A 57,671-nucleotide genomic window follows, 5' to 3' on the forward strand; every position below is an offset into this window, starting at 1 on the left:
CAGCGCCGAAAGTAGTTGGGGGTCTCCCCCTGTGAGGATAGGACGTCGCCAGGCAAACGGTGGTTCTGGAGCATTCGCTCAAGGGCCGCCGCTTTTTTTATTTATATCGCGATTCAAATGAAAGAGAGGAAGAACAGATGGCCAAAAAAATCAAAGTATACGTCGAGCCAAACGAGACAATCGATGATTGTTTAAATCGAATTGCTCAAATGGGGTATCGCCCGGTACGTAGGATTGAAAAGCCTGTCTTTGAACAAACGGGAACCAAAGACGAACCTGTACATTCCCATCAATCGATTTTGTTTGAGTGCGTTGCTCTCAAATCATAATGCCAAACCGTCACGAATGCGTGGCGGTTTTTTTGTATTTCAACACCACTAAAGACGAACGATAAATATTCAGACAATTAAATTGTTCGCAGTTTGTTGACATGTTTTGAAAGAACAAGGTACGATAGGCGTGTGAGTTGATAACAAATTAAATAGTGCTCCATATAATCGCGAGGAAATGGCTCGCAAGTTTCTACCTGATCGCCGATTCTGATCAGACTATGGGGTATAGTCGACATTTTTTTGTCGTGGCCTATACCCTAAACTGGTTATTCGGTTTAGGGATTTCTTTATTTAAGGGGGACAATTAAGTGAAGGCAACAGTAGGTGTAATCATGGGTAGCTCGTCTGATTGGGAAACAATGCGTCACGCTTGTGACATCCTAGAAGAATTGAGTATTCCATATGAAAAACAAGTTGTCTCGGCACATCGGACGCCGGACTTAATGTTTGAATATGCTGAAGAGGCCCGTACCAGAGGTATACATGTCATCATTGCAGGCGCAGGAGGGGCAGCCCATTTACCGGGAATGGTGGCAGCGAAAACAACGCTCCCTGTCATCGGAGTGCCTGTTCAATCTAAAGCGTTAAATGGACTCGATTCCTTGCTCTCGATTGTTCAAATGCCTGCAGGTGTACCGGTCGCAACCGTCGCCATCGGTCGAGCTGGGGCGACGAACGCAGGTCTTCTCGCGGCGCAAATCTTGAGCCTCCAATCTTCTGAATTGATTGACCGTCTCGAGGTTTACCGCCAAGTGAAACGAGATATGGTACTTCAAGCAACGGAGGAACTAATCTAATGAGAATCGGCATTTTAGGTGGGGGGCAGTTAGGTCGCATGATGTCGCTCAGCGCGAGTGCAATGGGATACGAAACGCTAAGCCTCGATCCAAACTCAAACGCACCGACCGCTCAAGTCGCGCCAAGCATTGTGGCTACATTTGACGACGTAACAGCAGCTCGTGAACTCGCTCAGCGTTCAGACATCATCACATACGAATTCGAAAATATCGATACAGCGATGATTGAAGCTATCGCTGACAAGTGTCCGCAAGGGATGGATGTCTTAAAGGCGACACAGCATCGGCTTTATGAGAAGCAAATGATTGAAGGTGCGGGCCTTCACGTCGCTCCATATATTCCAGTTCGTTCCCTCCCAGACGTCACTCGAGCAAGAGACGTGTTAGGTTTTCCGTTTGTGATTAAGACGTGCCGTTTTGGTTATGACGGTAAAGGTCAAACCGTAATACGTTCAGAACAAGACGTACGCTCGTTCACAGATCAGTTCGAAGAAACGGAATATGTGGCCGAAGCTTGGCTTCCTTTTAAAAAAGAAATCTCTGTCATCGTGACGAGAGGGACGCACGAGACGACGACGTTCCCCATCAGCGAGAACATTCATCGAAACAATATTTTACATCTTTCGATTGTACCGGCACGAGTGGAGCCTGATATTTTAGAGGAGGCGCGTCATTTGGCCCTCCAACTCGCTGACCACACTGGACTAATCGGTACGCTGGCCGTTGAGTTGTTCATTATGGAGGATGGCTCCTTGTATGTGAATGAACTTGCTCCCCGTCCCCACAATTCAGGGCATTACACGATTGATGCCTGTGAGACATCACAGTTCGAGCAACACATTCGGGCAATCACCGGGATGAAGCTTGGACGAACGACGCTTTACACACCAATCGTCATGGTCAACCTGTTAGGCGAACATATGGACGAGCTGAACCCGCAAACGTTACCGTCGAATGTTAAACTACATTTGTATGGGAAAGAAGAAGCGAAGCAGGGGCGGAAAATGGGACATTTGAACGTGCTCGCCGATTCCGTCGAAGAAGCGCTTCAGACCATCGAACAATTGGCAATTTGGAAGGAGACCGTTTTATGATTTCACGTTATACCCGTCCCGAGATGGCGGCGATTTGGACAGACCAAAACAAATTTGAGGCATGGCTTCAAGTAGAACTTTACGCATGTGAGGCGTGGAGCGAGCTAGGCGTCATTCCAAAAGAAGATGTCGCGGTCCTGTGGGACAAAGCATCGTTTGATGTTGAACGCATCTTGGAGATCGAGCAAGAGACGCGCCATGACGTTATCGCCTTCACGCGTGCCGTCTCAGAGACGCTTGGAGAAGAGAAGAAGTGGGTACATTACGGATTGACTTCGACGGACGTCGTCGATACGGCCTTATCGTACTTGATCAAGCAAGCAAACGATATTTTAGAAGCCGATATCGACCGTTTCATCGACATTCTCGCTGAGAAAGCCAAGGCGCATAAATACGACATCATGATGGGCCGTACACACGGTGTCCACGCAGAACCGACGACGTTCGGATTGAAGCTCGCCCTTTGGTACGAAGAGATGAAGCGCAACAAGAAACGGTTTGTGGCAGCCCGTGAGACGATTGAATTCGGCAAGATGAGTGGTGCGGTCGGTACGTTTGCGAACATCGATCCGTTCATCGAATCGTATGTGTGTGACAAATTAGGGATTCAAGCAGCCCCGATTTCGACGCAGACGTTACAACGTGACCGTCACGCCGAATACATGTCGACGCTCGCGTTGATCGCCACATCGATTGAGAAGATGGCGACAGAGATTCGCGGCCTTCAAAAGACAGAGACACGTGAGGTCGAAGAATTCTTCGCCAAAGGTCAAAAAGGGTCGTCAGCGATGCCGCATAAACGTAACCCGATCGGTTCAGAGAACATGACCGGCCTGGCCCGTGTCATTCGCGGTCATATGGTGACGGCGTATGAGAACGTCCCACTCTGGCATGAACGTGACATCTCGCACTCTTCTGCCGAACGAATCATTCTTCCGGATGCGACGAGTCTCCTCAACTACATGTTGAACCGCTTTGGCAATATCGTGAAGAACTTGACGGTCTTCCCGGATAATATGCGCCGGAACATGGACCGGACGTTTGGCATTATCTTCTCCCAACGCATCTTGCTCGCGTTGATTGAAAAAGGATGGTCGCGCGAAGCCGCTTATGATGCCGTTCAACCGAAGGCGATGCAGGCGTGGGAAGAAGAGACGATGTTCCGCACCTTGATTGAACAAGACGCCGAGATGGGCGCGCTCTTCACGAATGACGAGCTCGACGACCTATTCGACCCGAGCCATCACGTGCGCCGTGTCGATGTTATTTTTGAACGCTGTGGTTTGTGATCGTTGAGGGGCTTCATGCCCCTCTCACTTTTAAGGGGGACGATACAGATGGAAGCAATTTACGAAGGTAAGGCAAAAGCGTTATTTGAGACTGAAGAACAGGGTGTGCTCCGCGTCTATTATAAAGACGACGCGACGGCATTTAACGGGGAGAAAAAAGAATCAATCGCCGGCAAAGGCGTGTTGAACAATGCTATCACGACGCGCTTGTTCGAACTCATGCACGATAACAAGATTCCGACGCATTTCATTAAACGACTATCGGATCGCGAGCAGCTCGTGCGCCGTGTCGACATCATTCCGCTTGAGGTCGTCGTGCGTAACGTCGCCGCCGGAAGCCTGGCGAAACGACTCGGTTGGGAAGAAGGGACACCGCTCATGTCACCAATCGTCGAGTTCTACTATAAAGATGACGCACTCGGAGATCCACTTTTAACAGAGGACCACATCCGTTTACTGCAAGTTGCCACACACAAAGAAGTCGAAACATTGCGACAACTCGGCCTGTGGGTCAACGATGTATTGCAAGATTTCTTCAACGAACATGGCATCGATTTAATCGACTTCAAACTTGAGTTCGGTAAAGTCGACGGCACAATCATCCTCGCCGATGAGATTTCGCCGGACACGTGCCGACTCTGGGACAAAGAGACGAAACAAAAGCTCGATAAAGACGTTTTCCGCAGAGACCTCGGATCTCTGACAGATACGTATAGCCAGTTGTTAACACGCATAGGGGGAATGAACTGATGAAAAAAGTAAACGTGTACGTGACATTACGTGAAAGTGTACTGGATCCGCAAGGCGTCGCCGTAAAAGGTGGGCTCGAACATCTCGGTTTTACAGGGGTAGAGTCGGTGCGCATCGGGAAAGTCATCGAGCTTCAAGTGGCAGATGAGACGACCGAAGCGATGGTGCGTGACATGTGTGAGAAGCTACTCGTCAACACGGTCATCGAGAACTATCGGATCGAGATGGGGGTACTCGCATGAAATTCGCTGTCATCGTCTTCCCGGGATCGAACTGTGACCTCGACATGTATCATGCCGTAAAAGATGTCCTCGGTGAAGAAGCGGACTATGTGTTCCATACGGAAACAGCACTCGAAGGATACGACGGTGTGCTCTTGCCAGGCGGGTTCTCCTACGGGGATTACTTGCGCTGCGGTGCCATCGCCCAATTCTCACCGATCATGAACGAAGTGAAGCGGTTCGCTGAAGAAGGGCGTCCGGTGCTCGGCGTCTGTAACGGATTCCAAGTGCTCGTCGAAGCCGGGCTTCTCCCGGGTGTATTGATGCGCAACCGTGATTTGAAGTTCGTGTGCAAGACGGTCGAATTGAAAGTCGAAACGAACGAGACGATGTTCACAAACGATTATGCGCTCGGGGAGACGATTCAAGTCCCGATTGCCCACGGGGAAGGCAACTACTACTGTGACGAGGTGACACTTGAGACGCTTCGAGCGAACGGACAGATCGCCTTCACGTATACCGACAATCCGAACGGATCGGTCGCGAATATTGCAGGAATCACGAACGTACAAGGCAACGTACTCGGAATGATGCCACACCCGGAACGAGCGGTCGAAGCACTCTTAGGCGGGGAAGATGGCAAACGATTATTCACTTCGATGGTGAAATGGGGGACTCGACATGCTACTTACAACTGAACCGACAGCAACACACATCCGTGAAGAGCGACTTTACGCCACGATGGGCTTGACCGATGAGGAATACGCGCTCGTCGTCTCACTGCTCGGTCGTGAGCCGAATTACACAGAGATCGGGTTATTCTCGGTCATGTGGTCTGAACACTGTTCGTACAAAAACTCGAAGCCTGTCCTCCGGAAATTCCCGACCACCGGGAAGCACGTCCTTCAAGGACCTGGGGAAGGTGCCGGCATCGTCGACATTGGCGATGGCCAGGCCGTCGCATTCAAAATCGAGAGCCATAACCATCCATCGGCGATTGAGCCGTACCAAGGTGCGGCGACAGGTGTCGGCGGGATTATCCGCGACATCTTCTCGATGGGCGCGCGACCGGTCGCACTCCTCAACTCGCTCCGCTTCGGAGATTTGAACGAATCACGTGTGAAACATCTTTTCGGCCACGTCGTCTCCGGCATCGCCGGTTACGGCAACTGTGTCGGCATCCCGACGGTCGGTGGGGAAGTCGCGTTCGACCCGGCCTATGCCGGCAACCCGCTCGTCAACGCGATGTGCGTCGGACTCATCCGCCATGAAGACATTCAAAAAGGGATTGCCGAAGGTGTCGGCAACTCGGTCATGTACGTCGGCGCAACGACAGGACGCGACGGCATTCACGGGGCGACGTTCGCCTCGGAAGAACTCGGTGAGGATGCGGACGAGAAACGCCCGGCCGTCCAAGTCGGGGACCCATTCATGGAGAAACTGTTGATTGAGGCGTGTTTGGAAGTCATTAAACACCCAGCCCTCGTCGGGATCCAAGACATGGGAGCGGCTGGTCTCACGTCGTCTTCGGCCGAGATGGCATCGAAGGCAGGCATGGGTATCGAGATGAACCTCGACCTCGTCCCACAACGCGAGGCTGATATGACGCCTTACGAGATGATGTTGTCGGAGTCACAAGAGCGGATGCTTCTCGTCGTCAAGGCAGGGCATGAAGATGAAATCGAAGCAATCGTCACGAAGTGGGGACTTCATGCGATCAAAGTCGGTGTCGTCATAGAAGAAAAAGTACTCCGTCTGCTCCATCACGGGGAAGTCGCAGCCGAAGTACCGGTCGACGCGCTCGCAGAAGACGCACCGGTCTACCATAAGCCGTCGAAAGTACCGGCATATTATGAGACGTTCCAAGCGATGGCACCGGTCCAACCGGTCGTCACGGACGTGCTCTCGACATGGAAAGACGTGCTCGCCATGCCGACGATTGCCTCGAAACGTTGGGTGTATGAACAATACGATTACATGGTCCAAACATCAACTGTCGTCGCGCCAGGCAGTGACGCGGCCGTCATCCGCATTCGCGACACAGACAAAGCGCTCGCGATGACGACAGACTGCAACGCCAAATACGTGTACCTCGACCCGCGTGTCGGCGGTGCCATCGCGGTCGCCGAAGCGGCGCGCAATATCGTCGCCAGCGGTGCCACGCCGCTCGCGCTCACGGACTGCTTGAACTTCGGTAGCCCGGATAAGCCAGAAGGGTTCTGGCAGCTCGACCAAGCCGTCGAAGGGATGGCCGAGGCGTGCCGTGCCCTCGACACACCGGTCATCGGTGGGAACGTCTCGCTTTACAATGAATCGAACGGGACGGCAATTTATCCGACACCGGTCGTCGGCATGGTCGGCTTGATCGACAAGCCGGAACATATCACGACGTCGTTCGCGAAAGCAGCAGGCGATATCATCTTCCTTCTCGGTGAGACGAAACCTGAGTTCGGTGGCAGTGCGCTTCAAATGCTTCAAGACGGCAAAGTGAGCGGGCAGGCGCCGACGCTTGACCTCGAGACAGAGAGCCGTCAGCAACAAGCGCTCCTCGCAGCAATCTGGGCAGGACTTGTCACGGCGGCCCACGACGTCTCAGAAGGCGGACTCGCCGCGGCCCTCCCTGAACTCGTGTTCGGGACAGGCTTCGGCGTAGACGTCACGGTCGACACGGATCTCGTGACGACGCTTTTCAGTGAATCACAGTCACGGTTCCTCGTCACAGTCGCGCCGCATCAGGCTGATGCGTTCGCATCCTTGACGAAGGCGTCACGCATCGGGCAGGTGACAGACACGCCACAATTGACGGTTCGTGCGAGTGACCGCCTCATCGAAATGGACGTCACAGAGCTTGAACGGATATGGGAAGGAGCTATTCCATGTTATATGACATCCGAGGCATGAACGAGGAGTGCGGGGTATTCGGGGTATTCAATCACCACGAAGCGTCACACCTCGCCTACTACGGCCTCCACAGCCTGCAACACCGGGGACAAGAAGGGACAGGCATCGTCACGGCTGACGGCGATCGCTTGCACGCCAAACGCGGGCTCGGCCTCGTCGCTGAAGTGTTCGACGAACCTTCGCTCGATGCATTGACCGGGCATCACGCCATCGGTCATGTCCGTTATTCGACAGCAGGCGGCAACACGCTCGAGAACGTCCAACCGCTCCATTTCAAGTCGCTCACGGGCGATTTGGCGATGGCGCATAACGGTAACCTCGTCAATGCCAACGAGTTGAAACATATGCTCGAAGCGGAAGGTGCGATTTTTCAGACGACATCTGACACGGAAGTCGTCGCCCACTTGATTAAGCGGAGCCGCGGCAACTCGATGAAAGAACGAATCGCGGATAGCTTGGCTCGTCTCGTCGGCGCGTTCGCCTTTCTCTTCTTGACGGAAGACGCGCTCTACGTCGGCGTCGATGTTCACGGATTACGTCCGCTCTCGCTCGGCCAGACCGAGGACGGAGCCTACGTGTTCGCCTCAGAGACATGTGCGTTCGACGTCGTGGGGGCGACGTACGTACGTGATGTCGAACCAGGAGAGCTCCTTATGATCACGCAAGACGGGATTGTATCGGAGCGGTACAGCGAGGCCTCGGTCCGCGCGATGTGTTCAATGGAATACATCTATTTCTCGCGGCCGGACTCGATCATCGATGGCGTCAACGTGCACACGGCCCGTAAGGCGATGGGGAAAAAGATGTTCGACGAGGCACCGGTCGAAGCGGACGTCGTCACCGGCGTCCCTGATTCGAGTATTTCAGCGGCCATCGGTTACGCTGAGGCGAGCGGGATTCCGTACGAGATGGGACTCATTAAAAACCGCTATGTTGGCCGGACGTTCATTCAACCGTCGCAAGAGTTACGGGAGCGCGGCGTCAAGATGAAACTGTCGGCGCTGCGAGGTGTCGTGAACGGGAAGCGGGTCATCATGGTCGACGACTCAATCGTTCGCGGGACGACGAGCCGACGCATCGTCAAACTGCTCCGTGAAGCCGGGGCGACCGAAGTGCATGTGCGCATCACGTCACCACCGATCAAGCATCCGTGCTATTACGGCATCGATACATCATCAAAGGAAGAGTTGATTGCGGCCACCAAATCCATCGAAGAGATTAAAGAAGAGATTGGGGCCGATTCACTGGCGTTCCTCACATTGGATGGGACGGTCGAAGCAATCGACCGGCCGTTCGAAGGGAACTTGCGCGGGCAGTGCGCCGCTTGCTTCACCGGACTTTATCCAACTGAACTGGCGGAACTTGTAACAGAGACAAAAGCTTGAGGGGGACTGACGATGAGTTTAAGATATGAACAAGCGGGTGTGAATTTAGAGGCAGGTTATGAGGCAGTATCACGCATGAAGCGTCACGTTGCACGGACGATGCGTCCAGAAGTGATGACCGGGCTCGGTAGTTTTGGTGCGATGATTGACCTTGGCTCGATGCAGTTGAAACATCCGATTCTCGTCAGCGGAACGGATGGGGTCGGCACGAAACTCAAACTCGCGTTCGCGCTCGACCAACATGATACGATTGGAATTGACTGTGTGGCGATGTGTGTCAATGACTGTCTCGTCCACGGGGCCGAACCGCTTTATTTCTTAGACTATATCGCGACCGGAAAAGCGGAACCGGCCAAACTTGAGCGCATCGTCGCAGGAGTCGCCGAAGGCTGTGTCCAAGCGGGCTGTGCCCTCGTTGGAGGCGAGACGGCCGAGATGCCGGGGATGTATCCGGACGGCGAATATGACATCGCCGGATTCGCCGTCGGTGTCGTCGAGAAGGAAGCACTGATCGATGGACGGACGATTGAAGCGGGGGACATCGTCCTCGGACTCGCGTCATCCGGTGTCCACTCGAACGGATTCTCGCTCGTCCGCCATATTGTCGAGTCGCAAGGACTCGCCTACACCGATGAGATTGCCATGCTCGATACGACGCTCGGGAACGCCCTTTTGTTGCCGACACGCATCTATTCTGAAGCGGCGAAAGCCGCCATCGCGACGGGGCGTGTCCAAGGCATGGCCCACATCACGGGCGGCGGGTTTTATGAGAACGTGCCACGCATGCTGCCGGAAGGCCTCGGTGTCACATTCGACGCATCGAATTGGCCGAGCCTGCCCGTGTTCGACTGGCTCGAACAAGTCGGGCACGTCTCGAAACAAGAGATGTTCAACGTGTTCAATATGGGGATCGGCTTCATGATCACGGTCCGGGCTGAAGATGTCGAAGCCGTCGAAGCCGCGCTCGAGCGCGTCGGGGAGACATCGCACCGTATCGGGAAAGTTGATGCCAAACCGGGCGTCCGCATCATGGGGGTCGACCAGTGAAAAAATTTGCCATCTTCGCCTCCGGGTCCGGTAGCAACGCCGAAGCGATTTGGCAAGCCATCGACCGAGGCGACTTGTCAGGGGAATGTGTCCTGCTCGTCACGGACAAACCAGAAGCGAAAGTACTCGAGCGGGCGGATCGGTTCAACATCGCGAGCTTCTCGTTCGAACCGAAGGCATATGCGTCAAAAGCGGAATTCGAACAAGAAATTCTCGTCTTGTTACAGGCTCTCGGCGCCGACTATATCGTCTTGGCCGGGTATATGCGGTTGATTGGGGACGTGTTGCTGTCAGCATATCCGAACCAGATCATCAACATCCATCCGTCGCTCTTACCGGCGTTCCCAGGAAAAGACGCCATCGGTCAGGCGCTCGCGGCGAACGTGCCGACGAGCGGTGTCACCGTCCATTACGTCGATGCCGGGATGGATACGGGACCAATCATCGCCCAACAAGACGTCGCCATCGCCGGCTGTGATGCTATGGAAGCGACAAGGCGCATCCAAGCGGTCGAGCATCAGCTCTATCCGCGCGTACTACAACAAGTGTTTATCCAACAGGAGGTTTTCAAGTGAGAGCATTACTGAGTGTGTCAGATAAAACAGGAATCGTCGAGCTCGCACAGGCGTTGCATGAAGCGGGCATCGAACTCATTTCGACAGGCGGGACGGAAGCTGCGCTCATCGCGGCCGGCCTTCCGGTAAAAAACATCTCAGCAGTGACGTCGTTCCCAGAGATGCTCGACGGACGCGTGAAGACGCTCCATCCGCTCGTTCACGGCGGACTGCTCGGACGTCGCGATTTGGACTCGCACGTCGAACAGATGAAAGACCACGACATTAAGCCGATCGACTATGTTGTCGTCAACTTGTACCCGTTTAAAGAGACGATTGCGAAAGAGAATGCGACGTATGAAGAAGCGATTGAAAATATCGATATCGGTGGACCGAGCATGCTCCGTTCGGCCGCAAAAAACCATGCCAGCGTGACGGTCGTCGTCGATCCGGCTGACTATGGTCACGTCGCCGAAGCGGTTCGCGCCGGTGGGACGACGTTCGAGACACGCCAACGCCTCGCGACAAAAGCGTTCCGTCACACGGCGGCGTATGACGCCTTGATTGCCGACTATTTAGGGCAGCAGATCGGTGAGACGTTCCCGGAACAGCTCACGGTCACGTATGAGAAAGTACAAGACCTTCGCTACGGAGAGAACCCACACCAACAGGCAGCGTTTTATAAGACGCCGCTCTATCACGGGATGACGCTCGCGAATGCGGAGCAATTGCACGGTAAAGAACTTTCCTATAACAATATCCAAGATACGAATGCGGCGCTCGAGGCGCTCAGTGAACTGACGGAGCCGGCAGCGGTCGTCGTCAAACATATGAACCCGTGCGGTGTCGCTGTGGGAGAAACGATTAGCCAAGCGTTCTCGAGAGCCCATGCGGCCGATCCGGTCTCGATTTTCGGTGGCATTGTCGCCTTGAACCGTGAAGTCGATTTAGAGACGGCAGAAGCACTCCGTAACATCTTCTTAGAAATCATCATCGCGCCATCCTTTAGTGAGGCAGCACTTGACCGATTGAAAGAGAAAAAGAATCTTCGGTTATTGACGCTCGACATGGGCCAGATGACAGGGATGCGATTGACAGCCGTCGCGGGCGGTCTGCTCGTGCAGGACGGGGACGATGTCACCCTCGATGATGCGTCATGTCAAATCGTGACGGACCGTCGTCCGACGGCGTCCGAATGGGAAGACTTGAAGCTCGCGTGGCGTGTCGTCAAACACGTGAAATCGAACGCCATCGTTGTCGCCAAAGATGAGACGACAATCGGCATCGGTGCAGGACAGATGAACCGCGTCGGTGCGGCGAAAATCGCTTTCGAACAAGCGGGTGAACGTGCTCAAGGGGCTGCGCTCGGTAGCGATGCGTTCTTCCCGATGGGGGACACGGTCGAGGCTGCGGCCGCGGCCGGCATCACGGCCATCATTCAACCTGGCGGATCGATTCGTGACGAAGAGTCGATCGAAGCGGCGAACCGCCACGGTATCACGATGGTGTTCACGTCAGTTCGACACTTCAAACATTGAGAGGAGCGATACGATGAACGTACTCGTCATTGGACGCGGCGGCCGTGAACACGCGCTCGCCTGGAAGTTGGGACAAGACGGACACGAAGTGTTCGTCGCCCCTGGTAATCTCAATATGGATGGCGTGACGTGCGTACCGATTGAAGAGACAGATGTCTCGGCACTCGTCGGGTTTGCGAAGCGTGAAGGAATCGACTGGACGATTGTCGGTCCGGAATCGGCCCTGATGGCCGGCGTCGTCGATGCGTTTCAAGCAGAAGGACAACGCATCTTCGGGCCGTCGAAAGCGGCAGCACTTTTGGAAGGCAGTAAAGCCTTCGCCAAAGAAGTGATGCGCGAAGCCGATATTCCGACAGCGGGATATGACACGTTCACCGACGCTGCGTCGGCGCTACACCATCTCGATTTGTCGGAAGCCCCGCTCGTCGTCAAAGCGGACGGGCTCGCTGCCGGCAAGGGCGTGACCGTCGCGTTCACACTCGATGAGGCGCGGGCAGCGATTCACGACATCTTCGACACCGATAAGTTCGGGGACCAGTCCCGTGTCGTCATCGAAGAGTATTTGGACGGGGAAGAGTTCTCGCTCATGGCGTTCGTCTCAGGTGAGCACGTCATCCCGATGATCACGTCTCAAGATCACAAACGTGCATTTGACGGCGACAAAGGACCGAACACGGGCGGTATGGGCGCATACAGTCCGATGCCTCATCTCGATGATGCCGTATACGCGGAAGCGGTCGAGCGCGTGCTCATCCCGCTCGCGCGGACGATGGTCGAACGAGGCACTCCGTTCCAAGGGTTCTTGTATGCGGGCCTCATCTTGACGGCGGATGGCCCGAAAGTGATCGAGTTTAACGCCCGGTTCGGTGACCCCGAGACCGAGGTCATTCTCCCGAACTTGGCATCCCCGCTCCTCGACGTCATCGAGGCGGTCGTGGACCAGAAACCGTATCCGATTGAATGGGTGGACGGCTATACGATTGGAGTCGTCGTCGCGGCGGATGGGTATCCCGATAAAGCGGCGACCGGACAAGTCCTCTCAGGTTTTGACCGTTTGCCGGAAGATGTGCTCGTGTTTCATGCGGGCACGACCCGTGACGGGGCAGATATTGTCGGCAACGGAGGTCGCTTGTTCGTCCTCACGTCGACGAAACCGACGTTGCTCGAAGCAAAACGTGCCGTCTATATGGCACTCGAACAACTTGATTTGCCACAGACGTTCTACCGTCGAGACATCGGCGGACGGGCGTTAGCGCATATTTTTTAAAGGATGGGTCAACCCGTCCTTTTTTTCATGCGAAAAGAAGGAAATCCCGATTTCCTGCTCTACAATGATGGAGTAGATTGAAGGAAGAAGGTGGTCGGTCTGCGAGTCCAAACAAAACTATTTATTGCAATCGCTATAAACATTGCATTGTTCATAGGAATCATTCTTTTTGTGATCAAGCCTTATTTTATTGAAAAAAGCATTGATCAAGATGAAGTCATGATTCGAAGTCAAGTCGATAGCGTCTCAGAAGTATTTTCGAATCGACGCTCCATGTTAGAACGAACGCTAATCGACTGGGCAGTTTGGAATGATTCATACGACTTTGTAATCAATCCGAACGAGGAGTTCATTCGAAGTAACATGGGATATGAAACACTAGAGAATTTAGGTATCAGTGCCATGTTATTTTTAAATGAGAATCAAGACGTTGTCTACTCTGAATTTAGCCGATTTTATGCGTCAGACAATGAGGCTGAGCGTGAAGCTTTTACGAACGATATTTTACGATTCGTCAATGCATCCGGTATTAAACAAAATGCGGTATATGGTACAGATTACGGCCCGATCGTATTCATGAGCCATCCGATTGTCAGAAGTGACGGGAAAGGTACTGCGAAAGGGACGTTGGTCATGATTCAAAAAATCGGGCCTGATTTCATATCTGCGGTAAGCGCGCAAGCGAAAACCCCGATTACGATTCGACCGCTTTCTCATAACCGACTGATCATTGATCAAGACGAGAAATTCGCACGCGTCTCTATGCCATTACAATCTATTTATCAAGATGCAAATTGGGAACTCAATTTCTCGGTCAAACGGACATACTATCTAAATACGATGTCGATGCTACAAACAGGCATGTTCGGGCTTCTTATTTTAGGTCTCGGCTTGCTCATCACGTTATTTTTAACGATTCACCGATTTATAACGATGCGATTGTTGCACATCGTGACTGAGCTGAAACAGATTACACACGAACGGAATGGCCGTCTGCGAATTCGCTCAAATCGAAGAAGTCGCGATGAGATCGAGGACATGGCCACGACAATCAATAACGTATTGGATGCTCTTGAGGAAACAAAGACCGAGTCGTTGAACCGTGCCTTTCGTGATTCGTTGACAAGGTTGCCGAATCGGCTTGCGGTAGAAGACATGTTTGCAAACGCGGCGACGCCTGCTACTCAAATAGCTGTACTTGGAATTGACTTGGACAACTTTAGGCGGATTAATGATCAATTCGGACAAAGAACAGGTGATGCGCTGTTAACATTTCTCGCATCACGTTTAAATTTTTATAAAGAGGATGGGTTTGCCGCTCGAATCGGGGCGGATGAGTTCATATTTATTCATCCGAAATGGTCAACCCGCGAAATGCGATTGGTTGCCAATCAAATTGCGAAAGATGTGACAGATTGGGGAAGAAAGCAAGGGATGAACGGATTGACGACTAGTATCGGAATTGATGAATTGAATCATATCGATCGGCCGTATACGTATGAAATTATGATGAATCGTCTCGATGTGGTCCTCCATGAAGTCAAACACTCAGGAAAAAATCAAATTTTATCCTATGACGAAATCGAAAGCGGGAGTCATTATCTTCATATGCTTGAAATGGAACGTGATTTGAGATACGCCTTGAAGCATGGTGAATTTGAGCTCTATTATCAACCGATTGTATCCCCGAGCCCGTTCGCTGTCCGTGGCGTAGAAGCGCTCATTCGATGGAACCATCCCGTAAAAGGTGCGATCTCGCCGGGAATCTTTATCCCGGTGGCCGAGCAATTAGGATTGATTTCAGACATTGGACGTTGGGTATTGCGGCAAGCGGTATCAGAGATTCAAGAACATGCACATAGTCATCACCTGTTTCTGTCTGTAAACGTCTCAAAGCGTCAAATTGCTGACGGGTCGTTTCTTGAAGAGCTGCGTCATGTGCTATCTGACACAAAGTTCAAAGCAAATCTACTTCATGTTGAAATTACTGAGAGTGAGGTCGGTGGCAACCTGTTTGAATTGCAACAGTTTATCTCTACTCTTAAAGAGATGAACGTGCAAATCTCGCTTGATGATTTTGGGGTCGGCACGTCATCATTGTCATTCTTACAATCGCTTCAACTCGATATTATTAAAATTGATCAAAACTTTGTCAAAGGGATTCCTGAGAACAAGTTCGATCGAGCATTGCTCGAAGGATTGTACCAAACATTCCATACACTTGGGCTCGATATCGTCACAGAAGGCGTCGAGCGTCCGGAACAGCTTGCGTTCGTACTCGAACACAGCAGCTCACTCATCCAAGGTTACCACTACAGCAAACCGGTTCCGCTTGCCCAACTCGAGCATTATTTAAAGAAAACGGTTCTAGTTTGAGAGCGATTAAGATGTTTCCTGCGAGGAGCATCTTTCTTTTTATGATTTCCGTGAAAATTTCATTACAATTGGTAACATAGCTTGCGACCCTTTCATAGAAAAGGTAAACTTGAAACAGGTGAAAGAAAACGCTTACAAAATTATTGTCTGATAATAATGGCGAGGCGATTAAGGGAGGATTGGGTTCGATGCCAACAAAACGATCGGCGCGGGCACCGTGGTCTAAAGCGATGATTCGGTCACAACTTGAAGTCGTGAGCCAAGTCAGGCCACCTTCGCTCGTATTGACGAATGCCACGTACTTGAACATGTACGTGAAGCAGTGGAAACAAGCAAATATATGGATAGAACATGATCGCATCGTCTATGTCGGACCGGATTTGCCGAAAGCGGCCGTCGAGACAGTGGACGTATCCGGAAAGTATATCGTGCCTGGTTACATTGAACCGCATGCACATCCATTTCAACTTTATAACCCGGCTACGCTGTCGAAGTATGCAGGCGAGCGGGGGACGACAACGCTCGTGAATGACAACATGCTTCTTTTTTTACAGAATAAGGAGCAAGCGTTTGCACAACTCGACGCGATGCAACAGCTTCCGACGAGCACATACTGGTGGGCACGTCTCGATACGCAGACCGAACTTGACCGGGACAGCGTCCTTGTCGATTCAGAGCGGATTCATGACTGGTTCAACCATCCGGACGTTGTCATGGCCGGTGAATTGACGGCATGGCCGCGCACGTTAAAAGGCGATGATGAGATGCTTCAATGGATGCTTGATGCTGAGACGTGCGGACTCCCCGTTGAAGGTCATTTTCCTGGTGCCTCAGCGAAAACGTTGACGAAGATGGCGTTGATGGGTGTTCACAGCGACCATGAAGCGATGACGGCAGATGAGGCGCTATGCCGGCTCGAGCACGGATATACGACGACGCTTCGCCATTCCTCGATTCGTCCCGACCTTCCTGATATCATCCGAGGTCTCCTCGATGCAGGACTTGAGGCGTTCGATCATGTGATGGTCACGACGGACGGATCGACCCCAGGTTTTTACCGAGACGGGTTGCAAGACGCGCTTATCAAGATTATGATTGAGGCCGGATTGCCTCCGATTGAAGCATACCGCATCGTCACCTTGAACGTGGCGCGACATTTTGGTCTCGACCACGTCCTCGGTTCGATTGCGCCGGGACGCATCGCGCACCTCAACATTCTTGATGCGATTGACGAGCCGCGTCCGTCCGCCGTCATCGCCAAAGGGCAATGGATTTATCGAGACGGGACGTCGTTGTTCCCGAACGAACTCGTCGACGCGGCGCTCGCGCTCATGCCATCGACGGACGTCGACATCGAACTGACGCCGAACGATCTATCGTTCAGCATGCCGGTCGGTCTCGATATGGTCAACTCGGTTATCATGAAGCTATTCAAAATCTCGCATGATACCGGTCAAGATGAACTGCCGCGTGACGGGGACGAGTCGTTCCTCATGTTGCTTGATAAAGAAGGAAAGTGGCGCCTCAATACGGTGTTGAAAGGATTCGCCAACGATTTTGGCGGTCTCGTCAGCTCATATTCGATTAGTGGTGATTATTTGATTCTCGGGAAATGCAAACAAGACATGTTGACGGCGTTCGACCGGATGAAGGAACTTGGCGGCGGTATCGTTCTCGTCGACCGCGGTGAGATTATCGCGGAAATCCCGCTCCCACTCTGCGGGATGACGTCGCAAGAGCCGGTCGAACAATTGATCGTTCAAGAAGAACGGTTGCGGTCCGAACTGCTCGCGCGCGGGTACAAGTTCGAAGACCCGATCTATACGCTCTTGTTCTTGGCGTCGACGCACTTGCCGTACGTCCGGGCCACACCGCTCGGAATTTACGAAGTGATGAAGAAACAAATACTATTTCCGGCGATTTTACGATGAACAGTTGAGTCCGAGCCGGTCGTGCTTTAGAATGATAAAGAAGTACGATGAGAGAGGATGCTTGCGGATGCAACTCGATAAATTACGAGGACGAGAGCTCGATCAGCTGTTTGAGGCGATTTTGAAGCTCGATACACTCGAAGATTGTTATCAACTATTTGAAGATTTAGCGACCGTGAACGAAGTGCAGGCACTCGCCCAACGGCTAGAAGTGGCCCGCCAAATTCGTGAAGGTAGCACGTATCATAAAATTGAAGAAGCGACAGGAGCTTCGACGGCCACGATTTCCCGCGTCAAGCGTTGCTTGAACTACGGGTCAGGTGGCTATGATCTTGCCCTTGAACGTCTACAACAATCAGAAGGTGACTCGTAAGAGTCATCTTGTTTTTGATGGGAGAGGAGGGGCGAGATGCAAGACAAGTTTATGAAGCGAAATTTACAGCTGTTCTTTCGGAAGCTGACACCGGTCCAGACACTCGTGTTGATTTATAGCGCGGCGGTCGTGTTGGCTGTTATTTTGCTCGCTTTACCGATTGCGCGACAATCAGGCGTCTCGATCACATTCACGGATCTCGTCTTTTTTGCAGTCAGTTGCGTCAGTGTCACCGGATTGACCCCGATTGTCGTGACCGATACGTTCTCGACGTTCGGATTATTTATTATCTTGTTCATTGTTCAAGTGAGCGGTGTCGGATTGATCAGTCTTCACGTCATCATGTGGATTTTGCTCGGCAAGCGCATCGGTTTCCGTGAGCGCCAGCTGATTTTACGTGACCAAAACCAGACGTCGATGTCTGGAATCATCAAGTACATCACCGAGATCGTCATTACTGTTATCGCAATTGAAGCGGTCGGTGCGGTATTGTTAGGGGTCCATTACTTAAATTACTTCGATACGGCCAGCGAGGCGTTCCTGCAAGGCCTGTTCGGGTCAATCAGTGCGACGACGAACGCCGGCTTCGACATCACCGGTAGCTCGCTCGCACCGTTCCGGGAAGATCCGTTCGTCATCTTTACGCAAATCGCGCTCATGACCGGTGGTGCCATCGGGTTCCCAGTCCTTGTCGAGATTCGGACGTATTTGACGAATCGAATCATTCGGAAGCGCGAGAATTTCCCGCGCCGGTTCTCACTGTTCACAAAACTCACAGTATCGACGTTTTTCATCTTGATTGCTGTTGGAACTGTCGGCTTGTTCCTGTTTGAATATAACAACGCGTTCAAAGAGTTGCCGCTCTGGCTCGCACTTTCGGATTCGTTGTTCCAGTCCGTGACGACGCGAAACGGAGGCTTGTCGACCGTCGACGTCAACTTGTTCTCAGAAGGCAGCATGTTGCTGCTCTCGATTCTGATGTTCATCGGGGCCTCTCCGTCTTCGGTCGGTGGAGGGATTCGGACGACGACGTTCGCCGTCGCCGTGCTCGGGGTCGTCGCGTTCATTCGCGGGGACTCGTCCATCAAAATCTTTGGGCGTGAGATCGTGCTCGAGGACATTTGGAAAGCGTTTGTCATTATCACCGTTTCACTGGCTGTCCTGTTGACCGGGGTCATGGTGCTGACGTTCTTCGAAGACGCGTCGCTCACCCGGATCTTGTTTGAGGCGTGCTCGGCGTTCGGGACGACCGGATTGTCGGTCGGGCTATCGTCTGAATTCAGTAACATCGGCAAGTGGGTACTCACCATCTTAATGTTCATCGGTCGAATCGGTGTCATCGCCTTCATCTTGATTTTGCAACGGAGACAGCCGAAGCGGATGTACAACTATCCGAAAGAATCAATCATCTTAGGGTAAGGAGCTCAGAACATGAAAGCTTTTTGGATCAATTTCGGTTACGTGTTCGCCGTTCCCGTGCTACCGTTCATCGCGGTCGTGAACGGAACGGCGCTCTGTTCACCAGATTCTCCGCTACTTGATATTCCCGTGCTCGGCTTTTTCTTGGCCAATCCGCTCTGGTTCATCCCGGTGTACGGGTTGTTCGCGCTTGTCGTCGCCAAGTGGATGACGACCCACGAACGAAAGACGCACGCGAGACGTGTTTGAGACTTGCCTCGGCAAGTCTTTTTTTGTTCAACAGATGCAAGTGAGGGCAAAAATCGCTACACTAGAAGAGGTATCAAAGGGAGGGAAGTGGAATGGAATTTCAATCGTGGCGCCATGTGTTTAAACTAGATCCAAACAAACCGCTCGATGATTCGGCGCTCGCGGCGCTCGTCCGCTCCGGCACTGACGCCTTCCTCATCGGCGGGACCGACGGGGTCGATGCGAAAAACACATTCGCGCTCTATGCCCGACTCGAAGGGTGCGGCATTCCGCTCGCGCTCGAGATGAGCCATCCCAAGCAAGTGGTTCGGGGCTTCGACCACTATTTCATTCCGACTGTGTTGAACGCGGGCACCGTGGACTGGGTCATCGGCCATCAGACGAAGGCGTTCGAACGATACGGGCACTTGTTTCATAACGATGTAACCGGACAAGGTTATATCGTCTTGAACCCAGATGCGAAAGTGGCCCATGTGACCGAGGCGAAAACCGACCTGTCAATCGAAGAGGCGGTTGCTTACGCAGAAGCTGGTCATCGCTTGTTCCGCCTGCCTTCCTTGTATGTGGAGTATAGCGGCACACTGGGATCCGTCGAGCTCGTCCAAGAAGTACGTTTGGCGGTGCCGGACGCCCACTTGTTTTATGGGGGCGGCATCACCGGATACGAATCGGCCCGGATGATGGCCGAATACGCTAACACGATCGTCGTCGGTAATGTGATTTATGACAATTTCGAAGGAGCGCTTGCGACTGTCGCAGCACTCCGATAAAATAAGAACAAATGTTTGGTTGGAGAAAGGAAACAATTATGTATAACTTGAGTGAAGAATTAGTCAAAGGCATGAACCCCCCGCAAGCGGAGGCGGTCAAACATACGGACGGCCCGCTCCTCATCATGGCCGGGGCAGGTTCTGGGAAAACACGTGTCTTGACGCATCGCGTCGCCTACTTGATGGCGTCGAAACAAATCGCGCCGTGGAACATTCTCGCCATCACGTTCACGAACAAAGCGGCCCGCGAAATGAAAGACCGGATCGCTCGCCTCGTCGGCGGTGTTGCGGACGATATTTGGATTTCGACGTTCCACTCGATGTGCGTCCGGATTTTACGCCGCGACATCGATCGCATCCGTTATGACCGGAACTTCTCGATTCTCGACTCGTCCGATCAGTTGACGGCAATCAAGCAAGTGCTCAAAGAGCTGAACCTCGACCCGAAAAAATATGAGCCGCGGACGCTTCTCGGCATGATCTCGAACCATAAGAACGAGCTCCGCACGCCGCAAGATGCTGCCGCGCTCGTCGGCAACAACCCGTACGAGAAAGTCATTTCTGACGTCTATACGGCGTATGAGAAGAAATTGAAGCAAAACAACGTGCTCGACTTTGATGACTTGATCATGAAGGCGATTCAGCTGTTCCAAGAAGCGCCGGACGTGCTCGCGTTTTATCAGAAGAAATTCCAATACATCCACGTCGACGAGTATCAGGATACGAACCGGGCCCAATATACACTCGTCAAGCTGCTCGCCGAGGCGCATGAGAACTTGTGTGTCGTCGGTGATTCAGATCAGTCGATTTATCGCTGGCGCGGCGCCGATATCGCCAATATCTTGACGTTTGAAAAAGATTACCCGAGCGCACACGTCATCCTGCTCGAACAAAACTATCGGTCGACGAAACGGATTTTGGAAGCGGCGAACGGTGTCATTCAAAACAACTCGAGCCGAAAAGATAAAAAGCTATGGACAGAGAATGTCGAAGGAGAGAAATTGCTCCTTCACGTCGCTTCAGATGACAGGGATGAAGCGTTCTTCATCATCAATCAGATGAAAGAACTCCGCCAAGAAGGCATCGATTACGGCGAGATGGCCGTTCTGTATCGGACGAACGCCCAATCGCGTGGACTCGAGGAGATGCTCCTCAAGTCGAACATCCCGTATAAAATGGTCGGCGGGACGAAGTTCTATGAACGAAAAGAAATTAAAGACATCTTGGCGTATTTGCGCTTGATTGCCAACCCGGATGAAGATATCTCCTTCGTCCGTGTCGTCAACGAACCAAAGCGCGGCATCGGTGCCGCGACGGTCGACAAGCTCGGTGACTTCGCCGGGATGCAAGGCGTGTCGCTTATGGAAGCGATTCGTGACATTGAACTGTCGGGCATTGCGCCTCGTACAGCGACGAAACTTACCGAGTTCCGTCAATTGATGGTCGATTTGCGTCAAATGGCCGACTATTTGTCGATTTCCGAATTGATTGAAGAAGTGTTGAAGAAGTCAGGCTACGAAGAGATGCTCAAAATCGAGAAGACGCTTGAAGCCGAGAGCCGCCTCGAGAACTTGCAAGAGTTCCTCTCGGTCGCCCAAAACTTCGAGAAAGAGAGTGACGAACAGACACTCGTCGCCTTCCTGACCGACTTGACGCTCGTCTCGGATCTTGACACGCTCGAAGAAGTGGACGAGTTGCACCAAGTGACGCTCATGACTCTCCACTCGGCCAAAGGACTTGAGTTCCCGGTCGTCTTCTTGATCGGGATGGAAGAAGGGTTGTTCCCGCATAGCCGTGCGTTGAACGACCCGGAAGAGATGGAAGAAGAACGCCGTCTCGCGTACGTCGGCATCACGCGGGCCGAGAAGCGTCTCTATTTGACGCGGGCCCAGTCGCGCATGCTGTACGGGCGTTTCCAAAACAATCCGGAGTCGCGCTTCTTGCATGAGTTGCCAGAAACGCTCTTGGAGCGTTCAGGCAAAGCGAAGAAGCCGATGCCATGGAATCCGGTCGAGTCGCCAGGAAAACTTCCTGTGAACGGCTTCAGCTCGAAACCGAAACCGAAACTCGCCCAGTCGTCCGGCGCCGAATCAATCGGTTGGAACGTCGGGGACAAAGCGAATCATAAAAAATGGGGACAAGGCACGGTCGTTCAGACGCGTGGCGAAGGCGATCAGCTCGAACTCGATATCGCTTTCCCGGCCGTCGGCATCAAGCGCCTGCTTGCCAAGTTTGCCCCGATCGAAAAAGCGTGAGGTGATCATATGGAGATGGCAGAACGTGTTGAAGCGATTCGTCAAAAGTTAAATCAATATGGGTATGAATATTATGTGCTTGATCGCCCTAGTGTCCCGGATTCGGAATACGATCGTCTCATGAACGAACTGATTGAAATCGAGACGGACTATCCGGAACTACGGAGTCCGGACTCACCGACGCAACGGGTCGGCGGCGCCCCGCTCGACGCATTCGTCAAAGTGACGCACGACACGCCGATGCTCTCCCTCGGGAACGTGTTTTCTAAAGAAGAGCTCGTCGAATGGGTCGAACGGATCGAGAAAGATCTTGGGTACAGTCCGCTCTTCGTCGCCGAGCTCAAGTTTGACGGGCTCGCCGTGTCTCTGAAATACGAAGATGGTCGACTCGTCCGTGGTGCGACGCGCGGTGATGGGACGACCGGCGAAGACATCACGCAAAACTTAAAGACGATCCACTCGATTCCGCTCCGATTAAACGAGGACGTGACGTTTGAGGTGCGTGGCGAGGCGTATATGCCGAAGCGGTCGTTCGAACAGTTGAACGACGAACGGGAACGCCTTGGCGAACCCCTCTTCGCCAACCCGCGCAATGCGGCGGCAGGGTCGCTCCGCCAGCTCGACTCGAAAATCGCGGCGTCGCGGAACTTGGCATTCTTTGCCTACGGGCTCGTCTCGACAGACGACCTCGTCACCTCGCATGACGAGTCGCTCGCGTATTTGCGCCGTCTCGGCATCGCCGTCAGCGAAGAGTACACGACATGTCATACGGCCGATGAGCTATGGGACTATATCGAAACGTATGTGACGAAGCGGTCGGAGCTACCGTATGAGATTGACGGCATCGTCATCAAAGTCGCAGGCTACGAAGAGCAAGAACAGCTCGGCTTCACGGCAAAGAGTCCGCGTTGGGCCGTCGCCTATAAGTTCCCGGCCGAGGAAGTCGTGACGACGATTGAAGACGTCGACTTCAGTGTCGGGCGGACCGGGAAAGTCACGCCACGGGCGCGGTTCGCACCAGTCTCGGTCGCTGGGTCGACCGTGACGTATGCGACGCTCCATAATGAGGACTTCATTGTAGAGAAGGACCTTCACATCGGGGACCGTGTCGTCATCAAGAAAGCCGGGGACGTGATTCCGGCCGTCGTCTCGGCGCTCGTCAGTGAGCGGACCGGGGAGGAGACGGAAATCGTCTTCCCGACCCATTGTCCGGCGTGTGCGTCCGAACTTGTCCGGTTAGAAGGAGAGGCGGACCATCGCTGCGTCAATCCGGAATGCCCGGCCCAACTGCTCGAAGGGCTGATTCATTTCGTGTCGCGCCCGGCGATGAATATCGATGGGCTCGGCGAGAAAGTGATTACGCAACTCCATGCGTCGGACCTCGTCCATAATGTGGCCGACCTGTATCGTCTCGACCGGGATGCGCTGCTCGCGCTCGACCGGATGGGCGAGACGTCGGTGACGAACTTGCTCGCGGCGATTGAGCAGTCGAAACAGAACTCGCTCGAGCGTGTCTTGTTCGCGCTCGGCATCCGCCTCGTCGGACAAAAAGCGGCTGCGTTGATTGCGGAACGTTTCGAGACGATGGATGCCGTCATGGATGCGTCGATCGAGGACTTGACATCAATCGACGGCATCGGTACGAAAATGGCGGAATCAATCGGTATATATTTCGAGAAGCCGGAAGCCCGTGACCTCGTCCGTGAACTCGGCGAGGCAGGTGTCAATTTGACGTTTAAAGGTGCGAAACGACCGGTTGATACGGATGCGCCGCTCGCCGGTAAGACGGTCGTCTTGACGGGGAAACTGCATGAGATGACCCGCGGCGAAGCCGGCAAGAAACTTGAACTGCTCGGTGCGAGCATCACGGGCAGCGTCAGCAAGAACACTGACCTTCTCGTCGCCGGCGAGAAGGCTGGGTCGAAACTGACGAAAGCCGAGTCGCTCGGCATCGAAGTGTGGGACGAGGCGGCGTTGCTCGCTTTCCTAGCAGAACAATCTTGAACGAGGTCCTCCTAAGGGAGGGCCTTTTATCATTGACCTGATTTTTAAACGTTTTCCGGTCGTGGGCAGGTTCGCACCGTCAACGGATGGGTAATGATTAGTATCTACAAATACTTTTCCACACCACGACTCGTGCACACTCATCCTCCATCCCTCTCCCGTGCCGGAGCGTGTCATCGCAGACGTTTGTCACACCTTAGAGGAGGGGACCAGCATGCAACACACCAACCGACGTTTCATCGCACTTATCACTTTCATCCTCGTATTGATTGGCATGTGGGCACCGCATGGAAGTTACGCGAACACGCCGATGACATCAACGTCAGTTTATGCACTAATTGATTTGAGCACTGAAGAAATTGAAGCATATGATGACGCGAGCCTGATTTATGGGGATGTCACATATTACGGGGCACGTGAGACATCAACGATTTGGCGGTTCATGATTGACGCGACAGAAGTCGATTTGACGACAATCGATCAAGTCACCTTGTATGACAAAGCCGGTGTCCCTTATTCATTTCCGGGCGCTGTCTATGCATTCCAGATCGAGGAGCTGGCAGGCGAGTCAAGCGAATCGGGCGATGATGGGACAGAGACAGTTCCGGACATCGACACACCCGTCGAGCCTCCGCTCGTTGAACCGGAGCCATCACCAGAGGAACCTGTCACAGAAGAAGTGACCGCCCCCTCCGCTACCCCAGCAGTTGCTATCGACCAATTGATACTCGGTGCCGACGGGCCGATCGAGCGTGTGTTAGGCGGAGATTTGGTGACGTATCGGCTCGTCATCGATGTGACGGGTACTCCGATTGAGAACTTGTCTGTATCAAACACAGTCCCGGAAGCGTTGACCGTCGTCGCGGACTCGGTTGAAGTGCTCGGTCCGGAAGGCTCAGTCGCTCCGACGACCGTGAGCGGACCGCCTGCCTTCTACTGGACGTTCCCGACGATACCGGTCGGGACGACGACGATTCAATTTGACACGTTCGCACCAGACGTGATGAGCGAGACCGTCGTGACGAACACGTTCTGTATCGGCGTCGAAGACGAGATTGTCCCGTCAGCCTGTACGGAGGCGACCGTCACGGTCGTACCGAACGAATCGATTGGCCTTGAGGTCGGGAAAGAGGCAAATATTGACCAAGCCGTCGTCGGTGGGGTGATTCCATATACGTTCGTCATCGAGAACACAGGTGAGACGGCGCTCACAATTACCACCATCGCAGATGAGTTCTTTAGCGGCGACATCGACGCCCAGGCAGTCGAAGTGTTCAATGCCAACGTGCGGGAGCAGTTGATGGCGCTCATCGGGGAGAACGGCCTCGCGGCAGGTGAACGCGTCGAGGCGACGGTCAACTTAATGATCCCGAGCGACTATGACCGGACGAACGCCCCTGAAATCGGGAACGTGTTCCGGGTCGCGGCGACCGATTCCTATGGACGGGTCATCGACGCCGAGAGCCAACAGATCGTCTTGTTGAACCAAGCCGATTTCATGGTCACGAAAGTGGCGAGCCCAGGGACGGTGCACCCGGGCGAGGCGATTCGCTATACGTATACAATCACGAACACGTCGAACGTCACCTTGTACTTTGTCGATGTCATCGATGAATGGACGAGCGGAGCGTTGACGACAGAGGAACAACGCGAGACGACCGAGACACTCCGAGACGGCATACGAGCCCTAGCCGAAGTCGAGAACGGACTCATCCCTGGTGAAGAAATCGTGCTGGAAATGGAAAAAGTGCTGTTGCCATCCTATGACGTGCGTGCCGGGGCGGTGTTGACGAACCGGACGACATTCACATTCGAGGTCAATCGTGAAGCGCGGGTTTCCCGAACGGCTGAGGCGACCGTGCACGTGAAACAACTAATTCCAGAACGAGAAGATGATGCGATTTACGTCCCTGAACCGACGACCCCGGTGACACCGGATCAAGCGACGTTACCGATGACAGGTTCGGCGGGAACGTGGGGGACGGTCATTGGTCTCGTCTTAATCGTGTTCGGCCTCATGTTTTTGATTCATCGGCGCCGGCCATCTACAAGAGTATGACCATAGGCACTCTTCGACATAAGTTGAAGGGTGCTTTTTGTGAATCGTGACTGATTCCGCTTCGACACTTTTTTCAACGGATGATTTTGTTATAATGGACGAAGTGTAATGAATCGAATCATCAAAGGAGTTCAGACATAGATGAAATGGAAACAATTGATTATCCCAACGCTCGCTGCGACCGTTTTTCTCGGCGGGTGTTCTATGAAAATCCCGATGGGGGAAGAGGCGGTGACGCCGACGGGCGAAGAGACGATGGGTGAAGGCGTCACCCAAGCGATCGAAGCGCGCGATTCATATTATCAAATGGTGATTCCGTTTAAACCAGCGGCTGCCCGAGGATTGGCCCAGCGCCAAGTGAGCTCATCGCTTGAACTTGAAGAAGTCGAGCTCGGACTCATGCGTCATTCGACCGGCGCATTCAAACCGGAAAACTATGCGTATCAAGAAGGGCAACTATTGACGAGCGAGGACGTCTCACGTCTGCTCGGCCGTAAGGGTGAGTCAGGAGAAGGCCTCGTTCCGCTCAACCCAGCGTACGCCAACGGTAAGGCTGAAGTGGCTGAAGACCAGTTCGTCGAGGCGAATAAAAAGTCGCCGCTTTATTTGGCGTCGCTCGTCGAACAGAACTACATGACGAAAACAGATGGTGGCTATCAACTCGGTGGCGTCTCGTTTGCTTTGATTTTGAACCGGGAGTACGTCTTCCAAGCGCCGAACTTCGGTCCGACGTATACGGAGAAACTTGACGAGAAGAAAGTCATCGCTGAAGGAGAGCGCATGGCGAATGAACTCGTCGCCCAATTGCGCAAACGTGAGGACTTCAAAGACCTCGACATTAACGTCGCCCTGTATATGAAAGCGTCGCAAGGGTCACCGACACCGGGGAACTATGTCAAATCGGCATTCGTCGGCACGGCTGGAAAGGTGACGGCGAGTGATTGGAAAGACGTCGATGAGACGTATTATTACTTCCCGTCCGCTAAGGCGACGACGGAAGTGCGCGATGATGCTCAAAAGTTCTCTCTCTTCAGCGACCGAATCGCTGATGTGTTCCCTGATTTCAGCGGGATGATTGGGAAAGGGTTTTACCAGAACGGAGAATTGTCACGCATCGAGATCGACATTCCAATCCAGTTCTATAGCCGGGCCGAACTCGTCGGGTTCACTCAGCACGTTGTCGGACTGCTCGAGAACCGATGGGAGTACAACCGGAACGTACCGGTCCGGATTAACGTCACCTCGCTCGGTGGCGAACAAGAAGTGACGATCGTATTCGAAGAAAGTATGGATAGTCCAAAAGTATATTTCTAACCGATTAGAAGGCATCGTGATGAAACGAATGCCTTCTTTTTTTCGTATGACAAATAACGAGGAAAATCTTTGACCTTATTTGACCAAATCGGTAGAATAGACTTAACAGAATCGGGAAAGGGATAGGTGAGGTGAAACGAGATGGCAAAAAACTACTATGACGTCCTTGGTGTGCCGAAACAGGCGTCCGACCAAGACATTAAACGAGCGTATCGTAAGTTAGCGAAACAATACCATCCGGACGTGAACAAAGACCCGGGTGCCCAAGACAAGTTTAAGGCAATCCAAGAGGCGTTCGACGTGTTGAGCGATCCTGATAAGAAAGCGAATTACGACCGTTACGGAAGTCCAGAAGGACCGTCGTTCGGTGGAGGATACAGCAGTGACGGGTACGGGGAAGGGTCGGCCCAGTTTGAGGACTTGTTCCGTCAATTCGGCGGCGGGTCTCGGACGACGTCACGGACGTTCGGTTTTGAGGACATGTTCGGCAGCTTCTTTGACCAGGCGGTCGAGGAAGACCTTGATGAGACGGTCCGGGTCAACGTCCCGCTCGGTCAGTTGACGAGTGATGCCAAAGTGAGCTTGCGTCTGCAGACGGGGACGGTCAACGTTAAAATCCCGCAAGGCGCCCACGAGGGACAAAAGTTGCGACTCAAAGGCAAGAGCAGTAAAGTCGGACAGGCGGGCGACCGAGGCGACGTGTACGTCGAGCTCCATTTTACCGACGACGACACGTACCGGCGTGAAGGAGCGAACGTCATCACCGTCAAACGGTTGCGTCCACTCGCTTTCCTCGACGGCACGGAAGTCGTCGTGGCGACACTCGATGGCGGCCGGGTCAAATTGAAAGTCAAACCAGGGTCACGCCCTGGTCAACGGATGCGTATCCCGGGGCGTGGATTCATGACCGCCTCGAAAGTCCGGTCGGATTTATTCGTCCAACTCGAAGTCGATTTGCCGCTAGACGCCGCCCACCGATCTGTTTACGAACAACTCGAACGCTGAGCCTAAGGAGGAAGCAGAATGGATTTCAATCGATTTACCGATAAAGCACATGAAGGCATCGTCAGCTCACAGGCGCTTGCGAAACAGTACCACCATAGCGAGATGAATGAATGGCACGTTTTGGCATCGATGATCTCACAAACGGACGGCATCGTGCCGCTCTTACTGCAAAAAATGGAACTGAGCGTCGCCGACATCGAGGCAGAGGTCGCGATGGCGCTCAAAAACGCACCGAAACTTCAAACGCCGACGACGCCGATGATATCGGCCTCGCTGTTGAACGTGTTGACGACGGCGGAACGTGAAGCGACAGGGATGAGTGATGAATACGTCTCGGTCGAGCACATCCTGCTCGGAATCATCATGAACAAGAGCCAAGCCCAAAACATGCTCGAGCGCAAAGGTGTGACCGAAGAGAGATTGCGTGAGGCACTCGTCGCCGTCCGGGGCAATCGACGGATCACATCGAAATCACCGGAAGCGACGTATGACGTCTTGACGAAGTACGGACGCGACTTGATCCAAGAAGTGAAGACCGGAAAAATCGATCCCGTCATCGGGCGCGATAGCGAAATTCGGCGTGTCATCCGCATCTTGAGCCGGAAGACGAAAAACAACCCGGTCTTGATCGGGGAGCCGGGTGTCGGGAAGACGGCGATCGTCGAAGGGCTCGCCCAGCGCATCGTCCGCGGCGACGTGCCGGAGAGCTTGAAAGACAAGACGATTTTCAGTCTCGATATGAGTTCGCTCGTCGCCGGGGCCAAATATCGCGGCGAGTTCGAAGAACGGCTCCAAGCCGTCTTGAACGAAGTGAAAGAGGCAGAAGGGAAAATCATCCTCTTCATCGATGAACTTCACACGATCGTCGGAGCCGGTAAGTCAGAAGGGGCGATGGACGCCGGGAACATGCTCAAACCGATGCTCGCCCGTGGTGAACTCCACTGTATCGGTGCGACGACACTCGATGAATATCGCCAATATATCGAGAAGGACCCGGCGCTCGAGCGCCGCTTCCAACAAGTGCTCGTCGACGAACCGGACGTCGAGGACACGGTGTCGATCTTACGTGGCTTGAAAGAGCGCTTCGAGATTCATCACGGGGTGCGGATTCACGACAACGCGCTCGTCGCAGCGGCCGTGTTATCGAACCGCTATATCACGGACCGGTTCATGCCGGACAAGGCGATCGACCTCGTCGACGAATCGTGCGCGATGATTCGGACGGAGATGGAATCGATGCCAGCCGAGCTTGATGAACTCGTGCGTCGCGTCATGCAACTCGAAATCGAAGAGGCGGCCCTGAAGAAAGAGAGCGATGACGCCTCGAAGAAACGACTCGATGCGCTCCAGCAAGAACTCGCCTCGATCCGTGAACAGTCGGACGCGCTCCGACTCCGCTGGGAAAACGAGAAAGAGTCGACCCATCGTGTCCAACATATTCGTGGAGATTTAGAAAAAGTAAAACTTGAACTGCAAGAAGCCGAGAGCCGTTACGATTTGAACCGGGCCTCCGAGCTCAAATATGGCCGCATCCCGGAACTCGAGCGCGAGCTTGCAGAAGCAGAGCGGCTTGCTGGTTCGGTGACACGTGAACTCGTCCGGGAAGAAGTGACCGAGGAAGAAATCGCCGAGGTCGTCTCGAAATGGACGGGCATCCCTGTGACGAAATTGACCGAAGGCGAGCGCGATAAGTTGCTCAACCTCGAGACGGTACTCCATCAACGCGTCTTCGGACAAGACGATGCGATTCGGCTCGTCAGTGACGCCGTCATCCGAGCTCGGGCCGGCATCAAAGATCCGAACCGTCCGATTGGTTCGTTCTTGTTCCTCGGACCGACCGGGGTCGGGAAGACTGAGCTCGGGAAAGCGCTCGCCGAAGCGATGTTCGACTCGGAGGACCATATCGTTCGCCTCGACATGAGCGAGTATATGGAGAAACATGCCGTGTCGCGTCTCGTCGGGGCACCTCCAGGATATATCGGCTACGAAGAGGGTGGTCAATTAACGGAAGCGGTCCGCCGCAACCCATACTCGGTGCTCTTGCTCGATGAGGTCGAGAAAGCGCACGCCGATGTGTTCAACATTTTGTTACAACTCCTTGATGATGGACGCTTGACCGACTCGCACGGGCGTGTCGTCGATTTCAAAAACACGATCGTCATCATGACGTCGAACATCGGGGCCGACATCTTGCTCGAAGCGGCGAAAGATGGTGTCATCGATGAGGCGGAAGAACGCCAAGTCATCGAGCGGCTCCGCCGCCACTTCCGTCCCGAGTTTTTGAACCGGGTCGATGAGACGATTTTGTTCCATCCGCTCACGCGGGCTCAAATCGGCCAAATCGTCGAAAAAGCGGTCGCGCGCATGGGCAGTCGCTTGACGGCGCGTTCGATTCAAATCGAAATCACGGATGCCGCGAAGGCGTTCATCGCCGATGAGGCGTACGAGCCACAGTTCGGGGCCCGTCCGATCAACCGGTACGTACAACGGACGATTGAGACGAAACTCGCCCGTAGCATTCTCGCGGGAGACATCGAGGACGGCCAGACGGTCGTCATCGACGTCGAGAACGACAAGTTGACGCTTCGTCCCGCGACGGTCACTCACTGAATCACGAAAGAGCGCTGGCTGACGCCGGCGCTCTTTGTTTATGCAATCGGTTCGGGTTGATAGACGCAGTACGGTTCCTCGGCCTTATAGTCGCCGGTGACGGCATAAGCGCGGGCCCGTGAGCCTCCGCAGACGTAGCGATATTCACAGTAGCCGCATTTCCCGTGGTGTGTATCAGGGTCACGCAGCGACTTGAAGACCGGGTGGTGCCGGTAAATCTCAGCGAGCGGTGTCTCTTTCACGTTGCCGCATGTGATCGGCAAAAAACCGGACGGCTGGACGTCACCCGTATGTGAGATGAACACGAAGCCGTTCCCGTCGTTCGTGCCGCGGGGCGCCTTGGCGAGGTCGTCATGTGGATGGCCGATGGGCGGCAATCCAACTTGTTTTCGTTTCAAATTTTCTTGCCGGGCGATGCGCCGATAAAACTGGGCCTCGGTCGTCGAGATGATGAACGGGACATGCTCTTGCAACGCGAACGCCCAGCGGAGTACATCTTCATGCCGTTCTGGCGAGATCGGTTGGAGGAGTGACCCGCGGCCGGTCGGCACGAGGAAGAACAGCGTCCATACCGAGACGCCGAGTTCCCCGACGAGTTTGGCGATCTCCGGGAGCTGGTCGACGTTATACTCCGTGACCGTCGTATTGATTTGGAATGACATCCCTTCTTCTCGGAAGTAAGAGATGCCGCGCAGCGTCCGTTCGAAACTGCCACGCGTACCCCGGAAATAGTCGTGCGATTTGGCGTCAGGACCGTCGAGTGAAAACGCCCAGCGCGTCAAGCCGGCGTCTTTCGCCCGTTTGACGGCGTCATGGGTCACGCGAGGTGTCGCCGACGGGGTCATCGACACACGCATGCCGAGCGAAGCGGCATATTCGGTCAGTTCGAACAAGTCCTCACGCATGAGCGGGTCGCCCCCGGTGAAGACGAGAATTGGATTATTCATTGCGCGGATGTCTCGGATGAGTGCTTTGCCTTGTTCGGTATCGAGTTCACCCGGATACCGATGGAACTGGGCCTCGGCCCGGCAATGGACGCATGACAGCGCACAGGCACGTGTTACTTCCCAGATGACGATGAACGGGTTCTCGTTGTAGTCGACTCGTTTCATACGGACACCGCCTGTCTCGCCATCACCCGGGCGACGGCTTGTTTGGCCGAGTCGACGCAGTCGGGTAGACCGACGCCATGCAAGATGGCCCCACACGCCTCGACGCCGTCGAGGGAGGACATCGTTTCCTCGAACGCGCGCACGTATTGTTTATGTCCGACCTCATATTGCGGCATCGTATCGATGTGCCGTTCGACTTTTGTGAAAATCGGGGTACCGACGTGTTGAATCTTCCGTAATTCACGGAGCGCAAAGTCGGCGATGGCCTCATCGGATTCCGCCAACAAGTCGGGAACAAACTCGGAGCCGATATAGACGCGTAACAGTGCCTTATGCTTTGGTGCCATGTGGGGCCATTTTTTATGCATCCAACTGCAGGCCGTCAAGGCGTTCCCTTCCGCTTTGGCGATGACGTATCCGGTCCCGTCGAGTGCCGCGACTTCTTTTTCATCGAACGCCGCGAGCACGGTGATGGAAGACGTCCGTTTTAACTCGGACAATGTTTCTGCTTCCGGAAGACCGAGGATCGGACCGAGCGCATTCGGCGAAGTGGCCAAAATGATGCCGTCGAACGACTCGGTCGTCCCGTCGGCGAGGGTGACTTCATGGGGCCGGACCGCCGCGACCTTCGTCTCTGTATAGAGGCGATCAATCGACGGGCGAAGCGCCTCGATGAGGACACCAAGACCTTGCCGAAGTGATAGAAACTTCCCGGCTTCACGTGGCTTGACGCCGGCTTGTACTGGCGGTGTCAATGCTTTCATACCGAGAATCAGGCTGCGTGTTTTTTGTTCAATCGTGATAAACTGAGGAAAAGTAGACTCGATGCTCATATCATCGAGTGTCCCGTTATAAATACCTGAGAGCAGCGGTTCGATCATCGCATCGACGACTTCTGATCCGAGCCGGGTCCGGAAGAATTTGTCGAGCGAGATGTCAGTTCCCGTATAGACGCGTGGCAACACCAGGTCCATCCCGGCCCGAAGCTTGCCGCGCCACGTGAACAAGTCGGTCTTGACCATCGGCCAGAACTTTGTCGGGATGCCCATGACCGATCCGTCCGGCATTTGACGAAGTTGATTCCGAACGTAAATATAGGATGTCCCCGTCATCGACCGGACGAGATCATCGTCAAGTCCGAGCTCGGTAATCAGTTCGGTCAATGTCGGTTTTCGGGCCATGTATCCGTCCGGTCCGCATTCTAAGACGAAGCCGTCTTGATAGACGGTCTTGATTTTTCCACCGATTCGGTCGCTCGCTTCGTACATGGTGACGTGCGCTCCGGCTTGTTTCGCGTAGTAGGCGGCGGCCATGCCTGTAATTCCTCCACCGATAATTGCAATGTTGTTCAATCCATTCACCCATTTCTTATATAGTGTTCTTCCTAACGGTACCGAGAATATGGACGTAGACATAGGATAAGTCTCACATGGTTCTAGACAAATTTGTCACGAATGGGAAGGGGAGGCCTATATGGTTTGGTTCAGCATAACGGCGACGGTCGTCGTGGTCGGGATTATCGCTTTCATCGCATCGATGAATCGGCACGGAGAGAAGCTCGAAGGGGATGAAGACAGCCCGTCGGTCCTTTGGGCCGATGAGGAATGGTATAAGCCTGAAAAAGAAGACGGGCCAGTTGATGGTTAACCGTCTTTGAATATGATAAGATGACCCGGTTGAAAACTATCGGACATGAGGTGATTGGATGAACGTATTGGAACAGCAGTTGGCGCATTTGGTCGACGAGTGTCGTCCGTACACAGCACAAGGGAAAGTCGCCGACTATATCCCTGAGCTTGCGCATGTACAGGATGATTTGCTCGGCGTGGCGATTTGTCTGCCTGATGGTTCATATATTTATGCGGGGGACGTCCATCATAAGTTCACAATCCAAAGTGTCTCAAAGGCGTTGACGCTCTGTTACGTCTTGATGGAATTTGGAGAGGATTACGTGTTCTCGAAAGTCGGGATGGAACCGACGGGCGACGCGTTCAACTCGATTGCGAAGCTTGAAGAGACAGTGCCGTCGAAGCCGCTCAATCCGATGATTAACGCGGGGGCGCTCGCGGTCACGAGCATGATTTTAGGGGACACGGCGGAACTGAAGATCTATCAGTTCCGTCAATTTTTGGCGATGCTGCTCGATGTTCCGGTCGAAGAGGTCACGTACAACGAAAAAGTCGCCCGCTCGGAATACGAGACGACCGACTTGAACCGGGCCTTGCTTTATTTCATGCGTCATCACGGGATTGTTGAAGGTGACGTTGATGAGATTATCGATGTGTATACGAAGCAGTGTGCCATCGAAATCGATTGTTTTGACTTGGCCCGCATCGGCCGGATCCTGTCCGGCAACGGGGAAGACCCGGTCACGGGCGAAGAGTTGATCCCGCGCCGCGTCGTCCGGATCGTCAAAGCGATCATGACGACGTGCGGCATGTACGATGCGTCGGGTGAATTTGCCGTCCGTGTCGGTCTCCCGGGAAAAAGCGGGGTGTCCGGGGCCATCCTTGCGACCGGTAAACACGAGCTCGGACTGAGCGACGTCGGCTTCGGGATTTTCGGTCCTGCCCTCGACTCGAAAGGAAACTCGATTGCAGGGATGAAGTTGCTTGAACTGCTCGTCGAACGCTACACGTCCCGTTAAAGCTGGATGGCGTCGACCGATTCGTCGAGCCGAGATTGTAGCTCATGCACGACTTGTTCGTAATCGTCGGTCAAGGCGGCGGGCGGTGTGAAATCGCTCCAACGCAACAACAGTTGATGCCGGTCATTCATATCGCCGAGTTCGGTCTGAAGCCGTTTCAGCTTTTGAATTTGTTCTTTTGAGGCTTTCACTTCGTAGTTCAACAAGTATTCGTTCAAATAACGTTCCCGTTTTACGGCGAGCCTGACTTTATGGAGTGTCTCGAGCCGGTCGGACATCTCCGTCGCCTCGTGATGTATCTCGATGCGTCGTTTGCGTTCACTTCTAGCCTTATCGAGAAATGACGCGGCGTCTTGCTTTTTAAAGGCGCGGAACAACTGTCCGCCGATGAAGCGACGAACTTGTTGGTCGAGGGAAGGGGTCATCTTTTCCGTGACGCGCGTATTTAAGGTCGTGCGGTCTCTGGCGCGGCTCGCTTCCACGTGGTCGGCGAAAGCCTGATCGAGCTCGGTTTCGACAGCGAGCCCTTCGAGAAGAACGTCCCCGTCACGTACCGCGCCGAGCGCCTCCATCAGTTGCTTCAATTGTCGATACGTGGAAGGTTTCGTGTCGTACAGTTGCATGAACGTCAATAGTTTCCGAAGGTGGACCCGCGCTTGGTGGATGTCTTCGCTGTTTTGGAACGTGAGCGCCTCGGTCATATAATGATTGAACGTATTCCACGTCTCCAAAAGCTCATATTTTAATTTTTCCGCATTCCGTTGATTCATTCTAATTTTTCCTTTCTGAAATGAGATGAGGTTGTCCATGTATCAAACACATTCACTTAACGAAAAAATTAAACTGTTCTTCACTATCTTCTTCCCGATTTTGGTGACTCAAGTGTCGTTTTACTTAATCAGCTTTTTTGATACGGTCATGTCAGGCCGCGCTGGTGCCATCGATTTGGCCGGTGTCGGTGTCGGGTCGAGTCTATGGATGCCCGTCTATACGGGATTGAGCGGGATTTTGCTCGCTGTCGCACCGATCGTCGCACAGGCGCTCGGAGCCCGTAACATCCAACAGATTCAACGGACACTGTATCAAGGTGTATACTTAGCGATTGGACTGAGCGTTGCGACGCTCGTCCTCGGCTTCTTTCTCGTCCCAAGTGCCGTTGACGGCATGGGGTTGAGCGAAGAAGGTAAACGAATTGCCAAAGGGTATTTGCTCGCACTCGGATTCGGTGTACTGCCGATGTTCTTGTTCAACGTGTTGCGCACGCTCATGGACTCGCTCGGCAAGACGCGGATCTCCATGCTGCTTATATTATTAGGGTTACCCATTAACGTCGGGTTAAACTACATCTTCATCTTTGGAAAACTTGGCGTCCCGGCGTACGGGGGTGTCGGGGCCGGGATTGCCTCAGCGATCACCTACTGGCTCCTCTTCTTTATGGCGTTCGCGTTCGTCCGGAACGGAAAACCGTTCCTCGAGTATCGCTTCCTGCGTTCAGTGGAACGTCTCATGTGGCCGAGACAAAAAGAGTTGCTCAAGCTCGGCACGCCGATCGGTCTCGCCATTTTTGCCGAAGTCAGCATCTTCGCGGCAGTGACATTGCTCCTTAGCGCCTACGGTGACAATATCGTCGCGGCCCACCAAGCGGCCATCAACTTCGCCTCGTTCGTCTATATGTTGCCATTGTCGGCATCGAGCGCGCTCACGATCGTCGTCGGGTACGAACTTGGCGCCGGGCGACTCAAGGACGCGGTACGCTATGCTAAAATCGGCATCGTGCTCTGTCTAGCCGTCTCGCTCTTCTCGGGCGGACTGTTGTTCTGGCAAAATGAGCGGGTTGCCGCAATCTATACGAACGACGCGGCTGTCGTGGAACTCGCGGCCCACTTCATGATCTTCGCAGTCTTTTTCCAACTGTCGGATGCGGTTGCCGCTCCGATTCAAGGGATTTTGCGTGGTTTCAAAGATGTCAACGTCACGCTCATCCTGTCGCTCATCGCTTATTGGGTAATCGGTCTCCCGCTCGGCTATGCGCTCGCCGAACAGTTCGGTTTCGGACCGGACGGCTACTGGATCGGCCTCATCGCAGGCTTAGCAGCCGGTGCCGTCTTGTTGGTCATGCGTCTCATTCATATCGTCAAACAATATGAGGGGAAGCCGCTCACAAACGACATTTCGTAATCACAAAAAGTTGACGTCACTGGCGTCAACTTTTCTTGTTTCAGGCATGACTAAGTCGGGCAAAGGATTGAGGGAATTTATGCTGTTTACAAATCTAAATTGGTCTATACAACTATACTGATTTTTGTTATGATGACGATGAAGCTACTTGAGGAAAGGTGGATGACCGACTATGGTGATCATCAACGCCCATATCGTTTCGGGGGACGAGACGTGGGAACGAGGATATATCCGGTTCGACGGAGCGACGATTGTGAACGTCGGTTCGATGGATGCGTATAGAGCAGAAAGTGAGACGGAGCTCGACGTGCGCGGGGCGCTCGTCACACCGGGCATGATCGACGTCCATATTCATGGAGGATACGATGTCGACACAATGGATGCAGATGAGGACCGATTGCGTCATCTCGCCAAGTCGATGCTCGCTGAAGGCGTGACATCGTTCTTTGCGACGACGATCACGCAGTCGCCCGAGGCAATCTCAAAGGCATTGCATGCGACTCGCGCCGTTATTGAAGCCGGTGATACATCGCTCGTCGGGATTCATTTAGAAGGACCGTTCGTCAACGTCGATAACGCGGGGGCGCAACCGGCAGAATATATTATCGACCCCGACGCGGAGCAGTTCCGGACATGGCAACAGGAGGCCGGCGGGCACATCCGTCTCGTCACGTATGCGCCGGAACGTCCAGGGGCACGTGAACTCGAACGAGCGATGCGTGAGACCGGTGCGATTGGGTCGACCGGACACACGAACGCCACGTTCGCCGAGAACAAGGAAGCGAACGTCAAACATGCGACGCACTTATACAATCAAATGCGAGGCCTTCATCATCGGGAACCGGGAACGGTCGGCTATTGTTTATTGGAGCGGGACGTCATGGTCGAAGTCATTCCGGACGGGATTCACAGCCTTCACGAGATGGTTGATTTCGCGTATCGCATGAAAGGGGCGGACGGTCTCGTCGTTATCACGGACGCAATGCGCGCCAAAGGCCTTCCGGACGGTCGCTATGAACTCGGTGGTCAACCGGTCATCGTTGCGGACGGGGCAGCCCGCCTTGAAGCCGGAAACTTGGCCGGTAGTGTTTTGACGATGGACGCGGCGTTTCGAAACGTGATCGCGTTCACGGGATGTACGGTGCAGGAAGCGGTGAAGATGACGTCTTCGAACCAAGCGCGTGAGTTCGGATTGACGAACAAAGGATCGATTGCGGCTGGCTTCGAAGCGGACCTCGTCATTTGGGACGATGCGCTATTGGTCACGACAACGATTCATCAAGGACGCGTCGCTTATTCGAAGGAGGATATGGAATGAACATACTAGTTGCAAAAACACCGACAGATGCAGAAGCCATCGCGTATACACTCATCACTGAACGATTGGCCGGGAAACGAGAGTTCGTGCTCGGTCTGGCGACGGGAAGCACGCCGGTCGGCATGTATCAGATGTTCAAACGTGACAAACTTGACTGCAGTCATGTGACGAGCGTCAATCTAGATGAATACATCGGACTCGCACCGAGTCATCCGCAAAGTTATCATCACTTCATGGAAGAACGCCTGTTCAATGACGTCCCGTTCAAAGAGAGCCATCTGCCTCGTGGTGACGCGGCCGATCCGGAAGCGGAAGCGGCACGATACGAACAGCTCGTCCGGTCGATTGGGGTCGATCTTCAATTGCTTGGCATCGGGGAAAATGGGCACATCGCCTTCAATGAACCGGGTACGGCACTCGATGCGAAGACACACGTGATTGAACTGACCGAGTCGACACGGGAAGCGAATCGTCGTTTCTTTGATACGATCGAGGAAGTACCGACACATGCCATCACGATGGGGCTCGATACGATCATGAACGCACGGGAGATTGTTCTCGTCGCGACAGGTGCCCGAAAAGCGGAAGCCGTGCATCACATGATCGAGAGCGTGCCGACGATTGATTGGCCAGCCTCGATCTTGCAGGCGCATCCAAGCGTCACCATTGTGCTCGATGCCGAAGCGGCTTCAGGCTGCGGTGACGTGTTACAGGCACGTGGCAGGGAAGCGGCCGACCGATTCTTTTCCATCCGAGCTTGACGACCTGGAGACAAACGTCTCCAGGTTTTTTTGTGGACGACTATGGGAAATTGTATGGAAATGGATTTGTCATCAAAACGTTTTCGACAAAAGTCGAGGATTCCTCTATAATAGGTGAAGCTCATATCAATCGACCGTGAAGGAGAAACTCATGAACTCAAGAACTCAGGCTCGTAGACGGCGTAAAGGCCCGTCTACGTTTTATAAGCTGTTCAGCGCCCTCGTACTGATCGCCGTCATCGTTGGCTCAAGCATGTATGGGACAGCGTTTTATAAAGCACATAACATGTTGTCCGGTACGCAAGTGACCCTTGAGGATGATCCGACTCTCGAACCGACGCGATTCGATAAAGAGGATACCGAGAGCTTCCTCGTGCTCGGGACGGACTTGTCCCCGCAGAAGAAAGCTCGTGGTGAATACGGTCGTTCAGACGTCATGATTGTCGTCATTTTGAACAAGAAGAACAAGCAGACGACGATGCTCAGCATCCCGCGTGATTCGTACGTCAACATCGATTACACGGGCTTCAACATCCCGTACGGCAAGACCGGACTCGATCAAGACAAGATCACGCATGCGTATTATTTCGGATCAATGGATGAATCGAACCCGAACAACGGGATGCGAGTAGCGACAAACACGATTGAAGACTTGGTCGGCATCGACATCGATCACGTCGTCTCGCTCAACTTCCAAGGGTTCGTCGACTTTATCGATGCCGTCGGCGGCGTCGAAATCGATGTCCCGTTCTCATCGGAACAGAAGAGTTATGACGCTTCCCGTGAAGTTGTCCAAGTCGAGGCAGGACTTCAACAGTTGTCAGGCGAAGAGGCGCTCGCTTACGTCCGAAACCGCTACGACGACCCTCGCGGCGACATCGGACGCGGACAGCGCCAAATGGAAGTGATTAACGCCGTCCTCGACCAAGCGCTCGGCACGTCGCTCATCAACAACTACGACAAAGTGTTGAAAGCGGTCGGAGACAACATGCAAACGACGCTCGGTCCGAACGACTATATGCGTTTAATTGAAGACGTCGGTGCCCTCAACAACACGATCCAATATCAGTTGACTGGTGAAGGTGCCCGCGGCAACGACGGTCATTTCTATTACTTCTTGAACGAGCCGTTGCTCGAAGAAGTCCGTTATCGTGTCCAACAGGCCGATGCGGGCAATGAAGTCGAGCCGATGACCGAAACAGAGCTCGAGACGTATATGTATGACCCATCTGGCATCACTTACGAAGCCCAATAAAAAATGGTTTGCCGTCCGCGGCAAACCATTTTTTACGTTCGATCCATCGAGACAGTGAACGAGTAAGCGTCACCGCGGAACAAGGACCGGCTATATTCAAACATGTCCCCATTTTCGAGATACGTCCGTTGGTCGATCAAAAGGACAGGGGCGTTCGGAGAAATCGTCAACAGCTTCGCTTCCTCCGGTCCCGCACTCCGCGCCTCGAGCGTCTGGGTCGCGTTCTTTAATCGAAGGCCAGACTGTTCGGCATATTCATAGATGGAGCCGACGGCAACCGTCTCGGTCAGTTCTGGCAACAAGGAGACCGGGATATATGCCGTCTCGAGGGCGAGCACTTGGTCGTCGGCGAGACGCAGGCGCCGCATCTCATAGACGGGGGTATCGAGGGACACGTTCAACTTTTGAGCGATTTTCGCCGGGGCCGAAATCGTCTGGAACGATAACAGACGACTGAACGGTCGCATGCCCCGATGTTTGATTTCTTCCGAGAAACTCGTCAATCCGGACAAGGCCATCGTGATTTTCTTGTTGGCGACGAATGTCCCTCGTCCTTTTTGCCGGCTTAAATAACCGGCGTTGACCAAGTTCGTGATCGCTTGGCGGACCGTCATCCGACTGACATTATAGCGCTCGGAAAACTCCCGTTCGGATGGAATCGATTCTCCGGGTTGAAGCTCGCCGACATCTATTTGTTGCTTTAAATAGGCTTCGATTTGATAATAAATAGGTAGCGGTGATTGTTTATCAATCTGTAACATGCATATCGCTCCTGACTTCGAAAGTAAGTGTTTCTTATTATAGACCAAATTAGACTAGTTGTCTGAACATATCCTACAGAAAAGGCGGCGACAGCAATGAATTCATGGCAATTTGAAACGACGGTGACCGAGACCCGTACCGATGCGCGCGGAACGTGGATCGCGCTTGAATCCACATTATTTTATGCAGAAGGCGGGGGACAACCACCGGATGCCGGGACACTCAATGGAGAGCTCGTGCTCGACGTCCAGCGAATCGATGACGTCGTCTGGCACTTAGTCGAACAGGAACTCAAGCGTGGGACGCTCGTGACAGGCTTCGTCGATGAGGCGGTCCGTCGCGACCATTCGATTCAACATACGGCCCAGCACGTGTTGACGGCGTTATTAGAAGACGAGTATGGCATTCAGACGCTCAGTTTCGGGATTGGACCGGAGGAATCATCACTCGAAATCGAGACAGACGTGTTCGATTGGAATCAAATCGAGTCGTTAGAACGGGACGTGCAACGTATCGTTTTTGAAAATCGTCCTGTGTCCACATATGAACTGTCATCCGAAGAAGTCGAACACAATCGCTTGCGAAAAGCGACCGACCGTACCGGTACGATTCGGATTGTCGACATCGACGACCTCGATTACAATGCGTGCGGCGGGACACATGTGGATTCAACGGGGCAACTCGGAATCGTCCACGTGACCTCGATGAAGAAAGTCCGCGGCAATGTCCGCTTGACGTATGTCGCCGGTCTCCGAGCCTTGACCGCGGTCCATTCGTCCCGCACCGCGCTACGGACGATCCATCAAACGTTGTCGACGACGAACGAAACGGTCGCCGCCCGTGTCATCGAGGAACGGAATCTTCGTCTTGAGCGAGACAAGGAAGTAAAGGCGCTTGAGGCCCGGGTCGCAAAAGCGAAAGTCGCTGCCTTTTTGCAAGAAGACAATTACGTCATCACCCACATCGGCAAGACGGAAGCAGAGACGCTGACGACGACGATCGTCGAACGGATCGCCGCGACCGGACGAATCGCCGTCGGGGCGAACCATACGGGCCAAAAACTATGGCTCATGCACGACGGGACACACGACATCGCCATCGGTAAATTTTTAAAACGGACACTCGACGACCTCGGCATCGGTCGAGGCGGCGGCAGCCACAAACAAGCCCAAGCCCGCTTCGAATCGGTCATTGACTTGGAACGAGCGACAGCGGAGATTGTGAAGCGGCTACAGGAAGGAATGGTCTCATGTTGAAGATTGAACACGGGAACGACTCAAAATTGATTGAACAGGCCCGGTCTGTACGGGAAACGGTGTTTATTGGCGAACAAGGAATCGCGCCAGAACTTGAGTATGACGAACTCGATCCGGAGTGTATCCATTTTGTCGGAATGGTGGACGCTGAGCCTGTCACGACGGCACGTCTGCGCCCAATCGGTGACGGGGTCGGGAAAGTCGAACGGGTCGCCACACTTGCCACGAAAAGAGGAAACGGGTATGCGAAGGAAATTATGCTCGCCATCGAATCCGTCGCCCGGGCAAGCGGGTTACACGAACTCAAACTTGGCGCCCAACTGACGGCGCTCCCGTTCTATGAACGACTCGGGTACGAGGCGTACGGCGATGAATTTTTAGACGCGGATATCCCACATCGAATGATGCACAAGGCGTGGTGACCATTGTTTGAAATTTTCCTTTTTTCTAAAAAAAGGTTGGCAAGCCGGGAAGCATTTGTTATAACTAAAACTAACAACTGACAGATAGAGGTTGCGAATGACATGAGTACGCTTGATCGACACGGACGCATTCCGGATCGAGCCGAAAGGGGAATTTCGCCGAAGTCGACGTTCGCATGCGTACGAACGAAGGCTGGGGTAGTCGTGAACAACGCCTACACTGCCATGGATGAAATGCCATGGAGCGCTATCTACGGAACGATTCTTTAATCGTTTTTCAACTGCGCGTAAAAGCGGCAGACCGTAGGGAGAGTGCTTCCTACCGGTCTGCCGCTTTTTCTGTTGGTGGACATCATGAAAGTGGGGAACCTGATGACAACCGTATTGAAATTCGGAGGCAGCTCCGTTGCCACGATTGAACAAATCCAGGCCATTTCTGAATATTTACAGACTCGGGCCGCGGCCGGCGAGAAACTCGTCGTCGTCGTCTCCGCGATGGGGAAAACGACCGACTCACTCTTGTCGCTCGCCAAACAAATCACGGAACGCCCGATGATCCGTGAACTCGACCGCTTGCTCGCGGTCGGTGAAGAGCAGACGATCAGCCTGCTCAGCATCGCCTTGAACTCTCGGGGCGTCGCCGCCATCTCGCTCACCGGCCAACAAGCCGGAATCGACACGATGGGCATTCACACGAAAAGTAAAATCAAAGCGATTCGAAAAGAAGTGCTCGAAGAAAAACTTCGGACGTATGACGTCGTCATCGTCGCCGGCTTCCAAGGCGTCAACGAGTTCGGTGATGTAACGACGCTCGGACGAGGCGGGTCAGATACGACCGCTGTCGCCTTAGCCGCCGTCCTCAGCAAACGCTGTGAGATTTACACAGACGTCGCCGGTGTCTATACGGCTGACCCGCGCATCCATCCGACGGCCCGCCGATTAGATACCGTCTCGTATGACGAGATGATGGAGATGAGCGCGCTCGGGTCGAAAGTGATGGAGATGCGTAGCGTAGAGCTCGCGAAAAAATTTGATGTGAACATCTTTGTAGGAAAGACGCTTGCGAGCGAAGGAGGAACATGGATTATGGATATGACACAGGCGATGGAACAAAAAGCGGTGACGAGCGTGAGCGTCGTGAAGAACGTGCTCAGCGTCTCAATCAAACATATTCCACATTCGGTGGCAGGAGTTGCCGACATTTTCGAGAAGTTGTCACAGCGTCATGTCAATATCGATATGATCAGTCAGACGGCGTTCGACGGAGAAGTGTTCTTATCGTTCACGTGTCCGCTCGATGAAGAGGCGTTCCTTGAAGAAGCGCTCGCGGAATTGACCGAGACGTTCCCGCAAATCAAAATCGACCGTCATACCAAGCATGCGAAAATCTCGGTCGTCGGTATCGGGATGCGCGACGCGACGGGCGTCGCCGCCGAGCTGTTCGCCACGTTCCGTGAAAGCGGAATCCCGTTTTATCAAGTCACGACATCTGAGATTAGCATCTCGTATACGATTAACGAACAAGACGTCGAAGCAGCCGTCGCGGCCATCGCGACACGCTTCAAGTTATAAGGAGGACGCCACATGTATAACGTAGCCGTCGTCGGTGCGACCGGTGCCGTCGGCCAAAAGATGATTGACGTATTGACCGAGTATGAATTTCCAATCAACGAATTGATGCTGTACGCATCGGCCCGTTCAGCCGGGAAGACCGTGAACGTGAACGGCAAGGACGTCGTCATCCGGGAACTATCAGATGCGATTTATGCCGATCCGATCGATATCGCGCTCTTCTCAGCCGGTGGGAGCATCAGTGAACAATATGCGCCTCGCCTGAGCGAACAAGGTGTCATCGTCATCGACAACTCGAGTGCATTCCGGATGCAGGCGGACATCCCGCTCATCGTACCGGAAGTGAACCGTGTCGAACTGAGCCCGGACAAGACGCTCATCGCCAACCCGAACTGTTCGACGATTCAATCGGTCGTCGCGCTCGCACCACTCGCAGAAGTATACGGATTGACGCGTGTTGCCTATACGTCGTATCAAGCCGTCTCCGGCTCGGGCCAAAAAGGGATTGAGGACTTGGAACGCGGAGCACGAGGCGAAGAGCCGAAGAACTATCCGTATCCGATTTTCGATAACGTCTTGCCACACATTGATGTGTTCTTAGAGAACGGTTATACGAAAGAAGAACAGAAAATGATTGAAGAGACACGGAAGATTTTAAACGCACCGAACCTCGGTGTCACCGCGACTTGTGTCCGTGTCCCGGTCCGCAACAGCCACGCCGTCTCGATCACGGTCACGCTCGACCGCGAAGCGACGCTTGCTGAAGTGAAAGCTGTGCTCGCGGACGCACCGGGTGTCGTCTTGATGGACAATCCGGGCGAACTCGTCTATCCGACACCGCTCGATGCGAACGGGACAGACGACGTGTACGTCGGTCGTGTCCGTGTCGATGAGTCACAGCCGAACACGTTCCATCTCTGGTGCGTCGCTGATAACGTTCGAAAAGGCGCGGCAGCGAACGCCATCCAAATCGCCCAATGCATGATTGGGCAGACCGCTACGAAATAAGGGGGAGATTATATGTTCACAGGAGTCGCAACCGCACTCGCTACACCGTTTCAAGCAGACGGTCAGCTACATCTCACAGCGTGGGAAGCGTTGATTGAAGATCAAATCAAAGAAGGTGTCAGCGGTCTCGTCATCGGGGGAACGACCGGTGAAGGGATGACCATCACGGACAATGAGTTCGAGACGCTTCTCGTCAAAGCGATTGAAGTCGCTGCCGGTCGCGCCGTCATCATCGCCGGGACCGGGTCGAACAACACGGCGCTCAGCATTCAAAAGACGAAACGGGCCGCCGAACTCGGAGCCGAGATGGCGATGGTCGTCACGCCTTATTACAATAAGTCGACGCAAGCGGGTCTGATCGCCCACTTCACAGCAATCGCCGATGCGTCACCGATTCCGCTCATGCTCTACAACGTACCGTCACGGACAGGCGTCGCCCTTGATCCGGCAACGGTCGGGGAACTCGCCGATCACCCACGCATCGCTGCGCTCAAGGAAGCGAGCGGGGATATCTCGGTGATGGCTCAAATGATGGCGCACGTGCCGGAAGGGTTCCCGGTCTATTGCGGGAATGACGATCAAATCCTTCCTTATATGGCTTGGGGTGCGCAAGGTGTCGTCTCGGTGCTCTCGAACGTCTATCCGGGTGCGACGGTCGCCTTGGCCGACGCGCTCCTCGCCGGAGACTTGGAGACGGCACGCACACGGCAGCTCCGATTGCTGCCGGTCATCGACGAATTGTTCGCGGAAGTGAACCCGATTCCGGTCAAAGCGGCATTAAATGCCCGCGGCTTCGAGTTCGGTGCACCACGTCTCCCGCTCGTCCCGATGAGCGCGACGGCTGAGGCCCGCTTGTTGTCGGCAATGGAGCAGTTCAATGAGGTGAGACAGTGAACTTACTCATTCATGGATACGGCGCGATGGGACAAATCGTCGAAGAAGTCGCCCGGACCCAAAACTTGAACGTTGCGGCCATCGTCTCGCCGGCCGGAGGGGAGCATCCCGTCTCGCTTCAGGACGTCGAGGCCGAGGTCGATGTCGTCATCGACTTCTCGAACCCGGCGTTGTTGGATGACGTGCTCGCGTTCGGGAAAGCCAAACAAATCCCGCTCGTCATCGCGACGACGGGCTTCTCAGAAGCAGAACTTGCTAAAATTGAAGTAGCGTCTCAGGAGATCCCGATTTTCCAGTCGTACAATACGTCTTACGGGATTGCTCTCTTGAAACAACTGCTCGACCAACTCGTTCCGCTCACGCTCGGCTATGATATCGAAGTGATTGAGGCGCACCACCGTAAGAAAGTCGACGCACCGAGCGGGACGGCAGAACTGCTCGCCCGCGCTATCGAAGCCAAGCGCGACGTGACTCCGGTATATGACCGGACACCGCGCCGGGAAGCGCGTGCAGCCGATGAACTCGGCATGCATTCGGTACGCGGAGGGACGATTTTTGGAGAACATACCGTCCTTTTTGCCGGAGACGACGAAATGCTTGAGTTGAAACACACGGCCCTGTCCAAACGCGTCTTCGCGAACGGGGCACTCGCTGCGGCGGCGACGATTCTTGACCGCCCGGCCGGATTATACAATTTAACGAACCTATACGAGGAGGCCACTCATGTTACTCACAAACGCTTATGAAATTGCACAATACATTAAAGATGCCAAGAAAGAAACGCCAGTCAAATTGTACGTCAACGGTCAATTGGCCGGTCTGACGATCGAAGATGCCAAAGCTTTTGGAACGGACGAGTCGAAACTGTTCCTCACGACGGCTGAACGTGCGGCTGCTTTCCTAGAAACGAACGCTGCCGTCATTACGGACACACACCTCGAGTACGACCGCCGCAACAGCGCCGTACCGATGCTCGATACGACGCAGTTGAACGCCCGCATCGAGCCAGGTTCGTTCATTCGCGACCACGTTCAAATCGGGAACAACGTCGTCGTCATGATGGGTGCTGTCATCAATATCGGTGCCGTCATCGGTGACGGGTCGATGGTCGATATGAACGCGGTCATCGGTGCCCGCGGGACGCTCGGGAAAAACGTCCACCTTGGCGCCGGCGCTGTCGTAGCGGGTGTCCTTGAGCCACCTTCAAAAGACCCGGTCATCATCGAAGATGGTGTCATGGTCGGTGCGAACGCCGTCATCTTGGAAGGCGTCCGCATCGGTGAAAATGCCGTCGTCGCAGCAGGTAGTGTCGTCACACAAGACGTACCGCCAGGCGTCGTCGTCGCCGGCACACCAGCCCGCGTCATTAAGCAAAAAGATGAAAAAACCGCAGAGAAAACACAACTTGTTGATGACTTACGCTCCCTGTAACGTATAATAGACAGAAAATATCAAAATGAATGGGAGAGTTGAACAATGGAACAGTATGGACAATGGATGTGGCAAGACGGGGCTTGGATCGAGCCGAGTGACGCGAACACGAGTATTATGACGCACGCGATTCACTACGGTAGCGGGTTCTTTGAAGGGATTCGGGCATACCACACAGAGGAAGGCCCGGCCATCTTCCGACTCCGTGAACACTTGGAGCGACTCGTTCGTTCGTGTGCATACTATCACGTCGACTTGCCGTACACGGTCGATGAGCTCGAACAAGCGACAATCGAATTGATTGAACGCAACGGCTTCGAGGCTTGTTACATCCGTCCATTCGTTTTCCTCGGCACACCTTGGCAGGCACTCATGCCGACGCAGGAAACGAAAGTACACGTCGCCATCTCATGCTGGCCGCTCGGTGAATATTTCAGCAAGACGGTCGGAATCCGCGCGAAAGTCGCCTCGTATCGTCGCGTCTCTTCGACGATGATGCCGATGCAAGCGAAAGCGGCGGCGAACTATATGAACTCGCAACTCCTTAAAGGAGAAGCGGTGCGCGACGGGTATGACGAAGCAATCGCCCTCGACATGAACGGAAACGTCAGCGAGGCGAGCGTCGCCAACATCTTCCTCGTCAAAGGAAACAACATTTTCACACCGTCACTCGACTGCTCGGTGCTCGACGGTATCACGCGTCAAACGGTAATCGAACTCGCCCGCGAGGAAGGGTTCGAGGTCATCGAACGTCACATCGGACGTGACGAACTATATGTCGCAGATGAAATCTTCTTAACGGGGACGGCGGCTGAAGTGACGAGCGTCATCGAAATCGACAACATCTCGATCGGCGGCGGCGTCCAAACGGTCGCAACGAACATGCTCGCGCGTTACCGTGAGGCTGTGACGGGTCAAATTCCGACACACCGCGATTGGATCACGTTCGTCAAAGCGGGAGTTAAAGAATAAAGGAGTTTTTGTATGGGAGTCACAATTGACTTGAATGCGATTCGCGAAAACAAACGTCGGATTGAAGCACTTGGCCGGCCGGTGTTCGCCGTCGTGAAAAACAACGCCTATAACTTAGGGATGGAGCCAGTTGTGACGACACTGTACGAAGAAGGGGTGCGTCACTTCATGGTGACGACGCTTGACGAGGCGAGCGAGGTCCGGGCATCAGCCACGGAAGCACGCGTCCTCGTCATGAACCCGGTCTACGACTGGACAAGCGTCCATCGTGACCATCTTGACGTCGCCATCGGTTCCTATGACTGGCTCGTCTCGCAACGGGACCAGCTCGACGGGGTCCGGCTTCATTTGAAGCTCGACGTCGGCATGAACCGCTTCGGTGCGAAGACGTTCAAGGAAGCGTTGGCCATCGTCGCCTTTTGCCAAGACGAAGGGCTCGACCTTGTCGGGTTATGTACACACTTCCCGCTGGCTGACGCCGATAACGCGGAAATCGAACATAGCGTGCACGTGGAACGGTTCGCCGACTGGTCGAATCGTCTCATGGAACGGCATACGTTCGACATCGTGCATGCGGCCAACAGTGCGGCGACGCTTCAAGCGGACCCGCGTCTCAGTCATTGCACGCACGTGCGTGTCGGTATCTTTCTCTATGGTTACTCTTCGGTCGAACCGGTCGATTGGCTCATCCCGGCGTTTCGCTGGGAGACAGAAGTCGTCGCGGTCCATGACATCGAGGCCGGTGCCCACGTTGGCTATGGAACGGGATATACCGCTGAGACGAATGAGCGCATCGCCGTGCTCTCGGTCGGTTATGGCGACGGACTCATGCGCGCCCGGCGCTTCTTACCGGCCCACATTGAAGGACGGGCCTATCCGTTCATCAGTAACATCTTCATGAGCCACAGTTTCTTGCGCGTCGATGACACCGTTCAAGTCGGAGACTACGTGGAGCTATACGGCGATCTCACGAAAATCGATGACGTGACCCGCACCGGGCACGCCAATAACTCAGAACAATTATGCGCACGCTCATGGCGTGTCCCGCATCGCTTTGAAGGAGGCAATGTATGTACACCACCAACCAATCAGTTTGTATGATCGAAGGCGTGTCCGTCCGTGAACTTCAAGCGACGTACGGGACGCCGCTCTATATCATGAGTGAGTCTGAACTCGAACGTCGCCTCGGCCTCGTCCGGAACGCGTTCCTCGACAAGTATCCGAACACGTACGCGCTCTACGCATCAAAAGCAATGTCGATTGCGGCCGTATACGATAAAGTGATGGCAGCGGGCTTAAGCATCGACGTCGTCTCGCGCGGCGAGATGTTCGTCGCGCTCCACGCCGGCGTCCCGGCCGACCGGATTCACGTCCACGGCTCGAACAAGACGGTGCAGGACATCACGTTCGCGCTTGAGAACGGAATCACTCATTTCACCATCGACAACATGCGCGAGATTGGGCTGTTGTCGGGTTTGGCCGCTGAACAAGGAGTAGACGTCGATGTTTTGCTCCGCATCGTCCCACAAGTCGTCGGAGGTGCCCACGAGGCGATTCAGACGGGCGGGGTCGATACGAAGTTCGGCTTCCCGACCCATGACGACACGTATCTCGAAGCGATCAAGGCGACGCTCGCGGCAGAACGACTGCAGTTGCAGGGGATTCATTGTCATGTCGGTTCGCAGATTCAAGAGCCGACGCTGTTCATCAATACGGTCAAGACGATGGTCAACTTCATCGAGACGATCCGTCAAGAGACGGGGTATACGGCCGACGTCTTGAATATCGGTGGCGGTTTCGGTGTCGCTTATCTCGAGTCAGACGACCCGCTCGACTTCGCCGATACGATGACGCAAGTGATGGACACGCTCGTCGCGGAAGTGGAACGCTTCGGCTTGCCGCTCCCAAAAATCGGCATTGAACCAGGGCGCTGGCTCGTCGCTAACGCCGGTGCGACGCTCTATGAAGTCGGGACGGTGAAAGAAGTGAGCGGTGTCCGTACGTATGTCTCGGTCGACGGGGGCATGACGGATAACATTCGTCCCGCCCTCTATGATGCCGAGTATGATGTCATCGCGGCGACACGGATGGATGAGCCGAAGACGATTGAAGCAAAAATCGTCGGGGCGTGCTGTGAGTCGGGAGATATCATCTCGAACCGTTCGCTCATTCCGCCGGTCGAAGCGGGCGATCTCCTCCTCGTCAAAGCGACAGGGGCGTATAACTTCTCGATGGCGAGCAACTATAACCAGATGCTCCGCCCGGCCGTCGTCTTCGTGAAAGACGGGACACATCGTCTCGTCGTCCGGAGACAGACGCTCGAAGATTTGGTCGCCTGTGAGATTGTCGGACAATCGACGTGATGTTGTAATTAATAGAGAAAAGGGATTCAGTCATGTGTTGTGACTGAATCCCTTTTTGTATAAATGGCTAATGTGACCTGACCGATTCGAGCTGTCCAGTCAATCTAGGTGTGCGTTGATTTCCTCTTCATATCGATTCACGAGCTCGTTGTTGTCATCCGTTTGATACTTCTTTTCCAATTTCAATTTTAATTTTAGCCAAACCGTATTCTTTTCATAGAGATCTCGGTCAAACTGATGATTTAGTTCCTGAAGTGACAAGCCGAGGGCACTGGCGTAGGCGAGATGACTCGGTAAATCACTTTGATCCGGTCCTTGTTGAATGTAACGGTCAACTTCTTCTTCCGTAACGTGAATGTTGTACTGATCTTTTGCGACCGTTTTCCAAACGGCATCTTTTTCCATCGCTTCAGTCGAGAGCGTGATGACCTGTTCATCTGTCAAGTCGGTTTCATAATATAGCTGCTCTTGGGACAACGTTCGGATGATCCACTTTCGCAACGGCTCCTCGACGTCGAACTGGTTTGCTTCGATGATCACTTCTTCAAATAATGTTTTATAATCGTCGAACGTGAAATTGTCTACGATTTGGCGTTGTTCTGCTTCACTTTTCATTTGAATTGTTCCGTGTGGCGATGCCGCAGATTGACATGTTGTTGTGAAGATGACAAGCGAGAGTGTGCATAGTAGAAATGATTTGAAACGTGTGGGCATGGTGATCCTCTCCTTATCCGTGTCGTTTATAAACGTAATCAAAAGAGCATGAAAAGTCTTCATCTTTATATACTTGATTGGAAGGCGTCAGGTTCCCGTTCTTTTCGGTCAAATTGCTACACGGGAGAAATGTTTTCAATTATGATGAGGGAGAGAAAAGAGGGGGAAGTGACTTCAATGGAAAAGACAGCAGGACAACGATTGATTGAATCGCGGCGGACGATTCGTATGTTCACGGAAGGTGTGCTCGCTACAGCAGAGTTGTATGAATTATTGACGTCGGCCCATCATGCGCCGTTTCACAATAAAATCGAGCCATGGAACGTTTACTTGTTCAACGGGGACGGTAAAGAAGTATTGTTAGATGCCCTTGAACCGGCTTTTGCTGACGGTGCTGAGGCGAAGCGGGAGAAGGTTGCCGGACGGATTCGGAATGCGGCTGCTTGCCTATATGTGACGACAAAGCCGTTCGAGACGGAGAAAGACAAGAAGGATGCGTTGCTCGCGACAGCGACGTTCATTCAGAACTTCCACCTGCTGTGTAGTGAGCGGGACATCGGTCTCGTCTGGCGTACCGGAGGCATCTTTGAAGATGCCAGATTACAGGAAATGATTGGGGCGGAAGGGGAGACGTTCGTCGGGTTGCTCCAACTCGGACGGTTCGAGGACGTGCCGCCGCTAAAAAGGCGCCAGTCGATTGACAGTTGTCTTACGATTTTCGAATAAAAAGCTCGAGCGGGTCAATTGTCTCCGCTCGAGCTTTTGATGTATACGATTTATTTCTTTAATTTATTTGCGAGCCAGTCTTGAACGACATTCGTTGGAATCATTTTGTTCACGTTCCCTTAATTTTAGTTTCTTCCTCTTTAGTATTATCCGATTGCAATCGTTCCCAAACCTCTCGATGTGTGCCTTGCAACGTATCGTCGAACGAATCCTCGATATGAAGGCAGTAGCTTGGGTTAACGGACGAGGCGTACAAGTCTAACATGAGTTCAGCATGGTTTGGATACATACAATTGGCCCCTTTCGACACGTCGGCTTGACTACATCCTCAGTGTACAAGGAGAACATGAAGAAAAATCGGGAGAAACGTTAACAATTTATGAATCTTGTAAACGCTTTCACGAAGTTTGGGTGGATGTCAGTGGTTCGCACGTCTCCAAGTACTGCTCAGCCCGTTTCGCGTATTTGTTGACGGTCCGTTCCATGATGAAGCGATCCTCGTCATTGAGTGGACGGACGACCTTGGCAGGGACCCCCATGACCATGACGCCTTCCGGGATTTGCATGTTCGGTGTGACGAGGGCGCCGGCCGCGACGAACGAACCTTTACCGATTTTGGCTCCGTCGAGGACGGTCGCATGCATGCCGATGAGACAGCCTTCTTCGATCTCGCACCCGTGAATCATCGCCATATGGCCAATCGAGACGCGGTCATGGATGATCGTCGGGGAGCCCTCGTATTGATGGACCATCGACCCGTCTTGAATATTCACGTATGAACCGATTTGAATCGGCCCTTCATCGCCGCGGATGACCGTGTTGAACCAGACGCCGGAATGGGCGCCGATGGTCACATCGCCGATGACGTGGGCCCCTGGTGCGATGAACACCGTCTCGTCGACGTGTGGAATCAGTTCTCCTAATTTATATTGCATATGTGTAACCCCTTTCAATCTAGTATGCTTTCATTGTCGCATAAGTTGAAAAAGAAATTGCACCGGAAAGATTATTCTTGTTAAGATAGTAAAAATACGTAGAAAAAAGGAGACACACAGATGGAGAAACAACATTTGATCGACATCGCCGCGAAGAAAAAGAAAGCAGCGGTCGTCTTTAAAGATGTGGCGGTCATCGACGTCTACAGCCGCGAGACGATTCGCATGGATGTCGCCATCGATGCCGGCTATATCGTGGCCATTGGGGACGGCTACGAAGGGGAGACGGAATACCACGACCCGTCCTGGACGCTCGCGCCGTCGTTTATCGATTCACACGTCCACATCGAGTCGTCGATGGTGCCGCCTCACGAGTTCGCTAAAGCGGTCCTGCCGCTCGGAGTGACGACGGTCATCGCCGATCCGCATGAGATTGCGAACGTGAACGGGGCGCTCGGAATCGAGTATATGTTGGCGGATGCCAAAGGCTTGCCGCTCGATGTGCGGATGATGCTTCCGAGCTGTGTGCCGGCGACGCCGTTCGAGCACTCAGGGGCGAAGTTATACGCCGAGGACTTGGCACCGTTTTTAGGAGACCCGGGCGTACACGGTCTCGGCGAAGTGATGGACTATCCGTCCGTCGAGTCGGGGAGCGCGGATATGCTTCAAAAAATCGCCCAGACAGAACTCGCCGGGAAAGTCGTCGACGGGCATGCTTCGGGCCTCGGTCCGGACCAACTGAACGTATACCGTACAGCGGGCATCATGACCGACCACGAATGTACGACGGCCGAAGAAGCGCTCGAACGCGTGCGTCGCGGCTTTTACGTTCAAATCCGAGAAGGGTCGGTCGCGCGGAACGTTGAGAAAGTCAGCCGGGCCATCACCGAGAGCAATGCCCATCGTTTCTTGTTCTGTACGGACGATAAACACTTGGATGACCTCGTCGCCGAAGGCGGGATTGACTACAATATCCGTATGGCGATCGAACAAGGTGTCAAACCTGAAACGGCGTACGCCGTCGCTAGTCTGCACGCGGCCGAGGCGTACGGACTCAAAGACGTGGGGGCCATCGCCCCGGGCAAACGAGCAAACTTTGTTATCTTGTCAGACGTCCAATCGGTAAAAATCGAAACCGTCTACGTGAACGGGGAAGTCGTCGCTAAAGAAGGTAAGTCTACGTTCGAAGCTGACGGGATTGAAGTGCCGAAACCGATGAAAGGGGAACTCAAACTGCCGGATTTGACGGCGGACTCGTTTCGATTAGCTGAGAAGGAAGAAGCGGTCGATGTGATTCAAGTGTTACCGAACAGTCTATTGACGAAGCGGGAGCGTCTCTTCTTCACACCTGACGCATCCGGTGCCGACCTCGCCCAAGATATCGCTACGCTTGCCGTCATCGAACGTCATCACGGAACTGGGCACATGGCCCTCGCCCCGGTGACGGGGTTCGGATTGAAGCGGGGCGCGCTCGCGGCGACGGTCGCTCATGATAGCCACAACCTCGTCATCGCCGGGGTGAGCCCGGACGACATGTTGCTCGCTGCCGAGACGCTTGAAAAAGTGGGCGGCGGGGTCGTTGCGGTGTCAGAAGGCAAAGTGCTGGCTGTCTTACCGCTTGAAATTGGTGGACTCATGACGAAACGTCCGTATGCGGAAGTCGCGGACGTGCTCGAACAGTTGAACGATGCGCTCGACGTCGTCGGGGCTTATCGTCACTTCAACCCGTATTTGACGATGTCGTTCCTAGCGCTTCCGGTCATCCCGGATTTAAAGTTGACCGATATGGGACTGTTCGATGTGACGACGTTCTCATTCATCGAGTCATAAGTCAGTCTAACGTATGATTTTTGTTAAGAACGACCCGAAACAATTGAACGCCGTTGTTTAAGTTGGTATAGTTACGACAAGTTTCATCGGTACAAATGGAAAGGGGGGATATCACAGATGGAACAAGTTGCTTACAAGCGGTCATATGATGAACATGGGGATTTGATCAATTCTGTATATCGTGCCTTTCAAGACCGATGTCAAGAATTGCCCGACGAGACGCGGACGAAACGACGGTTGCGTCGTCTCGTCTTGCTGACGATTAAAGACCATACATCGTCGCATGCGGAACGATTCGTCTTGTATCATTTCTTTAGTGATTTCTTTAAAGCGGTCGAGTCAGACGACCAAGCAGCGCTCGCGGTGTTAAAACAAATCATCCGAGATGAAAAAAACTATTGATTAGTCAGTACGACCTATGATAGTTTAGACGTAACTTTAAATGAATATTCGTGCTATCGATGAGGTAGAGGTGCGATGCTGATGAGTAAGTAGTCCGAGGATGACAACGGTGAAGACTACAGAAAGGCAAGATCGCCGAAGTGTAAAGTCATGTCTCTGACTTTGTGCTGGGCTGACGGGAAATACCCGTCAGACTGCCATACATATTTACGTATGGAGCGCTCCAAGTCGGCTAAGAAAGACGGAACATCCAGCGAGGGTGTCGGCTTTGTTGCCGATGCCCTCGCTTTGCGTTTTTTTAAGCATAGGGGGGCCTCATCTCTAACAAAAGAGGAGGAAATCAACATGGTAGATTATTCAACATCGGTACTCTCACTCGTACCGGCTTTACTGGCCATCATAATGGCCATCACAACACGAAAAGTCATTCCATCACTCGGTGTCGGGATTATCGCAGGGGTGTTATTGCTTCACAATTTCAATCTGCTCGAATCGATTCAATATTTATGGTCTAACATCGTCGCGTTATTTTGGGCGGATGGGGCCATCAATGAATGGAACGTGCTGTTGATCGCGTTCTTGCTTTTGCTTGGCATCTTGTCGTCCATCATCCAAACGTCGGGCGGGGCCCGTGCGTTCGGAGAGTGGGCGGCCTCTAACGTCAAAACGGCTCGTGGCGCTCGCCTCGTCTCGTTCGGTCTTGGGATCTTGATTTTCATCGATGATTATTTCAACAGCCTAGCAGTCGGAAACATCAGCCGACCGCTGACGGACCGGAAAAAAGTATCGCGTGCGAAACTCGCATACACAATCGATTCGACAGCCGCACCGGTCTGTGTCATCAGCCCGCTTTCGAGTTGGGGCGCCTACATCATCGCCATCATCGCAGGCATTCTCGCGAAATACTCGATCGACAGCTACTCATCATTCTCAGCGTTCATCCAAATCATCCCGATGAACTTCTACGCCATTTTTGCGCTTCTATTGACAGCGTACGTCGCCTACACGGGACTCGCGATCGGACCGATGCGCACACATGAGCTGCGTGCCCTTCAAGGTGAGCTCTATGACTCATCAAAAGGCGCACCGATGGGGATGAGCGAAGACATTAAAGAACATGACGGTGGAAAAGTACGTGACTTGATTGTACCGATTATTGTTCTGATCATCGCGACGGTTTCGGCCATGCTCTATACGGGCGGTCAAGCGCTCGCTGCTGACGGCCAAAGCTTCTCGTTGATTGGTGCGTTCGAATCGACAGACGTGACGCGTTCACTCGTGGCCGGTGCTGTCATCAGCTTGATTGTCGCGCTCTTGCTCTTGATTGGTCGTAAAATTCCAGCAAAAGACTACGGTCATGCGACATGGGCCGGAATTCGTGCCATGTGGCCCGCCGTCCTCATCTTGCTCTTTGCCTGGACGATCATTGCCGTCATCGGAGATATGCGTACAGGTGATTACTTGGCAAGTTTCGTCACAGACTCGATCGCCGCGTCTTACTTGCCGCTCATCTTGTTCGCGATCGCTGGTCTTATGGCGTTCTCGACAGGAACGAGCTGGGGGACGTTCGGTC

At 53.6% G+C, this 57,671-nt stretch carries 51 protein-coding genes and 3 riboswitches (1 of these 54 running past the window's edge); of the genes, 45 read left to right on the forward strand and 6 right to left on the reverse strand.

The genetic code is table 11. The features are described from left to right. The first annotated feature begins 137 nt into the window (after positions 1-137). The 25 genes from DPV68_RS13160 (at position 138) to clpB (ending at position 31,540) form a co-directional block, all read left to right on the forward strand. Positions 138-329, forward strand: a complete 192-nt coding sequence (locus DPV68_RS13160; RefSeq protein WP_114167258.1) for an NETI motif-containing protein — start codon at positions 138-140, stop codon at positions 327-329. A 140-nt stretch (positions 330-469) separates the two neighbouring features. Further along, positions 470-571, forward strand: a riboswitch (purine riboswitch). 69 nt (positions 572-640) lie between these two features. Further along, positions 641-1,129, forward strand: coding sequence for a 5-(carboxyamino)imidazole ribonucleotide mutase (gene purE, locus DPV68_RS13165; RefSeq protein ID WP_114167259.1), 489 nt, complete (start codon positions 641-643; stop codon positions 1,127-1,129). Continuing rightward, positions 1,129-2,223, forward strand: coding sequence for a 5-(carboxyamino)imidazole ribonucleotide synthase (purK, locus tag DPV68_RS13170; protein ID WP_114167260.1), 1,095 nt, complete (start codon positions 1,129-1,131; stop codon positions 2,221-2,223). The genes purE and purK overlap by 1 nt, the downstream gene beginning before the upstream one ends. Further along, positions 2,220-3,512: an adenylosuccinate lyase gene (purB, locus tag DPV68_RS13175; protein ID WP_114167261.1), complete on the forward strand. Its 1,293-nt coding sequence runs from the start codon at positions 2,220-2,222 to the stop codon at positions 3,510-3,512. Before purK ends, purB begins: the two co-directional genes overlap by 4 nt. A 48-nt stretch (positions 3,513-3,560) precedes the next feature. Further along, positions 3,561-4,262 (forward strand): phosphoribosylaminoimidazolesuccinocarboxamide synthase, encoded by a 702-nt coding sequence (purC, locus tag DPV68_RS13180; RefSeq protein ID WP_114167262.1) that lies wholly within the window; start codon positions 3,561-3,563, stop codon positions 4,260-4,262. Next, the gene (gene purS, locus DPV68_RS13185) at positions 4,262-4,504 is read left to right on the forward strand and encodes a phosphoribosylformylglycinamidine synthase subunit PurS (RefSeq protein ID WP_021065194.1); all 243 of its coding nucleotides are present in this window, start codon (positions 4,262-4,264) and stop codon (positions 4,502-4,504) included. Before purC ends, purS begins: the two co-directional genes overlap by 1 nt. Next, positions 4,501-5,181 (forward strand): phosphoribosylformylglycinamidine synthase subunit PurQ, encoded by a 681-nt coding sequence (gene purQ, locus DPV68_RS13190; RefSeq protein ID WP_114167263.1) that lies wholly within the window; start codon positions 4,501-4,503, stop codon positions 5,179-5,181. The genes purS and purQ overlap by 4 nt, the downstream gene beginning before the upstream one ends. Beyond that, positions 5,165-7,384 carry a phosphoribosylformylglycinamidine synthase subunit PurL gene (gene purL, locus DPV68_RS13195; RefSeq protein WP_114167264.1) on the forward strand — a complete coding sequence of 740 codons (2,220 nt, stop codon included), beginning with the start codon at positions 5,165-5,167 and terminating at the stop codon, positions 7,382-7,384. The genes purQ and purL overlap by 17 nt, the downstream gene beginning before the upstream one ends. Further along, entirely contained in the window at positions 7,360-8,769 is a 1,410-nt protein-coding gene (gene purF / locus DPV68_RS13200) for an amidophosphoribosyltransferase (RefSeq protein WP_114167265.1), read from the forward strand. The genes purL and purF overlap by 25 nt, the downstream gene beginning before the upstream one ends. A gap of 12 nt (positions 8,770-8,781) precedes the next feature. Further along, positions 8,782-9,816, forward strand: coding sequence for a phosphoribosylformylglycinamidine cyclo-ligase (gene purM, locus DPV68_RS13205; RefSeq protein ID WP_114167266.1), 1,035 nt, complete (start codon positions 8,782-8,784; stop codon positions 9,814-9,816). Beyond that, a complete protein-coding gene (gene purN, locus DPV68_RS13210; RefSeq protein ID WP_114167267.1) occupies positions 9,813-10,391 on the forward strand; it encodes a phosphoribosylglycinamide formyltransferase in 579 nt (192 codons plus the stop codon). Before purM ends, purN begins: the two co-directional genes overlap by 4 nt. Beyond that, positions 10,388-11,908 carry a bifunctional phosphoribosylaminoimidazolecarboxamide formyltransferase/IMP cyclohydrolase gene (gene purH / locus DPV68_RS13215; RefSeq protein WP_114167268.1) on the forward strand — a complete coding sequence of 507 codons (1,521 nt, stop codon included), beginning with the start codon at positions 10,388-10,390 and terminating at the stop codon, positions 11,906-11,908. Before purN ends, purH begins: the two co-directional genes overlap by 4 nt. 13 nt (positions 11,909-11,921) lie before the next feature. Then, positions 11,922-13,175, forward strand: a complete 1,254-nt coding sequence (gene purD, locus DPV68_RS13220) for a phosphoribosylamine--glycine ligase (RefSeq protein WP_114167269.1) — start codon at positions 11,922-11,924, stop codon at positions 13,173-13,175. A 219-nt stretch (positions 13,176-13,394) separates the two neighbouring features. Then, on the forward strand, positions 13,395-15,551 hold the full coding sequence (locus DPV68_RS13225; RefSeq protein WP_232819651.1) for a bifunctional diguanylate cyclase/phosphodiesterase: 2,157 nt from the start codon (positions 13,395-13,397) through the stop codon (positions 15,549-15,551). Positions 15,552-15,739: 188 nt separating this feature from the next. Beyond that, a complete protein-coding gene (locus tag DPV68_RS13230; RefSeq protein WP_114167271.1) occupies positions 15,740-17,482 on the forward strand; it encodes an adenine deaminase C-terminal domain-containing protein in 1,743 nt (580 codons plus the stop codon). A 67-nt stretch (positions 17,483-17,549) separates the two neighbouring features. Then, positions 17,550-17,855, forward strand: a complete 306-nt coding sequence (locus DPV68_RS13235) for a YerC/YecD family TrpR-related protein (protein ID WP_034781303.1) — start codon at positions 17,550-17,552, stop codon at positions 17,853-17,855. A gap of 36 nt (positions 17,856-17,891) precedes the next feature. Continuing rightward, positions 17,892-19,274, forward strand: coding sequence for a TrkH family potassium uptake protein (locus DPV68_RS13240; RefSeq protein ID WP_114167272.1), 1,383 nt, complete (start codon positions 17,892-17,894; stop codon positions 19,272-19,274). 12 nt (positions 19,275-19,286) lie between these two features. Next, on the forward strand, positions 19,287-19,523 hold the full coding sequence (locus tag DPV68_RS13245; RefSeq protein WP_114167273.1) for a hypothetical protein: 237 nt from the start codon (positions 19,287-19,289) through the stop codon (positions 19,521-19,523). A gap of 92 nt (positions 19,524-19,615) precedes the next feature. Continuing rightward, complete coding sequence (gene pcrB / locus DPV68_RS13250; RefSeq protein ID WP_114167274.1) at positions 19,616-20,293, forward strand: heptaprenylglyceryl phosphate synthase; 678 nt, start codon at positions 19,616-19,618, stop codon at positions 20,291-20,293. Positions 20,294-20,331: 38 nt separating this feature from the next. Further along, the gene (pcrA, locus tag DPV68_RS13255; protein WP_114167275.1) at positions 20,332-22,548 is read left to right on the forward strand and encodes a DNA helicase PcrA; all 2,217 of its coding nucleotides are present in this window, start codon (positions 20,332-20,334) and stop codon (positions 22,546-22,548) included. A 9-nt stretch (positions 22,549-22,557) separates the two neighbouring features. After that, positions 22,558-24,552: an NAD-dependent DNA ligase LigA gene (gene ligA / locus DPV68_RS13260; protein WP_114167276.1), complete on the forward strand. Its 1,995-nt coding sequence runs from the start codon at positions 22,558-22,560 to the stop codon at positions 24,550-24,552. A gap of 214 nt (positions 24,553-24,766) precedes the next feature. Further along, on the forward strand, positions 24,767-26,611 hold the full coding sequence (locus tag DPV68_RS13265; RefSeq protein WP_114167277.1) for an LPXTG cell wall anchor domain-containing protein: 1,845 nt from the start codon (positions 24,767-24,769) through the stop codon (positions 26,609-26,611). 141 nt (positions 26,612-26,752) lie between these two features. Beyond that, complete coding sequence (locus DPV68_RS13270) at positions 26,753-27,925, forward strand: CamS family sex pheromone protein (protein ID WP_114167278.1); 1,173 nt, start codon at positions 26,753-26,755, stop codon at positions 27,923-27,925. A 141-nt stretch (positions 27,926-28,066) separates the two neighbouring features. Continuing rightward, the gene (locus tag DPV68_RS13275) at positions 28,067-28,930 is read left to right on the forward strand and encodes a DnaJ C-terminal domain-containing protein (protein WP_114167279.1); all 864 of its coding nucleotides are present in this window, start codon (positions 28,067-28,069) and stop codon (positions 28,928-28,930) included. Positions 28,931-28,948: 18 nt separating this feature from the next. Then, positions 28,949-31,540, forward strand: a complete 2,592-nt coding sequence (clpB, locus tag DPV68_RS13280; RefSeq protein ID WP_114167280.1) for an ATP-dependent chaperone ClpB — start codon at positions 28,949-28,951, stop codon at positions 31,538-31,540. A gap of 38 nt (positions 31,541-31,578) precedes the next feature. On the opposite strand, the gene DPV68_RS13285 is transcribed toward clpB, so the two are convergent. Then, entirely contained in the window at positions 31,579-32,652 is a 1,074-nt protein-coding gene (locus DPV68_RS13285; RefSeq protein WP_114167281.1) for a TIGR04053 family radical SAM/SPASM domain-containing protein, read from the reverse strand. Continuing rightward, complete coding sequence (gene hemG / locus DPV68_RS13290; protein WP_370447081.1) at positions 32,649-34,067, reverse strand: protoporphyrinogen oxidase; 1,419 nt, start codon at positions 34,065-34,067, stop codon at positions 32,649-32,651. The genes DPV68_RS13285 and hemG overlap by 4 nt, the downstream gene beginning before the upstream one ends. A gap of 58 nt (positions 34,068-34,125) precedes the next feature. Here hemG and DPV68_RS14990 point away from each other — a divergent pair, with 58 nt between their 5' ends. Beyond that, complete coding sequence (locus DPV68_RS14990; RefSeq protein ID WP_198662320.1) at positions 34,126-34,299, forward strand: hypothetical protein; 174 nt, start codon at positions 34,126-34,128, stop codon at positions 34,297-34,299. 58 nt (positions 34,300-34,357) lie between these two features. After that, entirely contained in the window at positions 34,358-35,299 is a 942-nt protein-coding gene (glsA, locus tag DPV68_RS13295; RefSeq protein WP_114167283.1) for a glutaminase A, read from the forward strand. Here glsA and DPV68_RS13300 read toward each other — a convergent pair. Next, the gene (locus DPV68_RS13300) at positions 35,296-36,069 is read right to left on the reverse strand and encodes a CHAD domain-containing protein (protein ID WP_114167284.1); all 774 of its coding nucleotides are present in this window, start codon (positions 36,067-36,069) and stop codon (positions 35,296-35,298) included. The two genes, glsA and DPV68_RS13300, sit on opposite strands and share 4 nt — an antisense overlap. A 37-nt stretch (positions 36,070-36,106) precedes the next feature. Between DPV68_RS13300 and DPV68_RS13305 the strand changes: the two genes are divergently transcribed. From DPV68_RS13305 to DPV68_RS13320, 4 genes are all read left to right on the forward strand, one after another. Next, positions 36,107-37,477 (forward strand): MATE family efflux transporter, encoded by a 1,371-nt coding sequence (locus DPV68_RS13305; RefSeq protein WP_114167285.1) that lies wholly within the window; start codon positions 36,107-36,109, stop codon positions 37,475-37,477. Positions 37,478-37,649: 172 nt separating this feature from the next. Then, positions 37,650-38,795, forward strand: a complete 1,146-nt coding sequence (nagA, locus tag DPV68_RS13310) for an N-acetylglucosamine-6-phosphate deacetylase (RefSeq protein WP_114167286.1) — start codon at positions 37,650-37,652, stop codon at positions 38,793-38,795. After that, complete coding sequence (gene nagB, locus DPV68_RS13315) at positions 38,792-39,556, forward strand: glucosamine-6-phosphate deaminase (RefSeq protein WP_114167287.1); 765 nt, start codon at positions 38,792-38,794, stop codon at positions 39,554-39,556. Before nagA ends, nagB begins: the two co-directional genes overlap by 4 nt. A 151-nt stretch (positions 39,557-39,707) precedes the next feature. Next, positions 39,708-40,811 carry an LCP family protein gene (locus DPV68_RS13320; protein ID WP_114167288.1) on the forward strand — a complete coding sequence of 368 codons (1,104 nt, stop codon included), beginning with the start codon at positions 39,708-39,710 and terminating at the stop codon, positions 40,809-40,811. A gap of 32 nt (positions 40,812-40,843) precedes the next feature. Here DPV68_RS13320 and DPV68_RS13325 read toward each other — a convergent pair whose 3' ends face one another. Further along, on the reverse strand, positions 40,844-41,572 hold the full coding sequence (locus DPV68_RS13325; protein WP_114167289.1) for a GntR family transcriptional regulator: 729 nt from the start codon (positions 41,570-41,572) through the stop codon (positions 40,844-40,846). 96 nt (positions 41,573-41,668) lie between these two features. Here DPV68_RS13325 and DPV68_RS13330 point away from each other — a divergent pair, with 96 nt between their 5' ends. The 10 genes from DPV68_RS13330 (at position 41,669) to lysA (ending at position 51,491) form a co-directional block, all read left to right on the forward strand. Next, the gene (locus tag DPV68_RS13330) at positions 41,669-42,829 is read left to right on the forward strand and encodes an alanine--tRNA ligase-related protein (RefSeq protein WP_114167290.1); all 1,161 of its coding nucleotides are present in this window, start codon (positions 41,669-41,671) and stop codon (positions 42,827-42,829) included. Beyond that, complete coding sequence (locus DPV68_RS13335; protein ID WP_114167291.1) at positions 42,823-43,251, forward strand: GNAT family N-acetyltransferase; 429 nt, start codon at positions 42,823-42,825, stop codon at positions 43,249-43,251. Before DPV68_RS13330 ends, DPV68_RS13335 begins: the two co-directional genes overlap by 7 nt. Positions 43,252-43,328: 77 nt before the next feature. Then, positions 43,329-43,509: riboswitch (Lysine riboswitch) on the forward strand. Between the two features lie 114 nt (positions 43,510-43,623). Beyond that, a complete protein-coding gene (locus DPV68_RS13340; RefSeq protein WP_114167307.1) occupies positions 43,624-44,823 on the forward strand; it encodes an aspartate kinase in 1,200 nt (399 codons plus the stop codon). A 12-nt stretch (positions 44,824-44,835) separates the two neighbouring features. Beyond that, on the forward strand, positions 44,836-45,831 hold the full coding sequence (locus DPV68_RS13345; RefSeq protein ID WP_114167292.1) for an aspartate-semialdehyde dehydrogenase: 996 nt from the start codon (positions 44,836-44,838) through the stop codon (positions 45,829-45,831). Between the two features lie 12 nt (positions 45,832-45,843). Then, a complete protein-coding gene (dapA, locus tag DPV68_RS13350) occupies positions 45,844-46,725 on the forward strand; it encodes a 4-hydroxy-tetrahydrodipicolinate synthase (RefSeq protein WP_114167293.1) in 882 nt (293 codons plus the stop codon). After that, positions 46,722-47,471, forward strand: a complete 750-nt coding sequence (dapB, locus tag DPV68_RS13355; protein WP_114167294.1) for a 4-hydroxy-tetrahydrodipicolinate reductase — start codon at positions 46,722-46,724, stop codon at positions 47,469-47,471. The genes dapA and dapB overlap by 4 nt, the downstream gene beginning before the upstream one ends. Continuing rightward, a complete protein-coding gene (gene dapD / locus DPV68_RS13360; protein WP_114167295.1) occupies positions 47,449-48,156 on the forward strand; it encodes a 2,3,4,5-tetrahydropyridine-2,6-dicarboxylate N-acetyltransferase in 708 nt (235 codons plus the stop codon). Before dapB ends, dapD begins: the two co-directional genes overlap by 23 nt. Positions 48,157-48,201: 45 nt before the next feature. Then, positions 48,202-49,128 (forward strand): branched-chain amino acid transaminase, encoded by a 927-nt coding sequence (locus DPV68_RS13365; RefSeq protein WP_114167296.1) that lies wholly within the window; start codon positions 48,202-48,204, stop codon positions 49,126-49,128. Between the two features lie 12 nt (positions 49,129-49,140). Continuing rightward, the gene (gene alr / locus DPV68_RS13370; RefSeq protein ID WP_114167297.1) at positions 49,141-50,229 is read left to right on the forward strand and encodes an alanine racemase; all 1,089 of its coding nucleotides are present in this window, start codon (positions 49,141-49,143) and stop codon (positions 50,227-50,229) included. Next, positions 50,199-51,491, forward strand: a complete 1,293-nt coding sequence (gene lysA / locus DPV68_RS13375; RefSeq protein ID WP_232819652.1) for a diaminopimelate decarboxylase — start codon at positions 50,199-50,201, stop codon at positions 51,489-51,491. The genes alr and lysA overlap by 31 nt, the downstream gene beginning before the upstream one ends. Before the next feature lie 99 nt (positions 51,492-51,590). Here lysA and DPV68_RS13380 read toward each other — a convergent pair whose 3' ends face one another. Beyond that, a complete protein-coding gene (locus tag DPV68_RS13380) occupies positions 51,591-52,205 on the reverse strand; it encodes a hypothetical protein (RefSeq protein ID WP_114167299.1) in 615 nt (204 codons plus the stop codon). 177 nt (positions 52,206-52,382) lie between these two features. Here DPV68_RS13380 and DPV68_RS13385 point away from each other — a divergent pair, with 177 nt between their 5' ends. Next, the gene (locus DPV68_RS13385) at positions 52,383-52,931 is read left to right on the forward strand and encodes a nitroreductase family protein (RefSeq protein WP_114167300.1); all 549 of its coding nucleotides are present in this window, start codon (positions 52,383-52,385) and stop codon (positions 52,929-52,931) included. A gap of 398 nt (positions 52,932-53,329) precedes the next feature. On the opposite strand, the gene DPV68_RS13395 is transcribed toward DPV68_RS13385, so the two are convergent. Beyond that, positions 53,330-53,866: a gamma carbonic anhydrase family protein gene (locus tag DPV68_RS13395; RefSeq protein ID WP_114167302.1), complete on the reverse strand. Its 537-nt coding sequence runs from the start codon at positions 53,864-53,866 to the stop codon at positions 53,330-53,332. A gap of 120 nt (positions 53,867-53,986) precedes the next feature. Here DPV68_RS13395 and ade point away from each other — a divergent pair, with 120 nt between their 5' ends. From ade to DPV68_RS13410, 3 genes are all read left to right on the forward strand, one after another. Next, positions 53,987-55,696, forward strand: coding sequence for an adenine deaminase (ade, locus tag DPV68_RS13400; RefSeq protein WP_114167303.1), 1,710 nt, complete (start codon positions 53,987-53,989; stop codon positions 55,694-55,696). Between the two features lie 117 nt (positions 55,697-55,813). Beyond that, on the forward strand, positions 55,814-56,098 hold the full coding sequence (locus DPV68_RS13405) for a hypothetical protein (RefSeq protein ID WP_114167304.1): 285 nt from the start codon (positions 55,814-55,816) through the stop codon (positions 56,096-56,098). 57 nt (positions 56,099-56,155) lie between these two features. Beyond that, positions 56,156-56,330: riboswitch (Lysine riboswitch) on the forward strand. Positions 56,331-56,443: 113 nt separating this feature from the next. Continuing rightward, positions 56,444-57,671, forward strand: partial view of a Na+/H+ antiporter NhaC family protein gene (locus DPV68_RS13410; protein ID WP_114167305.1) — the 5' portion only. 365 nt of this gene lie beyond the right edge of the window; the window shows 1,228 of its 1,593 coding nt (coding positions 1-1,228); its start codon is at positions 56,444-56,446; its stop codon lies off the right edge, out of view.

Origin of the sequence: Exiguobacterium sp. TNDT2 (assembly GCF_003331145.1) — a bacterium.
Lineage (GTDB): Bacteria > Bacillota > Bacilli > Exiguobacteriales > Exiguobacteriaceae > Exiguobacterium.

Bases quoted from the DNA above. Each gene is read 5' to 3' on its own strand.
- dapD (WP_114167295.1), top strand. From the start codon at position 47,449: ATGTTACTCACAAACGCTTATGAAATTGCACAATACATTAAAGATGCC.
- DPV68_RS13270 (WP_114167278.1), top strand. From the start codon at position 26,753: ATGAAATGGAAACAATTGATTATCCCAACGCTCGCTGCGACCGTTTTT.
- lysA (WP_232819652.1), top strand. From the start codon at position 50,199: ATGTACACCACCAACCAATCAGTTTGTATGATCGAAGGCGTGTCCGTC.
- DPV68_RS13395 (WP_114167302.1), bottom strand. From the start codon at position 53,866: ATGCAATATAAATTAGGAGAACTGATTCCACACGTCGACGAGACGGTG.
- nagB (WP_114167287.1), top strand. From the start codon at position 38,792: ATGAACATACTAGTTGCAAAAACACCGACAGATGCAGAAGCCATCGCG.
- purL (WP_114167264.1), top strand. From the start codon at position 5,165: ATGCTACTTACAACTGAACCGACAGCAACACACATCCGTGAAGAGCGA.
- DPV68_RS13265 (WP_114167277.1), top strand. From the start codon at position 24,767: ATGCAACACACCAACCGACGTTTCATCGCACTTATCACTTTCATCCTC.
- purK (WP_114167260.1), top strand. From the start codon at position 1,129: ATGAGAATCGGCATTTTAGGTGGGGGGCAGTTAGGTCGCATGATGTCG.
- purC (WP_114167262.1), top strand. From the start codon at position 3,561: ATGGAAGCAATTTACGAAGGTAAGGCAAAAGCGTTATTTGAGACTGAA.
- ade (WP_114167303.1), top strand. From the start codon at position 53,987: ATGGAGAAACAACATTTGATCGACATCGCCGCGAAGAAAAAGAAAGCA.
- purD (WP_114167269.1), top strand. From the start codon at position 11,922: ATGAACGTACTCGTCATTGGACGCGGCGGCCGTGAACACGCGCTCGCC.
- purQ (WP_114167263.1), top strand. From the start codon at position 4,501: ATGAAATTCGCTGTCATCGTCTTCCCGGGATCGAACTGTGACCTCGAC.
- DPV68_RS13380 (WP_114167299.1), bottom strand. From the start codon at position 52,205: ATGCCCACACGTTTCAAATCATTTCTACTATGCACACTCTCGCTTGTC.
- DPV68_RS13245 (WP_114167273.1), top strand. From the start codon at position 19,287: ATGAAAGCTTTTTGGATCAATTTCGGTTACGTGTTCGCCGTTCCCGTG.
- alr (WP_114167297.1), top strand. From the start codon at position 49,141: ATGGGAGTCACAATTGACTTGAATGCGATTCGCGAAAACAAACGTCGG.
- DPV68_RS13225 (WP_232819651.1), top strand. From the start codon at position 13,395: ATGATTCGAAGTCAAGTCGATAGCGTCTCAGAAGTATTTTCGAATCGA.
- DPV68_RS13335 (WP_114167291.1), top strand. From the start codon at position 42,823: ATGTTGAAGATTGAACACGGGAACGACTCAAAATTGATTGAACAGGCC.
- DPV68_RS13325 (WP_114167289.1), bottom strand. From the start codon at position 41,572: ATGTTACAGATTGATAAACAATCACCGCTACCTATTTATTATCAAATC.
- pcrA (WP_114167275.1), top strand. From the start codon at position 20,332: ATGTATAACTTGAGTGAAGAATTAGTCAAAGGCATGAACCCCCCGCAA.
- purB (WP_114167261.1), top strand. From the start codon at position 2,220: ATGATTTCACGTTATACCCGTCCCGAGATGGCGGCGATTTGGACAGAC.
- DPV68_RS13320 (WP_114167288.1), top strand. From the start codon at position 39,708: ATGAACTCAAGAACTCAGGCTCGTAGACGGCGTAAAGGCCCGTCTACG.
- DPV68_RS13345 (WP_114167292.1), top strand. From the start codon at position 44,836: ATGTATAACGTAGCCGTCGTCGGTGCGACCGGTGCCGTCGGCCAAAAG.
- DPV68_RS13365 (WP_114167296.1), top strand. From the start codon at position 48,202: ATGGAACAGTATGGACAATGGATGTGGCAAGACGGGGCTTGGATCGAG.
- dapA (WP_114167293.1), top strand. From the start codon at position 45,844: ATGTTCACAGGAGTCGCAACCGCACTCGCTACACCGTTTCAAGCAGAC.
- purF (WP_114167265.1), top strand. From the start codon at position 7,360: ATGTTATATGACATCCGAGGCATGAACGAGGAGTGCGGGGTATTCGGG.
- DPV68_RS13405 (WP_114167304.1), top strand. From the start codon at position 55,814: ATGGAACAAGTTGCTTACAAGCGGTCATATGATGAACATGGGGATTTG.
- DPV68_RS13285 (WP_114167281.1), bottom strand. From the start codon at position 32,652: ATGAAACGAGTCGACTACAACGAGAACCCGTTCATCGTCATCTGGGAA.
- ligA (WP_114167276.1), top strand. From the start codon at position 22,558: ATGGAGATGGCAGAACGTGTTGAAGCGATTCGTCAAAAGTTAAATCAA.
- purS (WP_021065194.1), top strand. From the start codon at position 4,262: ATGAAAAAAGTAAACGTGTACGTGACATTACGTGAAAGTGTACTGGAT.
- pcrB (WP_114167274.1), top strand. From the start codon at position 19,616: ATGGAATTTCAATCGTGGCGCCATGTGTTTAAACTAGATCCAAACAAA.
- DPV68_RS13300 (WP_114167284.1), bottom strand. From the start codon at position 36,069: ATGAATCAACGGAATGCGGAAAAATTAAAATATGAGCTTTTGGAGACG.
- DPV68_RS13235 (WP_034781303.1), top strand. From the start codon at position 17,550: ATGCAACTCGATAAATTACGAGGACGAGAGCTCGATCAGCTGTTTGAG.
- purM (WP_114167266.1), top strand. From the start codon at position 8,782: ATGAGTTTAAGATATGAACAAGCGGGTGTGAATTTAGAGGCAGGTTAT.
- DPV68_RS14990 (WP_198662320.1), top strand. From the start codon at position 34,126: ATGGTTTGGTTCAGCATAACGGCGACGGTCGTCGTGGTCGGGATTATC.
- DPV68_RS13330 (WP_114167290.1), top strand. From the start codon at position 41,669: ATGAATTCATGGCAATTTGAAACGACGGTGACCGAGACCCGTACCGAT.
- glsA (WP_114167283.1), top strand. From the start codon at position 34,358: ATGAACGTATTGGAACAGCAGTTGGCGCATTTGGTCGACGAGTGTCGT.
- DPV68_RS13385 (WP_114167300.1), top strand. From the start codon at position 52,383: ATGGAAAAGACAGCAGGACAACGATTGATTGAATCGCGGCGGACGATT.
- DPV68_RS13240 (WP_114167272.1), top strand. From the start codon at position 17,892: ATGCAAGACAAGTTTATGAAGCGAAATTTACAGCTGTTCTTTCGGAAG.
- DPV68_RS13230 (WP_114167271.1), top strand. From the start codon at position 15,740: ATGCCAACAAAACGATCGGCGCGGGCACCGTGGTCTAAAGCGATGATT.
- DPV68_RS13160 (WP_114167258.1), top strand. From the start codon at position 138: ATGGCCAAAAAAATCAAAGTATACGTCGAGCCAAACGAGACAATCGAT.
- DPV68_RS13275 (WP_114167279.1), top strand. From the start codon at position 28,067: ATGGCAAAAAACTACTATGACGTCCTTGGTGTGCCGAAACAGGCGTCC.
- clpB (WP_114167280.1), top strand. From the start codon at position 28,949: ATGGATTTCAATCGATTTACCGATAAAGCACATGAAGGCATCGTCAGC.
- hemG (WP_370447081.1), bottom strand. From the start codon at position 34,067: ATGTCTACGTCCATATTCTCGGTACCGTTAGGAAGAACACTATATAAG.
- DPV68_RS13340 (WP_114167307.1), top strand. From the start codon at position 43,624: ATGACAACCGTATTGAAATTCGGAGGCAGCTCCGTTGCCACGATTGAA.
- nagA (WP_114167286.1), top strand. From the start codon at position 37,650: ATGGTGATCATCAACGCCCATATCGTTTCGGGGGACGAGACGTGGGAA.
- DPV68_RS13305 (WP_114167285.1), top strand. From the start codon at position 36,107: ATGTATCAAACACATTCACTTAACGAAAAAATTAAACTGTTCTTCACT.